54 protein-coding genes (2 of these 54 only partly in view) are annotated in these 57,671 nt (G+C 27.0%); 17 read left to right on the plus strand and 37 right to left on the minus strand.

What is annotated here, in order from left to right:
• The 8 genes from truB to HMPREF9709_RS09555 all read left to right on the plus strand — a co-directional run.
• Positions 1 to 574: the 3' portion of a tRNA pseudouridine(55) synthase TruB gene (truB, locus tag HMPREF9709_RS03810; protein ID WP_005398090.1), read on the plus strand. It extends 320 nt beyond the left edge of the window; the window shows 574 of its 894 coding nt (coding positions 321-894); its start codon lies off the left edge, out of view; the stop codon is at positions 572 to 574.
• Positions 562 to 1,488: a bifunctional riboflavin kinase/FAD synthetase gene (locus tag HMPREF9709_RS03815; RefSeq protein WP_005398091.1), complete on the plus strand. Its 927-nt coding sequence runs from the start codon at positions 562 to 564 to the stop codon at positions 1,486 to 1,488. Before truB ends, HMPREF9709_RS03815 begins: the two co-directional genes overlap by 13 nt.
• Positions 1,489 to 1,600: 112 nt before the next feature.
• The gene (gene rpsO / locus HMPREF9709_RS03820; RefSeq protein WP_005398092.1) at positions 1,601 to 1,867 is read left to right on the plus strand and encodes a 30S ribosomal protein S15; all 267 of its coding nucleotides are present in this window, start codon (positions 1,601 to 1,603) and stop codon (positions 1,865 to 1,867) included.
• A 175-nt stretch (positions 1,868 to 2,042) separates the two neighbouring features.
• Positions 2,043 to 3,245 carry an O-antigen ligase family protein gene (locus HMPREF9709_RS03825; RefSeq protein ID WP_169311908.1) on the plus strand — a complete coding sequence of 401 codons (1,203 nt, stop codon included), beginning with the start codon at positions 2,043 to 2,045 and terminating at the stop codon, positions 3,243 to 3,245.
• Positions 3,238 to 4,152, plus strand: a complete 915-nt coding sequence (locus HMPREF9709_RS03830) for a hypothetical protein (RefSeq protein WP_005398094.1) — start codon at positions 3,238 to 3,240, stop codon at positions 4,150 to 4,152. Before HMPREF9709_RS03825 ends, HMPREF9709_RS03830 begins: the two co-directional genes overlap by 8 nt.
• A gap of 185 nt (positions 4,153 to 4,337) precedes the next feature.
• Positions 4,338 to 6,422, plus strand: a complete 2,085-nt coding sequence (locus HMPREF9709_RS03835) for a polyribonucleotide nucleotidyltransferase (RefSeq protein ID WP_005398095.1) — start codon at positions 4,338 to 4,340, stop codon at positions 6,420 to 6,422.
• A 459-nt stretch (positions 6,423 to 6,881) separates the two neighbouring features.
• Complete coding sequence (locus tag HMPREF9709_RS03840) at positions 6,882 to 8,498, plus strand: ATP-binding cassette domain-containing protein (protein WP_005398097.1); 1,617 nt, start codon at positions 6,882 to 6,884, stop codon at positions 8,496 to 8,498.
• A gap of 28 nt (positions 8,499 to 8,526) precedes the next feature.
• Entirely contained in the window at positions 8,527 to 9,597 is a 1,071-nt protein-coding gene (locus tag HMPREF9709_RS09555; RefSeq protein WP_005398099.1) for a helix-turn-helix domain-containing protein, read from the plus strand.
• Positions 9,598 to 9,936: 339 nt separating this feature from the next.
• Here HMPREF9709_RS09555 and HMPREF9709_RS03850 read toward each other — a convergent pair whose 3' ends face one another.
• On the minus strand, positions 9,937 to 10,623 hold the full coding sequence (locus tag HMPREF9709_RS03850; RefSeq protein WP_005398102.1) for a hypothetical protein: 687 nt from the start codon (positions 10,621 to 10,623) through the stop codon (positions 9,937 to 9,939).
• A 322-nt stretch (positions 10,624 to 10,945) separates the two neighbouring features.
• Between HMPREF9709_RS03850 and HMPREF9709_RS03855 the strand changes: the two genes are divergently transcribed.
• The 6 genes from HMPREF9709_RS03855 to HMPREF9709_RS03880 all read left to right on the plus strand — a co-directional run bounded on the left by HMPREF9709_RS03855 (position 10,946) and on the right by HMPREF9709_RS03880 (position 21,540).
• A complete protein-coding gene (locus HMPREF9709_RS03855; RefSeq protein ID WP_005398105.1) occupies positions 10,946 to 13,849 on the plus strand; it encodes a glycoside hydrolase domain-containing protein in 2,904 nt (967 codons plus the stop codon).
• Positions 13,850 to 14,572: 723 nt separating this feature from the next.
• Positions 14,573 to 16,849: an FtsK/SpoIIIE family DNA translocase gene (locus HMPREF9709_RS03860; RefSeq protein ID WP_005398106.1), complete on the plus strand. Its 2,277-nt coding sequence runs from the start codon at positions 14,573 to 14,575 to the stop codon at positions 16,847 to 16,849.
• Positions 16,818 to 17,357, plus strand: coding sequence for a CDP-diacylglycerol--glycerol-3-phosphate 3-phosphatidyltransferase (gene pgsA, locus HMPREF9709_RS03865; protein WP_040463822.1), 540 nt, complete (start codon positions 16,818 to 16,820; stop codon positions 17,355 to 17,357). Before HMPREF9709_RS03860 ends, pgsA begins: the two co-directional genes overlap by 32 nt.
• 25 nt (positions 17,358 to 17,382) lie before the next feature.
• Positions 17,383 to 18,429 (plus strand): recombinase RecA, encoded by a 1,047-nt coding sequence (gene recA / locus HMPREF9709_RS03870; RefSeq protein WP_040463824.1) that lies wholly within the window; start codon positions 17,383 to 17,385, stop codon positions 18,427 to 18,429.
• 20 nt (positions 18,430 to 18,449) lie between these two features.
• Positions 18,450 to 19,991, plus strand: a complete 1,542-nt coding sequence (gene rny / locus HMPREF9709_RS03875; RefSeq protein WP_005398109.1) for a ribonuclease Y — start codon at positions 18,450 to 18,452, stop codon at positions 19,989 to 19,991.
• A gap of 157 nt (positions 19,992 to 20,148) precedes the next feature.
• Positions 20,149 to 21,540, plus strand: a complete 1,392-nt coding sequence (locus HMPREF9709_RS03880; protein WP_005398110.1) for an MATE family efflux transporter — start codon at positions 20,149 to 20,151, stop codon at positions 21,538 to 21,540.
• Positions 21,541 to 21,673: 133 nt separating this feature from the next.
• On the opposite strand, the gene HMPREF9709_RS09560 is transcribed toward HMPREF9709_RS03880, so the two are convergent.
• From HMPREF9709_RS09560 to HMPREF9709_RS03900, 5 genes are all read right to left on the minus strand, one after another.
• Positions 21,674 to 22,249, minus strand: a complete 576-nt coding sequence (locus HMPREF9709_RS09560; RefSeq protein WP_005398111.1) for a hydroxymethylglutaryl-CoA synthase — start codon at positions 22,247 to 22,249, stop codon at positions 21,674 to 21,676.
• Complete coding sequence (locus HMPREF9709_RS09565) at positions 22,219 to 22,806, minus strand: hydroxymethylglutaryl-CoA synthase family protein (protein ID WP_005398112.1); 588 nt, start codon at positions 22,804 to 22,806, stop codon at positions 22,219 to 22,221. Before HMPREF9709_RS09565 ends, HMPREF9709_RS09560 begins: the two co-directional genes overlap by 31 nt.
• Positions 22,806 to 23,339, minus strand: coding sequence for a hydroxymethylglutaryl-CoA reductase, degradative (locus HMPREF9709_RS03890; protein ID WP_005398113.1), 534 nt, complete (start codon positions 23,337 to 23,339; stop codon positions 22,806 to 22,808). Before HMPREF9709_RS03890 ends, HMPREF9709_RS09565 begins: the two co-directional genes overlap by 1 nt.
• Positions 23,327 to 24,346, minus strand: a complete 1,020-nt coding sequence (locus tag HMPREF9709_RS03895; protein ID WP_005398114.1) for a thiolase family protein — start codon at positions 24,344 to 24,346, stop codon at positions 23,327 to 23,329. The genes HMPREF9709_RS03890 and HMPREF9709_RS03895 overlap by 13 nt, the downstream gene beginning before the upstream one ends.
• Before the next feature lie 878 nt (positions 24,347 to 25,224).
• On the minus strand, positions 25,225 to 26,064 hold the full coding sequence (locus HMPREF9709_RS03900; protein WP_005398115.1) for a DUF368 domain-containing protein: 840 nt from the start codon (positions 26,062 to 26,064) through the stop codon (positions 25,225 to 25,227).
• Between the two features lie 197 nt (positions 26,065 to 26,261).
• On the opposite strand from HMPREF9709_RS03900, the gene HMPREF9709_RS03905 reads away from it, so the two are divergent.
• Complete coding sequence (locus tag HMPREF9709_RS03905; RefSeq protein WP_005398116.1) at positions 26,262 to 27,233, plus strand: tyrosine recombinase XerC; 972 nt, start codon at positions 26,262 to 26,264, stop codon at positions 27,231 to 27,233.
• On the opposite strand, the gene lexA is transcribed toward HMPREF9709_RS03905, so the two are convergent.
• Positions 27,230 to 27,841 (minus strand): transcriptional repressor LexA, encoded by a 612-nt coding sequence (gene lexA / locus HMPREF9709_RS03910; RefSeq protein WP_005398117.1) that lies wholly within the window; start codon positions 27,839 to 27,841, stop codon positions 27,230 to 27,232. The two genes, HMPREF9709_RS03905 and lexA, sit on opposite strands and share 4 nt — an antisense overlap.
• 128 nt (positions 27,842 to 27,969) lie before the next feature.
• Between lexA and yneA the strand changes: the two genes are divergently transcribed.
• Together yneA and HMPREF9709_RS03920 are read left to right on the plus strand one after the other, a co-directional pair.
• Complete coding sequence (yneA, locus tag HMPREF9709_RS03915) at positions 27,970 to 28,263, plus strand: cell division suppressor protein YneA (protein WP_005398118.1); 294 nt, start codon at positions 27,970 to 27,972, stop codon at positions 28,261 to 28,263.
• Between the two features lie 49 nt (positions 28,264 to 28,312).
• On the plus strand, positions 28,313 to 29,257 hold the full coding sequence (locus HMPREF9709_RS03920; RefSeq protein ID WP_005398119.1) for a diacylglycerol/lipid kinase family protein: 945 nt from the start codon (positions 28,313 to 28,315) through the stop codon (positions 29,255 to 29,257).
• Between the two features lie 240 nt (positions 29,258 to 29,497).
• On the opposite strand, the gene miaA is transcribed toward HMPREF9709_RS03920, so the two are convergent.
• The 30 genes from miaA to aspS all read right to left on the minus strand — a co-directional run.
• Complete coding sequence (gene miaA / locus HMPREF9709_RS03925) at positions 29,498 to 30,409, minus strand: tRNA (adenosine(37)-N6)-dimethylallyltransferase MiaA (protein ID WP_005398122.1); 912 nt, start codon at positions 30,407 to 30,409, stop codon at positions 29,498 to 29,500.
• Positions 30,409 to 32,298, minus strand: coding sequence for a DNA mismatch repair endonuclease MutL (gene mutL, locus HMPREF9709_RS03930; protein ID WP_005398123.1), 1,890 nt, complete (start codon positions 32,296 to 32,298; stop codon positions 30,409 to 30,411). Before mutL ends, miaA begins: the two co-directional genes overlap by 1 nt.
• On the minus strand, positions 32,291 to 34,900 hold the full coding sequence (gene mutS / locus HMPREF9709_RS03935) for a DNA mismatch repair protein MutS (RefSeq protein ID WP_005398124.1): 2,610 nt from the start codon (positions 34,898 to 34,900) through the stop codon (positions 32,291 to 32,293). The genes mutL and mutS overlap by 8 nt, the downstream gene beginning before the upstream one ends.
• Before the next feature lie 7 nt (positions 34,901 to 34,907).
• A complete protein-coding gene (locus HMPREF9709_RS03940; protein WP_005398125.1) occupies positions 34,908 to 35,831 on the minus strand; it encodes a DMT family transporter in 924 nt (307 codons plus the stop codon).
• Positions 35,832 to 35,931: 100 nt separating this feature from the next.
• Complete coding sequence (rpsA, locus tag HMPREF9709_RS03945; RefSeq protein ID WP_005398126.1) at positions 35,932 to 37,140, minus strand: 30S ribosomal protein S1; 1,209 nt, start codon at positions 37,138 to 37,140, stop codon at positions 35,932 to 35,934.
• Between the two features lie 149 nt (positions 37,141 to 37,289).
• Positions 37,290 to 37,871 (minus strand): lysophospholipid acyltransferase family protein, encoded by a 582-nt coding sequence (locus tag HMPREF9709_RS03950; protein ID WP_005398127.1) that lies wholly within the window; start codon positions 37,869 to 37,871, stop codon positions 37,290 to 37,292.
• A complete protein-coding gene (cmk, locus tag HMPREF9709_RS03955; protein WP_005398128.1) occupies positions 37,861 to 38,517 on the minus strand; it encodes a (d)CMP kinase in 657 nt (218 codons plus the stop codon). Before cmk ends, HMPREF9709_RS03950 begins: the two co-directional genes overlap by 11 nt.
• Before the next feature lie 9 nt (positions 38,518 to 38,526).
• On the minus strand, positions 38,527 to 39,216 hold the full coding sequence (locus HMPREF9709_RS03960) for a pseudouridine synthase (RefSeq protein ID WP_050855452.1): 690 nt from the start codon (positions 39,214 to 39,216) through the stop codon (positions 38,527 to 38,529).
• On the minus strand, positions 39,203 to 39,757 hold the full coding sequence (gene scpB, locus HMPREF9709_RS03965; RefSeq protein WP_005398131.1) for an SMC-Scp complex subunit ScpB: 555 nt from the start codon (positions 39,755 to 39,757) through the stop codon (positions 39,203 to 39,205). Before scpB ends, HMPREF9709_RS03960 begins: the two co-directional genes overlap by 14 nt.
• A 10-nt stretch (positions 39,758 to 39,767) precedes the next feature.
• Positions 39,768 to 40,514: a segregation and condensation protein A gene (locus HMPREF9709_RS03970; protein ID WP_005398132.1), complete on the minus strand. Its 747-nt coding sequence runs from the start codon at positions 40,512 to 40,514 to the stop codon at positions 39,768 to 39,770.
• A gap of 8 nt (positions 40,515 to 40,522) precedes the next feature.
• Positions 40,523 to 41,143, minus strand: coding sequence for a site-2 protease family protein (locus HMPREF9709_RS03975; RefSeq protein ID WP_005398133.1), 621 nt, complete (start codon positions 41,141 to 41,143; stop codon positions 40,523 to 40,525).
• A 1-nt stretch (position 41,144) separates the two neighbouring features.
• Positions 41,145 to 41,690, minus strand: a complete 546-nt coding sequence (locus HMPREF9709_RS03980; protein ID WP_005398134.1) for an NUDIX hydrolase — start codon at positions 41,688 to 41,690, stop codon at positions 41,145 to 41,147.
• Complete coding sequence (recN, locus tag HMPREF9709_RS03985; protein WP_005398135.1) at positions 41,690 to 43,348, minus strand: DNA repair protein RecN; 1,659 nt, start codon at positions 43,346 to 43,348, stop codon at positions 41,690 to 41,692. Before recN ends, HMPREF9709_RS03980 begins: the two co-directional genes overlap by 1 nt.
• 1 nt (position 43,349) lies before the next feature.
• On the minus strand, positions 43,350 to 43,802 hold the full coding sequence (locus HMPREF9709_RS03990) for an arginine repressor (RefSeq protein ID WP_005398136.1): 453 nt from the start codon (positions 43,800 to 43,802) through the stop codon (positions 43,350 to 43,352).
• Between the two features lie 9 nt (positions 43,803 to 43,811).
• Entirely contained in the window at positions 43,812 to 44,645 is an 834-nt protein-coding gene (locus tag HMPREF9709_RS03995; protein WP_005398138.1) for a polyprenyl synthetase family protein, read from the minus strand.
• Positions 44,638 to 44,826 carry an exodeoxyribonuclease VII small subunit gene (gene xseB / locus HMPREF9709_RS04000; protein WP_005398140.1) on the minus strand — a complete coding sequence of 63 codons (189 nt, stop codon included), beginning with the start codon at positions 44,824 to 44,826 and terminating at the stop codon, positions 44,638 to 44,640. The genes HMPREF9709_RS03995 and xseB overlap by 8 nt, the downstream gene beginning before the upstream one ends.
• Positions 44,826 to 45,992: an exodeoxyribonuclease VII large subunit gene (gene xseA / locus HMPREF9709_RS04005; RefSeq protein ID WP_005398142.1), complete on the minus strand. Its 1,167-nt coding sequence runs from the start codon at positions 45,990 to 45,992 to the stop codon at positions 44,826 to 44,828. Before xseA ends, xseB begins: the two co-directional genes overlap by 1 nt.
• Positions 45,993 to 46,382 carry a transcription antitermination factor NusB gene (gene nusB, locus HMPREF9709_RS04010; RefSeq protein WP_005398144.1) on the minus strand — a complete coding sequence of 130 codons (390 nt, stop codon included), beginning with the start codon at positions 46,380 to 46,382 and terminating at the stop codon, positions 45,993 to 45,995.
• A 1-nt stretch (position 46,383) separates the two neighbouring features.
• A complete protein-coding gene (efp, locus tag HMPREF9709_RS04015; protein WP_005398146.1) occupies positions 46,384 to 46,941 on the minus strand; it encodes an elongation factor P in 558 nt (185 codons plus the stop codon).
• 71 nt (positions 46,942 to 47,012) lie between these two features.
• A complete protein-coding gene (locus HMPREF9709_RS04020) occupies positions 47,013 to 48,482 on the minus strand; it encodes an ATP-binding protein (protein WP_005398149.1) in 1,470 nt (489 codons plus the stop codon).
• Positions 48,457 to 49,383, minus strand: coding sequence for an RluA family pseudouridine synthase (locus HMPREF9709_RS04025; protein WP_005398151.1), 927 nt, complete (start codon positions 49,381 to 49,383; stop codon positions 48,457 to 48,459). The genes HMPREF9709_RS04020 and HMPREF9709_RS04025 overlap by 26 nt, the downstream gene beginning before the upstream one ends.
• Positions 49,367 to 50,032: a uracil-DNA glycosylase gene (locus HMPREF9709_RS04030; protein WP_005398153.1), complete on the minus strand. Its 666-nt coding sequence runs from the start codon at positions 50,030 to 50,032 to the stop codon at positions 49,367 to 49,369. The genes HMPREF9709_RS04025 and HMPREF9709_RS04030 overlap by 17 nt, the downstream gene beginning before the upstream one ends.
• Entirely contained in the window at positions 50,029 to 50,484 is a 456-nt protein-coding gene (gene lspA / locus HMPREF9709_RS04035) for a signal peptidase II (protein WP_005398155.1), read from the minus strand. Before lspA ends, HMPREF9709_RS04030 begins: the two co-directional genes overlap by 4 nt.
• A gap of 1,161 nt (positions 50,485 to 51,645) precedes the next feature.
• The gene (locus HMPREF9709_RS04040) at positions 51,646 to 52,182 is read right to left on the minus strand and encodes a cell division protein SepF (protein WP_005398157.1); all 537 of its coding nucleotides are present in this window, start codon (positions 52,180 to 52,182) and stop codon (positions 51,646 to 51,648) included.
• Between the two features lie 63 nt (positions 52,183 to 52,245).
• A complete protein-coding gene (locus tag HMPREF9709_RS04045; RefSeq protein ID WP_005398158.1) occupies positions 52,246 to 53,382 on the minus strand; it encodes a biotin/lipoyl attachment domain-containing protein in 1,137 nt (378 codons plus the stop codon).
• A gap of 8 nt (positions 53,383 to 53,390) precedes the next feature.
• Positions 53,391 to 54,380: an NAD(P)H-dependent glycerol-3-phosphate dehydrogenase gene (locus HMPREF9709_RS04050; protein ID WP_005398159.1), complete on the minus strand. Its 990-nt coding sequence runs from the start codon at positions 54,378 to 54,380 to the stop codon at positions 53,391 to 53,393.
• Between the two features lie 2 nt (positions 54,381 to 54,382).
• Positions 54,383 to 54,976 carry a glycerol-3-phosphate 1-O-acyltransferase PlsY gene (plsY, locus tag HMPREF9709_RS04055; protein ID WP_005398160.1) on the minus strand — a complete coding sequence of 198 codons (594 nt, stop codon included), beginning with the start codon at positions 54,974 to 54,976 and terminating at the stop codon, positions 54,383 to 54,385.
• Positions 54,973 to 56,295, minus strand: coding sequence for a ribosome biogenesis GTPase Der (gene der, locus HMPREF9709_RS04060; protein ID WP_005398162.1), 1,323 nt, complete (start codon positions 56,293 to 56,295; stop codon positions 54,973 to 54,975). The genes plsY and der overlap by 4 nt, the downstream gene beginning before the upstream one ends.
• 9 nt (positions 56,296 to 56,304) lie before the next feature.
• A complete protein-coding gene (locus HMPREF9709_RS04065) occupies positions 56,305 to 57,528 on the minus strand; it encodes a serine hydroxymethyltransferase (protein WP_005398163.1) in 1,224 nt (407 codons plus the stop codon).
• Positions 57,529 to 57,545: 17 nt separating this feature from the next.
• Positions 57,546 to 57,671 carry the end of an aspartate--tRNA ligase gene (gene aspS / locus HMPREF9709_RS04070; RefSeq protein WP_005398164.1) on the minus strand. 1,632 nt of this gene lie beyond the right edge of the window, so only the last 126 of its 1,758 coding nucleotides appear in the window; the start codon falls outside the window, past its right edge; the stop codon is at positions 57,546 to 57,548.

Here is a 57,671-nt window from a genome sequence, read left to right on the forward strand (position 1 = left end):
CAAAGGAGAAATTGAACAATATCCTCCTAAATATTCTGCGATAAAAGTAGATGGGAAAAAATTATATGAATATGCCAGACAAGGACAAGATGTCGAAATAAAGCCTAGAAAAATAAAAATATATGATATTAAGTTGATTTCAATTAAAGATGAGACTTGTGTGATTGAAATTGATTGTTCTAAAGGTACTTATATAAGATCATTAATTCATGATTTAGGTCTGAAATTAAATAGTTTTGCACATATGACAGATTTAGTAAGAAATAGAGTTGGAAAGTTTTACCTTAAAGATGCACTTGATATCTCTAAAATTGATGAATACAATCTTTCTGAAATTGAATCAAGAATAATAGACATGGAAGATGCACTATATAACTTAAATAAAATTGATATAAAAGATGATGTTTTTATTAGATTAATTAATGGACAAAAATTAAATATTAACTCATTAACTTTTAATGGAAAATATTTAGAAAATGATGATATTATAGTTAGTGTAAATAATAAATTTATCGGTATAGGAAAAGTTAAAAATAATATATTAAAAATGGAGAAAGTATTGTGTCAAGAGTGATAGATTTAGATATAGAAAAATTTAATTTTGATAGATCTGTTATTGGTCTAGGTAATTTTGATGGCTTTCATATTGGTCATAGAGAAGTGATTAAAAAAGTTATTGAAATTTCAAAAAAAGAAAATATTAAATCTTCTGTACTAGTTTTTAAACAACATACAAATGAGGTGTTTCCACATTTTCCAAGGTATTATATTTCTTCTTTACAGGATAAAATTGATACATTAACAAAGTTGGATATTGATTATATTTTTATAATTAATTTTACAATTGAATTTGCTCAATTATCAAACGAAGAATTTATTTTAGATTTTATAAAGGACTCATTAAATGCTGATATTTTAGTTTGTGGACCGGATTATACATTTGGTAAACTTTCAAAGGGTACGGTTAAAGAATTATATCAATATCAGGCAGAAAACAAAATAAAAGTATATATTCAAGATTATGTAAAAGATGGAAATCGTAAAGTATCTTCTACAACAATTAGAAATTTGATACAAAACGGTCAAGTTAATTTAATTAAAGACCTCTTGGGTGACAATTATACAATTACTGGAGAAGTGATCCATGGATATAAGATAGGATCAAGAGAATTAGGTTATCCTACAGCTAATATAAAGTTAAATTTTCGATATATAATGCCAGGTGAAGGTGTTTATCTAACATATGTATACTATAATGATAATAAATATCTTTCATTAACTTCAATTGGCACCAATCCTACTGTTACAGATAATTTAGATATAAAACTTGAAGTATATATTATAGATTTTAATAAAGAAATTTATGGTGAAACATTAAAAATTGAATTTATTGAAAAGATAAGAAATCAAGTAAAATTTGATACTAAAGAAGAACTAATTAAACAAATGGATAGTGATTATCAGTTTGCTATTAATTATTTCAAATAACTTTACTTTTATAATTGACTATGGTAAACTATTTAAGTACTTTAGCTTGGTTAATGGAATACTCCGATCTTAGCTCGGTTAAAGATATAAAAAATATATAGGAGGAAGAAATATGATTTCAAACGAAAAGAAAGTTGAATTAATTAAAGAATACGGTCAAAAAGAAGGAGATACAGGTTCTCCAGAAGTGCAAATTGCAATCTTTACACAAAGAATTAATGAATTAACAAATCATTTAAAATCTAATCCAAAAGACCACTCTTCAAGAAGAGGTTTATATAAATTAATCGGTCAAAGAAGAGGATTATTAAAATATTTAGAAAAGAAAGATATTGAAAGATATCGTGCTATCATTGAAAAATTACAAATCAGAAGATAGTTAAATTTTTAGAATGAAAATATTAAGAAGCTGTTACATATAGACTAAAAGTTAATATGTGATAGCTTCTTTTACATTAATACTACATAAATTTTTATTACACTAAAAATATGAAATATAATAAGCAAATATTGTATAATGTATATACTGAATAAAATATTGGATGTAAATGATTATGGAAAAAATTTTAACAACAATTAAATCAAAATTAAATAATAATAAAACATTAAATTATATTGTGTGTTATATAATGATATTAATAATTCTATTTCCAATTTCAATTTACAATATTGATTTAGGAAAATATTTTATATATCTACCAATAACCATTATTGCAATATCAATATTATTTCTCTATTATCATTATAGAAAAGATGTACTCATAAAAAATTTTACTATTATGATAATAGTTTCTTGTATTGCATTAGTAGTAAATAAAGTTGATATGAAGTATTTTATTTTTACATTTTTAGCTATGACAGGTGCTACTTTAATGTTTTATTACCTGCAAGACGTTAATTATGAAATCTTATTTGAAGCATTAAGTGACTATTCAATTTTACTTTTAGGATTAAATGCAATTACTTCATTACTTTATCAAAATGGTTTAACAATTGTAAATTACATAATCCCATTGAGATTTTTGGGGGTTGGTAATCAAATAACACCATTTATACTGTTTTATTTATCTATCTGTATTATTAGATATATTTTATATAAAGATAGTATTTTAAGATTAATATTTGCAGGTATATTTTCCGTTATTTCATTGATATTTGCAAGTAGTGCTACAGGTATGATAGGATTTATGACTTATTGCATATTAATAGGTGTTTTTTATTGGATTAATACAAATAAGAAAGTTAATTTAGATATAAAATACAAAGTTCTTATTATATTAGGTACAATATTTTTAATACATATTTTAGTTATTGTTTTTGATATACAAAATAACTTTGCTTATTTATTAAATAAGTTTTTCCACAAAAATATAACATTAACTAATAGAACTTTAATTTGGAAAGAAGTATTTAGATTAATAAAGTCTTCATTCCTTTTTGGAAATGGGATGCCGTATTTAGATAGTCAAGTGTTTATGAAATATGATGGAAATAAACTAGGTACTCATAACTTATTCCTTGAGATGACTGTAATTGGTGGTTTACCAGCACTTACGATATTTATAATTACTATTTATAATACAATTAAAAAGATGTTATATATTAAAAATAAAGGTATCAGAAATGTTTTCATTGCATATTTTATTTCATTCTTTGCAATGTCTATTACTGAAGTATATACTATAACAATTATTTTAATGGTATTTATAACTCCCGCATTATTAATAAAATTTAATAAGAGGTATACAAATGTTTAATAAAAAAGAAAAATTAATTATCATATTATTAGCTACTGTTTCTCTGATTTTGCTATTTTTCAGAATTGGAGACTTAACTGAAAAAATTGAACAACAAAATAAGGCTATTCAAGATACACAAAAAAATATTAATACAAGTATAAATAATTTAAAGGCTTCATTAAAGAAACCAAATATTACTCAAGGAGAAGATGCTACAACTGAACTTTTATATTCATTTAATAAGTTTGACACTGAAAAAAATAAAGTGGTAGCAAATTTTAGTGTTTCTCCAAAAGAATTTAACAAAAATTTAGAGACTTATTTAATATCCGATGGTCAAGCGTTTCAACTTAAGAAAAAAGATTATGTATTTAAAGGTTCAAGAGCATTTAGCTTAAATGATAAATTTATTAATGTTATAAGTTATGTATTAGATGATGTAACAAGAACTGATGCGGTTAATCCAGAAATCTATGATACAAAAGTAGGGGAGCTAATATTACCTAAGATGTCTGTGTCAGTAAAAAATTTTACTGATAGTATTGCTCAAGATACATTTAATGCAAATCTAATTTTCAAATTGCAAGTAAAAGATGCAAAAGAACAATTTGTTGAAAAGAATGAACAAAAAACAGCTAATTTCAACCAATTTGAAATTAATTTAAAGAAAAATGATGAATTGGTTTATACTGAAAAATTTGATATGAATTTACCTTCAACATTGTTAGATTTTCATGAAGTAAAATTATCAACGGATTTTACTTATACTGATAAAATTGAAATATATTATAGTCTTGTAGATGATTTCAACTTAACTCATAAGAAAAATATTCTTCTATATGAAAATATGAAAAAACAAACAGTTCCAGATGTTGTACAAGTATTTGGTAAAAATCCAAATGAAGTTTTATATGAATATAAATAATCTAATTATAGGTGAAAAATAAAAAGGGTCTATTGTAAAATGACTTATTGTCATTTTGCAACAGACTCTTTTATATTATATATTTATTAGTGGCATATATTCATATTTCTTTAAGTATATGGTATTATTAAAGAGTAATAAAAAGATTAAATATGTGGATAGCGGGTGCTATCAAAGGAGAAACAATGGTAAGAAATTTTAGTTATGTTTCTAACAACAATAAATTTGATGTTGAAACAGGAAAAGTTGCAAAACAAGCTAAGGGAGCCGTTACTATCAAATCTGGTGATTCTATGGTTTTAGTAACAGTTGTAGGTTCAGATACTCCAAGGGAAGGTATAGACTTTTTCCCATTATCATGCGAATTTATTGAAAAAATGTATGCTGTGGGTAGAATACCTGGTGGATATATTAAAAGAGAGGGGAGACCATCTGATGAAGCTACATTAGCGGCTAGAATGATGGATAGACCATTAAGACCATTATTCCCAGAAGGGTATAAAAATGATGTACAAATAGTTGCAACAGTTTTATCAGCAGATGAAAATCATGATGTAGGTATCATGGCAATGGTTGGTTCATCTATTGCTTTATGTCTATCTGGTATACCATTTAATGGACCAACTGGTTCAGTGTCTGTAGGTTATATTGATGGTGAATACATCATAAACCCAACTCAAGAACAAAAAGAGATTTCAAAATTAGATTTAACAGTATCAGGTACAAAAGATGCTATTATGATGGTAGAAGCTGGAGCAAGTGAATTAACAGAAGAAGAAATGCTTAATGCTATCTTATTTGCACATGAAGAAATTAAAAATATTTGTGAATTTACAGAAAATATTATTTCAGAATTAGGTGTTGAAAAACAAGAATTTATTTATGAAGGACTTGATCAAGAGTTAAAATCACAAATTGAAGTAGAATTTTATGATGAATTAAAATCAGCTCTACAATCACCAGAAAAATTGGAAAGAGATGAAGCAACTCAAGCAGTTGGAGATAAAATTGTAGAAAGATTTGTAGATGAAGAGTCTGAAGATGCTGATGAAAAGAAAGTTGAAGTTTTAGAAATCTTTGAAGATATCAAAAAAGATATAGTTAGAAAACTAATTTCTGTAGATAAGATTAGACCAGATGGCAGAACAATGCATCAAATTAGACCATTATCAGCAGAAGTAGCATATGTACCTAAAGTACATGGTTCTGGATTATTTACAAGAGGACAAACTCAAGTATTAAATATTGCAACATTAGGTTCTCCTAGTGATGTTCAATATATTGATGGTTTGACTGATGAAGAAGTTCAAAAAAGATACATTCATCATTATAACTTCCCTGGATATTCTGTTGGTGAAGTTGGCAGATTTAGAAGTCCGGGAAGAAGAGAAATTGGTCATGGTAGATTAGCTGAAAGAGCATTAGAAGCTGTAATACCTTCACAAGAAGATTTCCCATATGTTATTAGATTAGTTTCTGAAGTATTAGAATCTAATGGTTCATCTTCAATGGCATCAGTTTGTGGATCAACATTATCATTAATGGATGCTGGTGTACCAATTAAAGCTCCGGTAGCTGGTATAGCAATGGGATTAATTAAAGAAGGCGATGACTATTCTATTTTAACTGATATACAAGGTTTAGAAGATCACTTAGGTGATATGGACTTTAAGGTAGCAGGTACTGCAGAAGGTATAACTGCTTTACAAATGGATATCAAAATTGATGGTATAAACAAAGAAATATTACAAGAAGCACTTGAAGATGCTAAAGTTGCTAGAATGACTATTCTAGATGTTATTAAAGAAGCTATTCCAGAGCCAAGAAAAGAATTATCACCAAACGCACCAAGAATCTTCACAATTCAAATTAAACCTGAAAAAGTAAGAGAAGTTATTGGTTCAGGTGGTAAGACAATCAATAAAATAATTGATGAAACTGGTGTTAAAATTGATATCACTGATGAAGGTTTAGTAACAGTTTCTTCTCAAGGTAGTGAAAATGGACAAAGAGCCATCGAAATTATTAAAGGTATTGTCGAAGAACCAGAAGTGGGTGATATTTACCTAGGAAAAGTAATCAAAATTATGAACTTCGGATGCTTTGTATCATTTGGTCACAATAAAGAAGGCCTTGTACACATCAGTAAACTAGACAAGAAGAGAGTACAAAAAGTTGAAGATGTTGTAAAAGAAGGCGACGAAATAATGGTAAAAGTATTAGAAGTCGATGATAAAGGAAGAATCAACTTAGCCAGAGTAGTTGAGTAGAAAATAATATAAAAATGGAGCTGTTGAAGATTGACTATTTGGTAATTCTGTAACGGCTCTTTTTTTGTCTATAAAATAAATGTTATATTATGTATATAAACTTAAAAAGACAATACATTCTACTATTTATCTAATTATATGTTGTCTTTTTACGGGTAAAATTCAACACACATTCTCAATTTTATCAAGATGTGTTGTTTCACACATCATCTCTTCTAAATATTTTAATAATATCTTCAAAATGTGTTGTTTTATAAGTCTAAGGAAAAATTTATATTTAAATGTTTCAATGCCTAAATCAGTTATTAATCTATTTTAACTTTTTTATATAGTATAGCTATAAATAAAAGAAATATATTTTACCTATAGTGTATGGTTTATTCATTGTTACTCATTTATTCTTAAAACAGCTATATTTAGATTTTTAATCTAATCATATGATAACAATGGAGGAATTAAATGAACAAAATATTAAAAAAGATAGTGAATAAACACATAAAGTTAGTAGTTGGAGTAATTATTTTAATTATAGTTTATTCTTTATTAAGTGTATTATCTGGATACAGTTTATCTTTTATGGTAAATATTTTTGATAAAAATAGTCCTAGTATTAAAGAAGTTTTAACCGTTATACTCGTTATTTTTATGATAGATTTTTCATCACTAATCTTTTTATATTTGAAATATTATTTTCAATCAAAATTACAGTCAAATTTAAGAAATGAGCTTAGGTATGAAATATCAAATAGAACAATTAATCAAAATTATGAAGATTTTAATAATAAAGAAACTGGTACATATTTGGCTTGGTTTACAAATGATGTAAAGGAGATAGATTCAAGATGTTTTGAAGGTATTTTTAATATCATACATTCTGTGACTAGTGTAATAGGTACATTTATCGCTATTGCAACATTTAATATATGGATTTCTGTTGCAACGACAATTTTATCAGTCACAATGATATTACTGCCAAACATTATGAATGAAAAAATCCAAAAATATGGAGAGAAACATACTAAAGAAGAGGAATCATATATATCTAAAATGAAATCTTTGATTGAGGGGTTTCCAGATTTATATGTAAGTAATAACGAAGGATATTTTGAAAATAAATTGAAAGAATTTAACCACAAATATGAAACAAATTATTTTCAATTTTTGATTATTCAATTAAAATCGGCTGTGTATTCAGCTGGTTTATCTTCATTTTCACAATTATGTTTATTAGGCATCACCATGATTTTTGTGAGTTTCGGTAAAGCTCCGATAGGATCCATTTTAGCAATGGCAGGGCTAGGACAAGTCTTCATGGGCGGAATGTCTGGTATTGTAAATAGCGTAATTTCTATAAAAAGTTCAAATGTATTTTTTAAAAAATATGAAAATATTTTATCTAGAAATCCAAAAGATTTTGAATCAAAAGATATAGGTAAAGTATTTAACATAGAAGTTAGAGATGTAACTTTTAGTTATACCGAAAACGGAGAGACAATTAATTATCCGAGTTTTAAGGTTAATAATTTAAACAAAATACTTATTAAAGGATCGAATGGAAGTGTAAAGAGCACTTTATTACATTTATTACTCGGATTATATAAACCTAATTCAGGATTAATAAAATTAGATAATACTAATATTAGTGAGATAAGAAAAGAAGTAATATTTAAAAATATTGCTTATTTGCATCAATTCCCAAATTTATTTATTGACAGTATTAGAAATAATATCAGACTTAATGTGTATGTCGATGATTCTAAAATCTGGGAAGTATTAGAAAAAGTCGGTTTGGTCGAGTTTGTAAATAATCTACCTGGTAAATTAGATTATGTGATATCTGATAAGGGGAAAAATCTATCGGGAGGACAAAAACAAAGGTTGATACTTGCAAGGCATTTACTAAGAGAAGTAAATACAATAATATTAGATGAGGCAACGTCAAATATCGATAATATAAGTAAAATATATTTAGAGAAAAATATTCTTACAAAGTCTAATATGGGAGTAATAATGATTGACCATTCTCTGGATTCAGAAGAAGAGGAATTTTTTGAAGAAGTAATCACAATAAAATGATATACTTAAAAAGAGGTAAAAGTATATCATGACTAAAATATTACATAAAAATATTAAAGATTTAAGAATAAGAAATGGATATAGTCAAGAAAAACTCGCAGAAATTGTGGATGTGAGTACTGGAGCTGTGTCAAAATGGGAATCAGGCGAAACATCGCCAGATCTTAATAATTTAATAAAATTGGCAGAACTATTTGGTGTATCAATAGATTTTCTAATAGGATTTGAATTAGAGCCAAAAGGTACTCATTATTATTTAAGGAGTATAAAAAAAGCTCTTAAAAATAATGTATTTACTGAATATGAAGATATAATTGATAAAGGATTAAAATTTTATCTAAATAATTTCGAAATAGTTTATAGATCTGCATTATTCTATGTTTACTATGGAATGTATGAAAATAAACAACAAAAAGTCTTAAAAGGTATTAAACTCCTTTATAAGTCTTTGGATATATTTGAGTATAATGATAAATTTATCGTATCTAAACAACAAATTATAAGAGAACTAGCTAATGCTTATAGTAGTATCAATCAAACTGATAAATCTATATCGCTTTTGAAAGAAAATAATGAAGATGAGCAACATGACATTCTTATTGGTGTGTACTTATCTTCTTTGAAAAAATCTGCATCTGAAGCTTTAGACTATTTATCTAAATCATATATAAAAAATATTACAAATACTTTAATCATTTTAGATGGAATGGTGGATACTCTTAAAAATCTTAAGATGTACAAAAAAGCTTATGATTTACTTCTTTGGTATGAAGATTTTGTAGATAGTATTAAAACTGATAATGATAGTTTTTTCAATAATATAAAAGTAATTATTATAGCTAATCAGGCAATTTTGAGACTTTCACTTTCTAAAAATTATGATTCAAAATCTTCTGAAGATTTAATTAAAAAATGTAAAAATCTAATAAAAAGCAATCCAATATCATATGGGACAGAATCGTCATTTAAATACTATTTTGGAAATGAAACAATAGACATATATGGTGATAATAATTTAGACACTCAAATAAATAGAATTCATCTTGATGGATATACGGAAAAATTCAGAGAACTGTGGAAGTCAGTTAATATAATCTGAGGATATTGTATAAGTTCTTAATAAAAAAAAGACAAACACTTAAAAGTCCACGTTTTTTTGGTAATAGTAAAATTCCCTAAGGAGCGTAGTTGTCGACGAATCCAATAGTGATTTTGTATAACCAAAGGGAATCTAGCTTTGCAAAGTATGCAGATGATTGTCTAATAGATATGGAGTAAAAATGCAAAACATGGTTTTGGAGTCAATATCTAAAAATATAAATAAAAATTTGGGATAAGATAAATATTCGGAAAGTAAAATATACTCCCTGACAAAATACAGTATTTAGAATTTTGATATTGAAAAATGCGAAGAGAGGATAATTGAGAACAAAAACACTTAAACTTTTTCATTTTGAAGATTTTGTTTTTTTGGGGGAATATATTTTTTAGGATAAATAATATATTCTTTTATATTGATATTTTTATTTTCTAAATTTATTTCAACTTTTTTCCATCTTCCATCGTTTAATAAAAAATTTTTTCCTTCAAAAATAAAAGTGTTTTCTTTCCATTTGTATCTATATTGATTTTTTTTTATTGGAGTTAAATCACGAAAAACAGGAAAAAGTATAGGTTGTTTACGTATCACAAAAAGATTTTGTCTTACGTAAAATTCAACACTACTACTCATTAACGAACTAGTTTCTGTAATAACTATACTATATTTTTTACTAGGAGAAATAAATTCATAGTGTTTTTCTTCCGATTTATTATTTATATAAAAATATGAAAAAATTAAATAACCAAATAGTGGTAATAAAATCATTAAGAAGATACTTAATTTCTTAAATAAAGATTTCGACTTATTCCAGCTATTTTTTATTATAGTTATAAGGAATATGAAAATGAGTGAAGCTAGTATAAATATTAAATCTAGTTGATCAATGAAGATTCCAAAAATATTTATTAAAATAACTTCATTAGCATTATTGTTTTTAGAAAATGCATATAAACATATTATTATCCAAATTAAAGTAAAAACTAAATAAGTATTTTTTTTTATTATTTTAAGATTATTTTTCACTTGATCTCCTTGTATAATGAACAATATAGATGAAGATATATTGTTCTATATATTTATATAATAAACATAGGGTTGTGGATTGTTTATGAATCTTAACATATGTTTATTGTATTATATCATAATACAACTTCTAATATCTATTATTATTTTAGAGTTTTTAAATAAACTTATTATAATATGTATTATATTATTCCAATCTCCAAATATTGAATGCGTTTACATTGTATCATTTTTAATATATAATATAATTGTAAAAAAAGATTCAGTAATTGTAGAGAATAGAACTGATTTGGTTTAATTATAAAAAAAGAAAGGGAGAAAAATGGAAAAAAATGAAAAAAAAGATCCTATGGTTTCTGAAACACAAGAGTGGTTAAATGACACTTACTTAGGTGATTCTAGATTTACGAAAGTTAAATTATCTGGACATACAGGGTGGCCGACTATTCATGGATTAATATTAGCATTTCAAATAGAATTAGGACTTCAAGATACTTCACCAAATTTTGGAGATTCAACTATAGCGATGTTTAAAAAAACTTTTCCTGAAGGTATTAAACAACAAAATCAAAATGATAATACAAAAAACAATATTTATACTATAATACAAGGAGCTTTATGGTGCAAAGGGTATTCAACAGGTTCACCACTTACTCAAAACTTTCATAAGGGAACAGGACAAGCAATTATTCAACTCAAAAAAGATATGGGCTTAGGAGGAGATTCTACAGTTACTCTAGAAATAATGGAAGCTTTATTATCTATGAAACAATTTGTTTTACTTAGTTCATATGGAGGTACTAATGTAATTCGAACAATACAACAAAATTTAAATAGAGAATATCCTCAATACATCGGTATAATCCCTACAGATGGATTATACGGAAGAGAAATGAATACTGCATTAATTAAGGTATTACAAGCTGAACTTGGATTTAGTACAAGTGAAGCTACAGGTTATTTTGGTAATGGAACAAAAAGCAGATTAGTAGTACTCACAGTAAATAATTATAATAATTATCCTAGAATATTTAAAGTAGCATATTATTCGTTGCTATGTTTAGGGTATAATATGTTATCAAATGATCATTATTGGGGAGATAATTTTCAATTAGCTTTAAATAAGTTTCAAAAAGACTACGGTTTAATAACAAGTACTATAATTGATATTGACACATGGATGAGTTTATTAACAAGTAGAGGTAATCCTGATAGAAAAGTAGTAGCATGTGATACAAGATTTGAAGTAACAGATGAACTTTTAAAGGAAATAAAAGCTGATGGGTATGAAATAATAGGAAGATATTTAGTTGGAGGTGATTTTAAGGAAATAAGAGAAGGGGAATTAAGAAGAATTATTGATGCTGGGTTAAAATATTTTCCAATATATCAACAAAGTGCAAGATCAATAAATGATTTTAGTGAGAAAATTGGGATAGAAGATGGGAGATTGGCAGTAAAAGCAGCTAAAAGTAAAGGGATACCTAAAACAGTAATATATTTTGCGGTAGATATGGATATACTAGATTATCAGATTGATTCATATATTTTGGATTATTTTAAAGGTGTAAAACAAAGTGTAGATGGAATGTATCATGTTGGAGTTTATGGTTCAAGAAATGTCTGTAGTAGAGTTTCTGAAGCAGGATATGCAATATCAAGTTTTGTATCAGATATGTCTACAGGATTTAGTGGTAATTTAGGATTTAAAATTCCAGATAATTGGAATTATGATCAAATATTTGAAATCAAAAATTATAAAGGTAAATGGGATTTAGACAAAGATGCTTATAGTGGAAGAATACCCGCAGTATCATCAGTATTTTTTACTGATAAAGATTACTTAAAATATTCACCTAAATCTCCTGTTTTAAAGGATTCGATATTTGGTATTAATTACGTTATTTCTTTAATTGAAGAATTAGAAGAAATATATGATAATTATGGAGGTATACATGAAACATATTTAGGAGTTCTTAATTATCTTTCAAAAGAGTATCTAACAAAACCTAATTTCGTAATTTCGTCCGGTCATGGTCTAGAATTTCCTTTTGTTGAATATGTTAAAAAAAATTTTACTAGTTTCGGTATTACAATAGAAGCTATTATTGGAAAATTAAGAGCTGAAGTAAAAGATACAATAAATGGTAAAAACGATATCGCACATTTAGCATTTACTACACTTTGTTATCTTACAGATTCTTTGATTCCAGATTACTTAACAGGATGGGGAGGAGATATCTCAACGGGAGCAAAAAATATTTATCAATATTCCTTGAAATATCCTACTGTGGATAAAGAGAAATTGGCATATTCTTTAATTGGAGCTGATTTAACATCTAAATCAAATTTTCTTATTGAAAACAATATAGAATATGAACTTATAGAGTGCAATTTTACAGATTTATGTGACGATGCCGACGCTATAGGAATCTCTTCTTTAATTTCTGCTAGTCCAAAAGATAAAAATGTTTTAAGTAAATGTATGAAGAGTTATTACGGACATTTATCAGAATATAGAAGATTTAGTAATTATGGAAAAGATTTAGAAGATATGAGAACTCCTGGAACTATATTTGAATCAATAAAAAAGAAATTTAATGGAATTTTTGAGACTGTTGCATTTGATTATTTTAAATTACTAGTAGATAAAGCAACAGAGGAAGATAAAGATTTAGCATATAAAGCTTTATCAGAGTATATTTATAGAAGAATCAAACTACCGGATAAAGAAATAAAAGTTGGTTGGGTAAAAAATGGAAATAACTGGAATTATTATACTAAAGACGGTTTAAAAGTTATTTCAAAGTGGCAATGGGCACCTATATTAGATGAAAATGGTCAACCAACAGGAAAATTAAATTGGAAATATTTTGATTATAAAGGGAATAATATTGTACAAATTTATACTGAAAACAAAAGTTCATGGTTATCACAAGTTGGTCCAACAAAACAATATTATAAAGGTTGGTGGACAAATCCGGAAACGGGTTCTAAATATTTCTTTAGATTAACGACGGGATCAATGGTTAAAGGGGAACAATATATCGAAGGAAACTGGAGATTTTTCAGAAATTCAGGTACAATGGCAACTGGCTGGCAATATATAGATGGAGTATGGAAATATTTTAGAATTGGTTCTGGTACTAGAGTATCAGGTAGACAATACATTGATGGCAAATGGTATGAATTTACAAACGATGGTAAACTTATTGGGAAAAAATAATAAAGTATAATAAAAAGTATAAAATATATCAACAATAATATTATAATTATAAATAAAAAATAATTATAAAAAAAGTTTTTATATAAGTTCCTAACCAAAAAAAGAAACTTAATAGTACTTGTCTTTCTTGGAACAATGTAATTATAAGAATTAAAACTATACATACATCGAATTTAATTAACTCCACACTAATTAATGGAGCGATTCAATTAAAATTAATTTTTAACACTAGACATATACGTTCAACATGGTGTAAAGTTAAGACTTGTAAAAATATAATCACATTTTTTTAGATATGTAGTATAAAAATTCCAAGTAAAACTTGGAATAAAAATAATTAAACATTTAGATCTTAATAAGAATTTAACATCAGAAGAAGTATTAGAAATTACATCAATAGTTTTTAATCAAATATCACAAAAATAAAAAGCTGAAAATATTTAATTTCAAAAGGACTCTTTTCTAAAATAAAAAAGGTTTGTAATACGATGGATTTAAACAATAAGTAAACTAAAAGTAAATCAAAATTTCAGACTAAATTGTAATATTTAAATTCAATATTTAAAAAAAAAGGTGATGGTCAGAGTAGTCTTAGCTAATCTGTAATACCACCTTTTTTAATTGCAGAAACAATATTTAGTATTTTTAACATAATTGAAATGTTTTATATTACAAATTCCTACTAAATATGGTATAATTAGTATGAGTTTTTATGGAGGAAATATGGCTAATAATATAAGAAAAAGAAATACAAGAAAAAATAATAATAGTACAAAATCAAAGGCATTTATTGTATTATTTTTATTTATATTTTTATTAGCAGCAATTATTCTTAAAGGAAATATGGGGATAATTGGAGAGGTAGTAAGTAAAGGTATTTTTATTATATTAGGAGTTACAGCTTATATTTTTCCTTTTTATGCCATTTTTGTTTTCATTGCAATTTTGAATGAAAAATTTTGGGATAAAAACAGATCAACCATTTCAATTATTACATTACTTTTATTAGTATTAGGAGTGTTTATTTCTACCTTTTACGTTGAGGGTGATGGATATGGAAAAATGATTGAAAACTCATATGATCAAGCATTAGACTATACAGGAGTTGGTTTTATATTTACATCAATATACTTTGTATTTAAAACCTTAATTGCTGATATAGGTATTTATATATTTACATTTTTAGCGTTTTTCATTTCATATTTTTATCTTTTTGATAAATCTTTTTCTGAATTCTTTAGAAATATATTTAATGGTATAAAAAGATTTTTTATCAATATTAAAAATAACAAATCTAAAAAAATCCAAACAAATAAAAATAAATCTAAAAATTCAAAAGATAGCTTAATTGAATTTAATAAAAAAGAAAAAGATGCAATTGAAGGTAATGATACTAGAATTGAACCTAAAATTTCTTATCATAATATGAACAATACAACTACATCTAAAAATGTAGCTTTAGATGATGAAAATAGTAGTGCAGATCAAATGGGCATAGTATATGATGAAGAGTATGAATATACTAAACCACCTATTGATTTGTTAACAAATCAACCAGATTCTAAATCGGATGATGAAGATAGACTACTTAAAAATGCAGATATTATTGTTGATACATTAGAGAGTTTTGGTATTAGTTCAGAAGTTGTTAAAATCAATAACGGACCAACTGTTACATCTTATGAAGTTAAGCCTCAACAAGGAGTAAAGGTAAGTAAAATTGTAAACTTATCTAATAACTTGGCGATGGCGTTGGCTTCCTCAGGCATTAGAATTGAAGCTCCAATACCAGGTAAACCTTATGTGGGTATTGAAGTGCCAAATTTAAACAAAGATATTGTAACATTTAAGTCATTGATTACAACTGATGAATTCAACAAAGAGGATGATGATGTCACAGTTGCTATAGGTAGAGATTTATTTGGTAATCCTTTATATGCAAAAATCAATGAAATGCCTCATTTACTTATTGCTGGGGCAACAGGATCTGGTAAATCTGTTCTTATGAATGTTATTATTATGAGCATTATATATAGATACACACCTAATGAAGTAGAATTTATAATGATAGATCCGAAAATGGTAGAATTGAAGGTCTATTCAGGTATACCACATTTAAAAGGCAGAAAGGTTGTTACAAAAGCCCAAGAAGCCACAGCTTCATTACATGAGGCTGTTAAAGAAATGACATCTCGTTTTGAAAGATTTTCAAAAACTGGATGTAGAGATATAAAATCATATAATCAAAAAGTAGAAGAAGATAATGAAGATGGAGAACTAGAAAAAATGCCATATCTAGTTGTCATTATCGATGAATTATCTGATCTTATGATGGAAGCATCTAAAGATGTTGAAAACTATATTACTAGACTTGCTCAAATGGGTAGAGCTAGTGGTGTACACTTAATTATTGCAACTCAAAGACCAAGTGTAAATGTTATAACTGGTATTATAAAAGCAAATATCCCATCAAGGATTGCTTTCCAAGTTGCTTCAAATGTTGACTCTAGAACAATCATAGATATGTCTGGGGCAGAAAAACTATTAGGTAAGGGTGATATGCTTTATTTCCCTGGGAAATTCCCAAAACCTAAGAGAGCACAAGGTGCATTTTTATCAGATAGTGAAGTTGAAAGAGTCGTAACATTTGTAAAAAATAAAAATGATGAAATTGAAAATGATAATAGTTTCAATAAGATCATAGAAGAAGTAAAAACACAACAAGATCCTCTGGATGAAGTTGATGAGTTATATGACGAAGCTGTACAATTTGTTGTAATGGAAAACCAAGCATCTATTTCTGCTATTCAAAGAAGATTTAGAGTTGGTTATGCTAGAGCTGGTCGTATTATTGATCAAATGACTAGAAGAGGGATTGTTAGTGAACAAGATGGTAGTAAACCAAGAAATGTGTTAAAAACATTAGAAGAAATAGAAATGGAAAAAAATAATGAAGCGAATGCTGAAGATGAATTTAGCGAACAAACTAACAATTATTAGATTATTTATGGTTCCTATATTTGTCCTAATTTATAATAGATTTGGAGTAACATCACCAATTCCTGCAATTATATTTGCTTTAACATCTGCAACTGACTTTTTAGATGGTTATATTGCAAGATCAAGAAACTTAATTACAACTTTTGGTAAATTTATGGATCCATTAGTTGATAAAGTTCTTACACAAGCTGGGTATATTGTTTTAGTAGGATCAGGTATTATACCTGCATGGACAGTGATTGTTATAGTATTTAGAGAATTATTAATTGATGGTTTAAGAATTTTAGCAGCGTCAAATAATATTACTATTGCTGCTTCAATATATGGTAAATTAAAAACAACAAGCCAAATGATAACAATCATAATGTACCTTTTATCTGGAGTATTGACATTTATTCCAGATATCGTATATCAGATACTATTATATATTTCAATAATATTAACGATCATTTCTGGATTAGACTACCTAATAAAAAATATCGAGGTTTTAGACCTAGATAATATTTAGGAGGTTTATTATTACTGAAAAAAATATTGATAAAGACAAGAAAAAAGCTCTAGATCGTGCTTTATCACAAATAGAAAAATCATACGGGAAAGGTTCTATAATGATTTTAGGAGATGCTCCTGAAAGAAATGATATTGAAGCTATCCCAACAGGTGCGATAAATCTAGATATCGCGTTAGGAATCGGTGGATTACCTAGAGGTAGAGTTGTAGAGATCTACGGCCCAGAGTCCTCTGGTAAAACAACATTATCACTACACTGTATTGCAGAAGCTCAAAAAATGGGTGGTATAGGTGCATTTATCGATGCAGAGCATGCTTTAGATGTGCACTATGCAAAAAACTTGGGTGTAGATATTGAAAATTTAGTATTATCACAACCAGATACTGGTGAACAGGCTTTAGCTATCGTTGAATCTCTTGCAAGATCAAACGCTGTTGACATCATCGTTGTCGATTCTGTTGCAGCTTTAGTTCCTAGAGCAGAAATTGAAGGTGATATGGGTGATAGCCATGTCGGTTTATTAGCTAGACTTATGTCTCAAGCTATGAGAAAATTAACAGCAATTGTTGCTAAATCAAACACTACAGTTATTTTCTTAAATCAATTAAGACAAAAAATTGGTGTTATGTTTGGTAATCCTGAAACCACAACTGGTGGTATTGCTCTTAAGTTCTATTCTAGTGTAAGATTAGATATCAGAAGAAAAGAACAAATAAAAAATGGGGAAGATGTAATTGGTAATAGTACACAAGTAAGAGTTGTAAAAAACAAAGTTGCACCACCATTTAAAGTAGCCACATTTGATATTATGTATGGAACAGGTATATCTAAAGTTGGTACTGTACTTGACTCAGCTGTAGACTTTGAAATTGTTGATAAGGCTGGATCATGGTATAGCTACAATGGCGATAGACTTGGTCAAGGTAGAGAAAACGTAAAAGATTATCTTTTGAAAAATGAAGATATTTATGCCGATATAGAACAAAAAATTAGAGAGAGACTTAAAAACGGTGATGGTCATTTAAAAGGATATGAAACGAAAGATGAAGATGGCGAAATAATTGAATAATAAGCATCAGGAGGAAATGCATGGATTTTATATATTATGCACTGGCCTTGCTTGTGGGAGTTATTATTGGATATATAATTGTTTCAATTGTGAAAACAAATGCTGATAAGAAGAAAATTAATTCTTCGGAACAAATTTCCAGAAGAATAATTGATGATGCTAATAAAGACGCTGATACTTTAAAAAGAGAAGCTATACTGACAGCTAAAGATGAGATTTTTAAATTAAAACAAAATATAGAACAAGAAAATACTAGAAGAAAGAGTGAAATTGACAAACACGAACAAAGGTTAGTAAAAAAAGAAGAAAATTTAGATAAGAAACTTGATAAATTAGACAGAAAAAATGATTCATTAAATAGTAGACTTAAAAATGTTGAAAAGAAAGAAGAAGATATAAAAAATATTTTAACTAAACAAGTCGAAGAACTTGAAAGGATTTCAAGTTTAACTGAAGATGAAGCTAAACAAATTATATTAAATCAAGTTTCAGAAGAATCAGAACATCAAAAAGCTTTGATATTGAGAGAATTCGAAGCGAGAACAAGGGAAGATAAAAATAGACTATCAAGAGAAATTATTGCTTCCGCTATACAAAGACAAGCTTCAGAAATAGTTGCAGAATCATCTGTTTCTGTGGTAACATTACCTAATGATGAGATGAAAGGTAGAATAATTGGTAGAGAAGGAAGAAATATAAGAGCTTTTGAAAGTTTAACAGGTGTTGATTTAATTATTGATGATACACCAGAAGCCATTGTTTTATCATGTTATGATCCAAGAAGAAGAGAAATTGCAAAACTTACTCTTGAAAAATTAATGGTGGATGGTAGAATTCATCCTGCTAGAATTGAAGAAATGTATGAAAAAGCTTTAGAAGATATCGACCAAAGAACTAAAGAATATGGGGAAGAAGCGTGTGAAAAAGCCAGAGTTCACGGACTTCACCCTGAATTAGTCAAAATCCTTGGTAAATTAAATTACAGAACTTCTTACGGACAAAATGTATTATGGCATTCTGTAGAAGTTGCTAATATTGCTGCTATTATTGCTAGAGAATTAGGCATAAATGATAGAATAGCAAGACGTGCAGGATTGTTACATGACATCGGTAAAGCTTTAGATCATGACATTGAAGGTACTCATGTAGAAATTGGTGTAAATTTATGTAGAAGATACAAAATTAAAGAAGATATTATTCACTGTATCGAAGCACATCATTTCGATGTACCATTTAATTCATTAGAAGCAATGGTTGTACAAGCTGCTGATGCTATATCAGCTTCAAGACCTGGTGCAAGACGTGAAGCCTTAGAACAATACATTCAAAGACTTACAAATCTTGAAAACATTGCAAATTCATATGAAGGTATTAGAAAAGCTTATGCAATACAAGCTGGTAGAGAAATCAGAGTGATGGTTGAACCAGATAAGATTTCTGATGACAGACTTGTTATATTATCAAATGAAATTGCAAAACAAATAGAAAATGAACTTGAATATCCAGGTAAAATTAAAGTTCACACAATTAGAGAAACTAAATCTGTTGCATATGCAAAATAGTATTTAGTTAATAAAGTAAAATATAATATGGGTGAGAATAATCCTCTCATCCATATGTTTTTTTTGGTTATAATAGTCACATTAACTTAGTGATGTCTTAAAACAGAGTTAGGTTACGAATACAAAGCAAAATAATAATAGAGTTTAGGAGTTTAAGATGAAAAAGAAATATTTTTTTAGTGATAAAAATTTTATTAAAATGATATTATCAGTTGCGTTGCCAGTATCCTTGCAATTCTTAATATCGACGTCAATAAATATGGCAGATACAGTTATGATTAGCTCCCTTGGTGGTGCAGAAATAGCCGCTGTTGGACAAGTTAATCAATATGTTTTTTTCTTTATTGTAGCATGTTTTGGTGTTTCAAGTGCGGGCGCAGTGTTTTTCTCGCAACACTTTGGAGACAACGATCAAGACAATGTTAGAAGATATTTAAGTTTAACACTTCAATTATCAATATTAATAAGTTTAGTGTTTACTTTCTTCTCAATTTTATTTCCAGAACATATAATGAGAGTACTTATTCCTGATGAAGAAGTTATAAAACATGGTTCATTATATTTAAGATTGATTTCAATAACTTTTATACCAACTGCCATTTCACAAGTTTACAATACTGTTCTTAGATCAGTAAATAGAGCAAGAGAACCATTATTTGTTTCATTCATCTCATTTATTTTAAATGTATTATTTAACTACATCTTTATATTTGGTAAATTTGGAGCACCTGCTTTAGGAGTTGCTGGGGCTGCATTAGGTACAATAATAGCAAGATTCGCAGAAATAATAATATTAAATATTATTATCTATAAAGAAAAGCATGGTTATGAAACAATTACACCTTTAGATTTATTCAAAATAGATAGATTGAGAATTAAGAACTTCATTCCTATCGCATTACCAATCATTATGGCTGAAGTATTCTGGGCTTTAGGACAATTACTATTCTCAATGGCTTATGCAAGAATAGGAAAAGATGCAACTGCCTCAATACAATTAACAGGAACAATACAAAATATATTCTTTATTATTGTTAATTCTCTAAATACTGCTGCGGCTATATTAATTGGACAAACTTTAGGTAGTTCAAGGAAGGACAAGGCTGAAGTATTCGCAAGCTACTTCCTTCAAATAAATACATTAATAGGTTTTATATCTTTATTAGTATTGGTATTTATGCCACACACATTAATGAAGATTTACTCAAATATCGAACCACAAATTTACAATACAGCTATAAATTTACTTATAATAAGAGGAATTTTCATACCATTTAGATTTATTAACGGTATGCTTTTCGTAGGTATATTTAGAGCGGGAGGGGAGACAAAACTACCTCTAATTTTCGAACTATGTACGATGTGGTTATTTGCAATTCCAATGTCATTTATCGGAGTATTAGTATTTAAATGGCCGATAGAATGGATATTCTCAATTGTAAGTTTTGAAGAATTAGTAAAGCTTTTATTAATAATGCCTTTATACAAGAAGAAAAGATGGCTAAATAATATTACAAGTCAAGAAAAAACAACTGGGGCTATTGCATAAGTCCCTAACCGCGAAAAAAGGAACTGTTACATAATAACCAAAATGTTATTTTGCAATAGTTCCTATTTCACTAATATTTTTGTTAAATATATCACAATAAAACTATGTTATTTTCATAAAATAGGGTATAATTTTATTTGTCAATTTCATAAAATCTTATAGAATCAATAATTTTAGATAATTTAACCCTAGAATTATCTTTTAGTTTTAGCATATTATCAAAATATTTTAATTCATAGTCTTCAATTGATACTTCTTTTCTAGAATTTAATCGTTTATCTATTTCTAATTTTCTTATTTTTTCCTTATAATCCGCTGATAAATTCACAGTAAAAAGCTCACCAACAGCACCAGATCCATAACTAAAAAGTGCAATTTTTTCGTGTTCATTTATATTACCATAGTACAATAAAGATAATAATGATAAATATAATGAACCAGTATAAGTATTTCCAATATTTTTACATAATATTTTAGATGTAATTTCTGACAAATGCTTTGTTTTAAAATCTATATATTTATCATCAAGTGATTGTAATGCTTTATCTCTCATTTTTGAAAAAGGTAGATGAAAAATCATCGATGATATTTCATCGAAATTCTGATATTTATCTATAAAGCTTTCAAAACATAAAGTAAACAATTCAATATATAATTTTATAGAAAGTTTTCCATCAACTATTGGATATTTACAGTCATTTGGTCGCAAAAATCATTAGCATTTTTTGTAGCAAAAATGAATTTAGAATTAATCTCTAAAATTTCACAATTTTCACTTATAAGCATTGCTATTGCGCCAGCTCCTTGTGTAACTTCTCCAGGCGTATTAGCCCCATATTTAGATATATCTGAAGAAAGGACAAGGACTTTTCTACCAGGATTTTGTTTGATATAATTTACCGCAATCTTTATAGCCGCAGTTGTTGAATAGCATGCTTGTTTTATCTCAAATGAACTAGCAAAACTATTAATTTTCAATATATCATGAACCACTGTAGCTGCAGATTTTGAAAAATCAATACCGCTTTCTGTTGCGAAAATGACTTGATCTATTAACTTTCTATCCTCATCATCTATCATATTAATTGCTGCATTAGAAGCCATTGAAATAATATCCTGAGAAGAGGGGATAACAGACATTTTTTCCTGACCAATCCCTACAAGATATTTGTTTGGATCTACCAATCTTTTTTCTGCAAGTTTTTTTATATCAATATAATACTCAGGTATATAAAGATTGATTTTCTCAATTCCTACTTTTACCATTATTTTTCACCTCTTATTTTATGTAATATTTCTTTAGCATCTGTTATACTGTATTTTTTCAATTTAGCTAATTCCATTACTACAGGATTTATTTCATCAGATTTTGCTCCCGCTTGTATTGCGATAGTTTTCGCGTGTAAACTCATATGTCCTTTTTGTATACCATCAGTCACCAAGGCTTTTAATGCACTAAAGTTTTGAACAAGTCCCACAGCTGCAATTATGCAAGCAAGTCTTTTGGCATCAGGATTTTTCAATACTGATAGCGCCCATTTTCCTATAGGATGTACGGAAATAGTCCCACCTACAGTTGCAACTGGCATAGGTATCTCTATTTCTCCATTTAAAACTTCTTTTTCACCGTCATATAACCAAGTTGTTAATGCTTGATATTTACCATCTTTAGAAGCATAACTATGTGCAGATGATTCAATTGCTCTCCAATCATTACCTGTAGCCAAGGCTACAGCATCAATACCATTCATAATACCTTTATTATGTGTTGCACATCTATAAATATCTAATTTAAGCATGATAAAATCTGTCCAGAGAATGCTTCATTTATTTCTAAAATATCTATATCATTTATTAAATCTATATTGTTATTTTCACATAATTCTTTAATAGCACATACAGGCCCAATACCCATGTCTATTGCTGGTACACCTACAATAGAATAATCTTTAAAGATGGCCATAATTTCTAATTGATCTGCATTTGCAATTTCTCTTGTAGTCATTATCTGAAAACTAGCTCCATCATTTAGTGATGAAGAATTTCCCGCTGTTATAGTACCATTTGATATAAAACAAGGAGTTAATTTACTTAATTTTTCTATAGATGTATCATCTCTTATCTGCTCATCTTTATTGAAAATACTTGTATTTCCTTTGTTATCAGCAATCGAAATAGGGACAATTTCTTGATCTAATCTGCCATTTTTTTGAGCTTGATATGCTCTCATGTGAGAAATATAGGCGAATTTATCTTGATCTTTTCTGGAAATTTTATATTTCTTCACTAAATTTTCTACTGTAATTCCCATATGAGAAATAGGGGAATTACTTCCAGATAAATTTCTATGTAATAAAATATTAGAATCTAATATTTCAAAGTTTCCAAGTATGTTATTTTTATATCGAATTTCTGGTGGTAAGAAATAGGGGGCTCTTGAAAGTGATTCTGCACCACCCACAGCAATAAATTTTTTCTTTTTAAAAGTTAATTCTTGAAATCCTAACACTGCAGCCTGTATACCAGAACCACATACTCTATTTATCGTCATACCGGTACATTGATCTTTAAGACCTAAATTCATAGCAATCATTTTTGCAATATTACAAGAATTTTTTAATCCCAGTACATTTCCAATTATCACTTCGTCAATAACATCTTTATTTATCTTTGCTCTTTTTATTGATTCTTTTAGAGCTATTTCAGCAAGTTTTTCAACTTTAATATTTTTTAAAGCTCCTAAATATTTTCCGATGGCTGTTCTTGCACTAGAGATAAATACAATATCATCTTTACATTTTATCATTATAAACCTATTTTATTATATTGTGATAAACGTTTATTGCTAAACAACAAATATTTATTATATTCTAACATAACTACTAAGAAATTTAAATAAATACATTTTAACTCTTACAGTTTCACTCATAAAAAGTTCTTGAAAATAATTCTATATAATTATCATAAAAAGTAGACATACAATTACATTACTATCCTTTAAAAAATCGCTTAGAATCGATTTTAGAGCGTCATATTTTTAGGATTTTTGTGGAAATTTGGCTTTTTAAGTATTTTATAATTTTAAGTAGAATTAATAATAAAATAGAGTAAAATTTGTCAAAAAATATAAAAAACATAAATTGAAAATTTTTGTTGATATTAGAAATCAATTAATAGTGATAAAAGATAAAATGGCAGCAATATAAGATTAAAGTTAAAATGTGATAATAGTAATATATGATAATATGATTCTAGGAGATAAGAAAAAGAATTAATAAGAGAAGCTACAACTATAACGAGAAATATAAAAGATATAATGAAAGATAAAAGCAAAATTGAATTTGAGAGTTATAAAGAATAAAGGCCAAAGAACCAAAATATAAGAATATCATAAAATAAGTACCGAAAACGTCAAAATTAGGCTATTGATCATATTTCGGATTTAAAAGATATACTTTGTCACAAAATTATTATTTTGTGACAAAATTTACATTTCAATTTATTGCCTTTTATTTTTATTTCATAGAGACTATATCGCCCTACTTTAAACTTAACAGTGTAAAAATAACTTAAAATTAATTCTTGGTTCTTTTATTTATATTAATAAGATATTCTCAAACCCCTTTATAACACACATAAAAAAAGAAGCTAGATATAACACCCAACTTCTCATTTACATTAATATTATTTATATTTTTCTTCTAGTTTTGACATCCACCAGCCTAATAATATACCACCTGCTAATGTTGCTACACATAAAGCATATTGTACAAATGCAAATCCTGCATAGTCTGTAGGTATTATAATTACTGTAGATGCTGCAACTATCCCCACAATAAAATGGAAGAATTTACTATAATGTGTTTTAAATATTTTTTCTATAAATTTTGATAATAAAATTATAGTTACTATTGCACCTATTCCTATTGGTATAATTACTCCCATATCAAGTGATTTAAATCCGTCTGACATTTTTTGATATAGTCCCATGTATAGTATAAAGTTTGATGGACTTAATCCTGGAACAAGTACACCAAGTGAGATCAATGCTCCTGATATAAACCATGTAAAGAAGTTTGCTGGTACACTTCCTTGGAATAATTGTTGACCAAATACAAGTAAAACAAATCCAAAGATAAATGAAAGTACCATAACGATATAATCTGTTTTATCTCTCCCCTCTTTACCCGCTTCACTCCATAATGCTGGTGCTGTACCGACAATACAACCAACGAAAAACCATCTAACAATTGTCGCATAGTTTTCTAAAACATATGAAACTCCAAATGATAGTAAAACAATACCTGCTAATCCACCTAAACCTACTGGTATAAAAAATTTAACATTTTCTACGAAATTTTTTCTAATATTTGCTAAAAATCCAATTATTCTTTCATATAGACCAAAGATCGCAGCTAATGCACCACCACTTACTCCTGGTATGATAAATCCTGATCCAATAAACATCCCCTTCACAAATCTTAGTAACCATGATTGTGAGGAATTATTTTCTGTATTTTTCAATTTAACCTCCAATTAAAGCTTATATTATTTATAAGACTAGATTATTATATCATAACTGAAAAGTAAAATGGTAAAATATTAGAATATTTTTATTTTTTTATTTTATGTTTATTCTAATGAATGTGCGGAAAATATTAAGCTATTTTAAATTTTTTGATTTCACGATATAATATTACTAGTAGTAGAAAGGATATGACATGGATAAAGACACTCCTGTTTTTTTAACAGATTTTATTAATTATATAAAAACAATTAAGGGTCTATCTCAAAACACTGTAAATGAATACTATTATGATATCAGATTATATTTAAAATATATGACATATAGATTGAATTTACTTGATTTTGAAGATGGTACTAAAATTGAGGATATAAATATTAGAAAATTACGTGAACAAGATTTAAAAGGAATAGATATCATAGATTTACATAGCTATATATCTTATCGTGATACAGATAGAGATAATAGTACAACTACAAGGGCTAGAAAAATATCAAGTCTTAGAACTTTTTATAAATATCTTAATAATATATCTAAAAAGCTTGATGAAAATCCCACTTTAGAGCTTGAAACACCAAAGACAAAGAAGAGAAATCCTATTTATCTTACTTTAGATGAGTCAAAAAAATTATTAAATACTATAAGTAAAGAAAAAAATATATTTTTAAGATATAGAGATTTTTCCATTGTTTTAATTTTTTTAACTACAGGATTGAGATTATCAGAATTATCAAGTATGAATTTAGATAGTATAAATGATATGGAATTTTCTGTCATTGGTAAAGGTGATAAGGAAAGACATGTATACATGACTGAGGCATGTAAATACGCCGTGGATGCTTATCTTGATGTTAGACCTGATGTAGAGGATGAAAAAGCCTTATTTTTAAGTAATAGAAAACAACGAATGAGTAATAGAGCTATACAGCATATGATTGATAAGTATTTAGCTCTTGCAGGTTTTGATACTACAAGATATTCAACACATAAATTAAGGCATACTGCTGCTACATTAATGTATCGTGAAGGTGTTGATATCAGGACACTACAAAAGGTGTTGGGACACACATCAGTAGCGACTACACAAATATATACTCATGTAGTCGATGATAGTGTAAAAAAGGCTATTGATGTTAATCCACTAAATGATATTAAAATGGATGACTAAACATTTTCTCTAAATAGTGATATAACTTTTCCAAGTATTGTTAAATTGTCAGGTATAATTGGTTTCATTGTAGAGTTTTCAGGAACTAACATTACCTGACCATTTTTATTATATAATCTTTTACAGGTAGCTTCATCATCGATTAGAGCTATTACAATTTCACCATGTTCAGCTGCATTAGTTTTCTTAACTAATACCTTATCTCCATCAAGTATACCAGCTTCAATCATAGATTCACCACTTATCTCAAGCATAAACAATTCTCCTTGTTTAGAGTAATAGCTTGGTATAGGAAAATAAAATTCAATATTTTCTATTGCTGTGATAGGCTGTCCGGCAGATACTTTACCAACTATCGGTACATCAATTGTTTCTTCTTGATTTCTAGTTGAACCATATAAATCTTTTACTATTTCAATTGATCTACTTGTTTGACTACCTCTTTTTATATAACCATATTTTTCTAATTTATTTAAATCTCCATTTGCAGTTGAAGTTGACTTTATACCTACACCAGCACATATATCTCTAACTGAAGGTGGGAATTGATTTTTGCTGATATAGTCTATTAAAAACTCTAGTACTTTTTCTTGTCGTTCATTTAACATTTTTACCTCCTCTGTTTAATCAAATTATATCAAATTTAAAAAATAAAAACAAATGTTCTTTTTCTCTTGACATAGAACAGATGTTCTGATATATTATAGCTAAAGAACATTTGTTTGAGAGGTGAAAAATGAAATTCAGAGTTAAAGATCAAAAAAAATTTAATAGATTTATAATTTTAAGTGCTTTATTAGTTATATTATTTACACTATTCTTTACAACTATGGGCTCTCACCCATTTGTAGAAGGAAAATCAGAAGAAAAAACTATTACTGTTGATTACGGTGATACTTTATGGGATATCGCAAAAAATGTTGATTCAGATAGAGATCTTAGAGAAATAATTTATGAGATTAAAGAGTTAAACAATATCGATGAATCAGATATTTATCCTGGAGATCAAATTAAAGTTCCAACATACTAATTTTTAAATAATTACCTCTAATATATGTTAATATATATTAGAGGTAATTATGCATTTAACGGAATTTAAAAAGATACTTATTATAATAAGTACAAAGAGTAATAACTATAAAAAAATTGAAAACAAAATATCTAAAAAATTTAATGACATATTTAAAAATAATATCAATAAAAGATTTGAAATAATATTATCTAAGGATAAATACAGCATTAGTAATGAATCAAAAAAATTTGCGGAAAATAATAATAGTGAACAATCTTTATTAATAATAGTCGGTGGAGACGGTTCTATAAGCGAAGCAGTAAATCAAGTATATCATACAAATATTAATTTCTCTTTTTTACCTAATGGTACAGGTAATGATTTTTCTAAAACTGTCTACGGTAAATTAAAATTTGATGAAATACTAGATAATATTGAAAATATAAAAATTGAAAAAATAGATTTATTAAAAATAAACGAAAAAGTTTCTATAAATGTTGCATCATTTGGTTATGAAAGCATCGTTTTAAAAAAATCATTACAAATAAAAGAAAATTTTCCCGCTTTAGGTAGTTTATCATTTATGTTAGGCGTCATATTTACATTAAATAAAATCCAAAAATACAATTTTGAATATGAACTTATTATGGATAATGGTGAAATAGTACAAGGCGAAAAAGAATATATGCTAACAGCTATATGCAATGGAAAATACTATGGTGGTGGATTTAACCCTGCCCCATACGCTTCTATAACAGATGGTATAGCAGATGTTAATGCAGTAGAGTATGTAAGTATATCTAAATTATTAAGAGTAATCTCTTTATATAAAGATCATAGACATCTTTCAGTTAAAGAAAGTAGAAACTATAAAGTTATTTCGGGTAAATACAAGAGAAAAGATAACTCAACATTTATCGGAAATATTGACGGAAATATTGAAGAATTTAAGGAAGTCAATTTTAAGATTTTACCTGAACAATTAAATTTGGGGATTTTTAAGTTCAAATAATGATTACTTTCTATTTTTAAAAGAATATAAAAATAACTACTACATAGTTGGAGCTTTTCAAGGAAGATTTATAGTAAAAGAAAATTATGTATTTCAACAAACTTCTGAAAATATAAAATTAGAAGATTATTCACCAATGGATTATAACGATTTTAAAAATCTTATTATTTCAAATTTAAAATAATTTAACAAAAATCTGCTTTGAATTAATTAAATTTTTTTCAAAGCAGATTTATTAATTTAGTCATTTACAGAACTAAGAATATATTTTATCATTTTATTTTCATTATATTTAGATACATCCAGCCATTGAGAGTATTCATTTCTTCTAAACCAAGTAAGTTGTCTTTTAGCATAATGCCTAGAGTTTTGTTTTAATTTATCTATCATTTCTTCATAAGTGTATTCATTATTTAAATATGAAATGACTTCTCTATACCCTATTGCTTTCATGGATTGAGAGTTTGGATCTACTCCGTCTTCCAATAGAGATTTCACCTCATCTATAAGACCACTTTCTATCATTATATCAACACGCTTGTTTATTCTATCATAGATTATTTTTCTATCATTTGTTAAAACAAATAAATGATAGTTAATATCTTTAATAGATTTCTCCCTATCATAATTGATAAGTTTACCTGATTTTTCAAATACTTCTATAGCACGAATTAATTTCTTTTTATCTTTAATATTTAAATGTGAATAATTTTCATAGTTAATACTATATACTTTATCTAATAAAGTTTGAGGATTTTTAGAATACTCTTCTTCTAATTTTTTCCTTAATTCATAATCAGGTTTTACATTGATAAAGTCATAATCATAGATAAGAGAATCTAAATATAATCCTGTTCCACCAACAATAACTGGAATCTTATTATTTTTTAACATTTCTTCAATTATTCTGTAAGCGGATTTTTGAAAATCATGCACAGAATAGTTTTCATCAGGTTCTATTATATCAATTAGATGATGTTTTATACCATCCATTTCGCTATCTTTAATCTTTGCCGTTCCAATATCCATATGTTTATATATTTGCATCGAGTCAGCTGAGATTATTTCAGTATTTAATTGTTTTGCAATTTGAATGGACAAACTTGTTTTTCCAACAGCTGTAGGTCCGGAAATTATTATTACATCATTCATTATTTTAATAACCTCATAAATACATCATAATCTATATTGAAAATAATTGGATTTCCATGTGGTGAAGTATTTGGATTAGTTGTTTTTAGTAATTCTTTATATAAAGTTTCGGATTCAATTTCTGATAAATTTGTGTTTTTATTTATTGAAAGTGATAATGTCTTTCTGAGTAAGTATTCTTTTGTTTTATCAGAATTTTTATTAGATATTTCATCAAACAATTCTAAAAAGTAGGTTTTATCCCCAGGCTTATCTAAGAAATATGGAACTTGTCTTATGATAATTGCATTATTTGAGAATAAATCTATTTCATAACCTATAGATTCAAAACTCTCTTTATTTTGTTCGAAAATATCTAGTTCTTTCTTTGTAAGATTTATTATTATAGGTTCTAATAATTTTTGCGATACTATATTTTCTTTCTTCATTTCCCTATCAAATAATATTCTCTCATTTGCTCTCACAATATCTACAAATACTAATTTTTTTTCAGAATTATTTTCAAATAAAATATACTTATTAAATAATATAGTCTTGAAGATTAATTTTTCATCAATAAATTTTATTTGTTCTTTATCATTTTTTTCATTTAAATCTGAAACTTCTTCTTGTTTTAGATTTTCAAAATCATAGGTAGTATCATTTACAATATAAGGTTTATTTTCGTTTTTAACACAATTAATTTTTTCATCGCTAAGTTTATCGTCTATTTCTCTAAAATCGATTATAGGCGAATTTGTTGCGTCTGAAGTAGTATTATCTTTATCGACTACTTTAGAATCATCTGTTTTTGGCTGACTATCATTTTTAAATATATCTAGTATATTTTTGTAGCCATCACCATGGTTTAATTCATAAAAACGCACTTTATTATCTTTTTCTTTTAAAGAAATATTTTTATTTTCATCACTTAAATACAGTAATTCTGTGATTTTCTTATTTAATAAATCAAACAATTGCTCTGAAAATGAAAATTTAATTTTTTGTTTATTTGGGTGAATATTGATATCTATAAGGTCAGGACTAACCTCTATTTTAATATCAAATAGTGGAAATCTTCCCGCTGGAATTAAATTGTTATATGCATTTTCAATCGCTTCAACAATTTGTTCATTTTCAATATATCTACCATTCACATAAATAAATTGCATTGATCTATTTCCTTTATAAAATTTATTATTAGAAATAGTGCCATCTATTTTGTAATTATCTGATTTTATATCTAATTCTATTGAATTTTTCACAAAATCCCTGCCAAATAGAGTTTCATAATTAGATTTTTTTGAATCTTCTGCTATAGTCCTAAACATCTCTCTATTATCTTTTATATAAGTAAAAGATATCTCTGGATGTCCAATGGCAAAAGAATACATCAAATTTGTTATCTTATTTGCTTCAGTAATATCTGAGGCAAGAAATTTTTTTCTTGCTGGTAAATAATTAAATATATCAAATATCTCAATAATTGTACCTGTGTTCATACCGACACTTTCAGTTGAAATTAATTTATTATTGTCATATTTTACCATAGTACCAACTACATCTTTTTCAGTTTTAGTTCTCATAGTTAGTCTAGATACTGAAACAATTGATGCTAAAGCTTCACCTCTAAAACCCATAGAGTAAATTTTATAAAGATCTTCAAATGATTCAATTTTTGATGTAGCGTGTCTTTTAAAAGCAAGCTCAATATCATCCTTATCTATTCCATGTCCATTGTCACTGACTTTAATGTATGATTTACCACCATTATTTATTTCAACGACAATATTTGTTGAGCCTGCATCAATTGAATTTTCAACTAATTCTTTAACAACTGAAGCAGGTCTTTCTACAACTTCACCAGCAGCAATTTTTTGAATTGTATCTTCACTTAATACTTTAATCATCTGTAATATCCTTAGCTTTATTTTTGAAACTGTTAATTAATTGCAATGCATCCATAGGAGTTAAATTATCAATATCAATTGATTTTAACTCTTTGATTATTAAATCTCTCTTGATTTCATTTTCATTATCTTCATTTACTGATGCAAAACTAAGTTGTTTGTTTTCTTCTAAAATATTTTTATCTAAACTACTTAGTATTACATTTGCTCTAAATAATATCTCATCTGGGAGTCCAGATAATTTTGCAACTTCAATCCCATAGGATCTATCTGTCTTTCCTCTAACTATTTTTCTAAGAAAAACAATATTATCTTTTTCTTCATAAATTTCAACCTTTAGATTTTCAACATTTTCCATACTATCTTCCAAATCTGTTAATTCATGATAATGGGTTGCAAATAAAGTTTTACAATTAATGTTTTTACTAATATACTCAATTATTGACTTAGCAATACTATATCCATCATATGTGCTTGTTCCCCTACCCACTTCATCAAGGATAACAAAACTATTTTCTGTTGCATTTTTAATGATATTGGACATTTCCTTCATTTCAACCATAAATGTCGAATCACCTTTAGCTAAATTATCAGAGGCACCTATTCTTGTAAAGATTGCATCTGATATAGATATATCGCAGCTATCAGCAGGTACATAAGAACCAATTTGCGACATCAATACAATTAATGCAACTTGTCTCATATAGGTGGATTTACCCGCCATATTTGGCCCAGTAATAATTTGAATAGTTTTATTTTTTCTTCCAATCAATGTATCATTTGCAATAAATTGATTCTCATCCATTGTTTGCTCAACCACAGGATGTCTACCTTTTGAAATTGAAATATAATTTTCACTATTAAAAATAGGTCTACAATAATTATTTTTTAATGCAACTCTAGCAAAAGAATTAAGAGCATCTATTGTAGCTATAATATCTGTACTTTCCTTAATTCGTGTAGAGTTATGCGCAACAGTTTCTCGTATTTCATTAAATAATTGATATTCTAAATCCATGGTTTCGTTACTACTACTTAAAATCATATCAGCGATTTCATTTAATTCATCAGTAATAAACCTTTCTGAATTTTTCAGTGTTTGTCTTCTAATATAGTTATCAGGAGCTTTATCGCGGTAAGAACTTGTCAATTCAATAAAATAACCGACATTTTTATTAAAACTGACTTTTAATTTAGGAATGCCAGTCCTTTCTCTTTCAGATTTTTCATATTCAATTAATTTTTTGTTGCCAATTATAGAAGAAGCCCTTAAATCATCTAACTCCTTATTATAACCTTCTTTTATTAAATTTCCTTCTGTTATATTTTGATCTACATCTTCTCTAATAGATTTTTCAATTAAATCATGTAAATCTTTTAATGCATCAAATCTTTCCCCTATTTTAGAAAAATGTTTATTGTTAGTATTTAACAATAAATCCTTAAATAATGGAAGTTTAGAAATTGAATTTCTAAAATTAAGTAAATCTCTACCATTTGCATTTTGATAAGAAACCTTACTTAGTATTCTCTCTAAATCATATATTTCATCTAAGATATCTGATATTTGACTTGATAAATCTGTATTTTGTACTAAAAAGTCAACACATTCAAGTCTTTCATTAATCTTATTTTTATCAAGTAGAGGAAATTCTAGCCAAGAGTTAATCTTTCTAGATCCCATTGGTGTATTTGCATTATCCAATACATTCAGCAATGTATTTGTTTTTGTATTATCATATAGATTTTTGTGAATCTCTAAATTTTGTCTAGTACTAGCATCAATTTTTACAAAATTGTTATTTTCAATATATTTTAATTCGTCAATGTGATTTAAATCATTTTCAACAAATAGATAGACATAGTCTAATAGAATTGAGCTAGATAAAATTGAAAAATATTTATCCTTGAAAATACTATTATTGAATCGTCTAATTTTTCTTTTTATATTATTTCTTTCAATTTTTATATCATTATATTTTTCATCAATTAATGTTAAATATATATTATTTTGTTCAATATGGTTGTTCAAGCCTTTTAATTCAATTTTATTATTTGTGACAATTTCTTTTGGGCTTACTTTAGAAATAAAGTCCAAAATATCCCTTTCGATATTGGTGGAATTTAAGATTTCTGTCGTATTAAATTCTCCTGTTGATATATCAATATATGATATTCCTGTAGAATTTTTATCTATATAAATACTTAAAAGGAAATTATTGTCAGCATTTTTCCCATCTAAATCAATTTGCATACCTGGGGAAATAATTTTAACGACTGATCTTTTTACTATCCCCTTTGCTTGGCTTGGATCTTCTACTTGTTCTACAATTGCTACTTTGTACCCCTTAGATACTAATCTATTTATATAAGAATTTGCAGAATGATGAGGTATACCACACATAGGTGCTTTTTCATCAAGACCACATTCCCTACCTGTTAGTACTAATTCCAATTCTTTAGAAGCAATTTTTGCATCATCAAAAAACATTTCATAAAAATCACCCAATCTGTAGAACAGTATTTTATCCATATTCTGTTGTTTAATTTTCATATATTGTTGCATCATCGGTGTTAATTTATTTATGTCTATTGATTTCATAAAATACCTACTTTTTTTCTATCAATGTTTTATTTCTATTAATTATTATAATACCTAAAATTACAAATACCAACCCGATAAGTATTGAAAAACTTAAATTTTCTCCTAACACAATTGCACTTAAAAATGTACCGAAAAATGGAATAAATAATCTTAAGAATGCTATTTCACTTGCTTTATATTGTTTTAATATAAAATACCAAAGCGTAAATGCAATTGAAGAAATAAGTGAAGCGTAAATTATCAATATTACTGATTTTGGTGTGAATACTAAATTAGTTGGCATACCAAAATACCCTATTATTATCAAAAATATTGATCCAAATAAAAATTGTGATGAAGAAACGACAAACGGAGAAACTTTATTTAAGTATTTTTTTACATAAATTGTCCCCATTGCATTTAATATAGAATTTATTAACATAAATCCTTCACCAGTTAATGTAAAAATTAGATTAAATTCTTTGTCAATATTTGTTATTATTACTCCTAAAATACCTAATATAATAGCAATAAATTTATATCGATTAAATCTTTCATCTTGTAAAAAATAATGTGAAAAAATAACTACTAAAAATGTAGATAAAGAAGTAATTAATGCAGACTTCATACCTGAAGTGTTTCCAGTACCTATATAGAAAAATAGATAACCAAAAGTTGTAACTATTAGTGATAAAACCAATAGTTTCCAAAATTTTATCTTAAATTCTATTTTACTTTTATTATCAAATATAAGCATTAAAATAAAAACAATTACACCAGCTAGAAAAAATCTTAAGCCAGCAACAAATATCATAGAGAAATAATCACCTTTACCAATATTAAGTTCTCCATAAGTAAGTTTAATTGTTGGGAATGCTGAACCCCATAAAAACATACAAAAAATTGATATTAAATATGCTATGGGCTTCTTCTTTAGTATATTTGACATTAATTATCTCCTTAATTTTTCTATAAATTAAAAAAAAGCTGCTATAAAACAACCATCGTTAGTTATTTTGCAACAGCCCCTTTTTTACAATTCTAATAAATTAGTCTTCTAAATTTAATTCATCTAGTAAGTCACCAATATTTGATCCAAAAGTATTTTCTTCTTCTACTTTAGGTGTATTTTTTACATTGTTATTTTTTCTTGGTGCTTGTTTCTTTTCAGAATTAACTTTGTTTTCTTTTTCAGTTTGTTTTGGTTCCATTAAAGCTCTTTTACTTAAAGAAATTCTTTGATTTTCTTCATCGATTTCAAGAATTTTAACTTCCATTTTGTCACCAACGTTTAATACGTCAGATGGTTTTTCAACATGTTCAGTGCTGATTTGTGACACATGTACTAGACCTTCTACGCCTTCTTTTAATTTTAAGAATGCACCAAAGTCTAATAAGTTAACAACTTCACCTTCAACAACATCTCCAACTTTATGATTGTTTAAGAAAACATCAAATGGTTTTTCTGTTAATTGTTTCAATCCTAGAGAAACTCTGTTCTTTTCTCTATTTGCTTTTAAGATTTTAACTTCTACTTCTTGTCCAACTTCTAATGCATCAGAAGGCTTTTCAATTCTATCCCATGAAATATCTGAGATATGAATTAATCCGTCAACACCACCCAAGTCTACAAATGCTCCAAAGTCAACCATTCTTACAACTTTACCAGTTACAATTGCATCAGGGATAAGTGTTTCCCATACAGTGTCAAGTTTTTCTTCTTGTAGAGCTCTGCTTGATAAAACAACTCTCTTTTTCTTTTCATCTATATTGATTACTTTTGTATCTAATTCTTTACCAATATATTGATCAAAATTCTTTACGAAATAAGTTGTAATTTGTGAAGCTGGTATAAAACCATTGATTCCCATAACTTTAACAACTAAACCACCGGAATTTGAACCTTTTACAGAAGATTTTACAACTTCTCCATTTTCATAGGCATCCATTAATTTCTTCCAGTTTTTTAGTCCTTCAACTCTACTTGTTGATAAAGAAACATTTCCTTCTCCATCATCTAGTTTAATAACATACACATCAATTTCATCACCGATTGTGAATGCTTTTAATGGGTCTGCAGCTTCTTCTTCAGACATTTCATCTGTCTTAATGATACCATCTGCACGATATTTAATATCAACAAAAACTTCATCTTCTTTTACGTTGATAACAATACCCTTAACAATATCTTTAGGGTAAATTTTTACCATGCTTTCTTCAACTTGTTCCATAAATTCTTCATTACTAATATTATCCATTTACTTGACTTCCTCCTAAATATGCATGCATAGTGTACTATACATTTGATTCTATTTTATATTAAAAATAAAAAATTTGCAAAATATATTTAACATTTTACAAATTTTTTTACTGAAAATCTAATCTTTAGATTTTTTGTTACTTTTTTTTAACTATTATAGATTCTATTATATATTTCATCTACAATTTTTTCATATTGTTCTTTTTTATTTGAAATACTTTTAAAATCTTCTATCTTAATAATGTCTTTATATACTATTTCTACTTTACCAAATAATTTATAATCACCTTTAATTTCTAAAGGCAAAATATCAGAATTTGTTCTTGTAGCAATCATTGCTATACCATCATTAAAGTTTTCACGCTTAATATCTTCAGGGCGTTTTATTCTCGTCCCTTCAGGAAATATTCCTAGGATTTTACCTTCTTTTAATCTAGACATTGCTGTTCTTATTGATTCAATATCACTATTTCCTCTATCGACAGGAAAAGCATATAATTTCCTTAACAAAGCTGCAAAAAAATTATTTTTAAATAATTCTTTTTTCGCCATGAAATTTACTTTTTCATCTACAACTAGTGCAACCATCAAAGGATCTAGATTAGACTTATGATTTGCACAAATTATTAAATTTTTGTTTGGAATATTTGCCGGTTTATTTTTTACCCTAAATAAATTAATTAATTTAAATATAGGATACAGTATTATCTTTGCAATATTATATAACATTTTTATTCTCCAGATGTTTAATCATCAAATCAACAACTTCTTTAATTGTTAAATCTGAACTATCAATCAATATTGCATCTTCTGCTTTTACTAAAGGAGTAATTTCTCGATTACTATCAAAATCGTCTCTTCTCTTTATATCCTCAAGTATAGCTTCAAAGCTCATATTATTTTGTTCTTTTTCATCGTTCATTCTTCTTTTTGCTCTTATCTCAGGAGAAGCTGTTAAATAAAACTTTATATCTGCGTCTTTTAAAACAAAGCTTCCTATATCTCTACCATCAAGAATGATATTTGATTTTTTTGCGATTTTTCTTTGCATGGCAACCAAATTTTCTCTAACTTTTTTATAACTTGATACCATAGAAACATTTTTTGTAACTATTTCACTTCTAATTTCTTTAGTAATATTTTTATCATTTAAATAAAACATTCCATTTTTAATATCTAGATTAATTTTACTCATGTTATTAATTACTTCTTCTTCATTATTTACATCTATGCCATTTAAAAGATAAAAATATGTATAAGAGCGATACATTGCACCAGTATCAAGATAGTTAAATCTAATTTTGTCTGCTAATATTTTTGAAATTGTACTTTTCCCCGAACCAGATGGTCCATCAATTGCGATTGATTTGTACATTGTATCTCCTTAAAGTTGTTTTATATAGTTTAATTCATTATTTGTTAAATGTCTATATTTACCTATTTCTAGTTTAGACATATTAATTTTACCAATTGAAATCCTATTTAAGTCTATTACATTATATCCTAATGCCGCAAACATCCTTCTCACTTGTCTGTTTTTTCCTTCGGAAATTTCAATTTGTATTTTTTTATTTCTTAAAATTTTAACTTTTGATTTTGTTGTGATATATCCACCAATATCAATACCTGATTCAAGCTTGTATTTATCTTCTTTTCTAAAATCACGGTCAATCTCAACTATATATCTCTTGAAAATTTCATTTCTAGGATGAATAATCTTATTATATATATCACCGTCATTAGTAATTAGAATAAGTCCCCTACTATCTTTATCTAATCTTCCAATAGAAAATAATTTTGTGTCTATATCAATTAAATCAAAAATTATTTTATCATCGTGTTTCTTTGAATTTGTACAAGCGTAGTCAATAGGCTTATTTAACATTAAATAATATTTTTTATTAACTGGTTTAACTATTTTGTTTTTGTATTTCACGATATCATTATTTTTAACTTGATATGCTAAATCAGTCATAATCTCACCATTAACACTTATTTCACCATCTAATATTAATTTTTCTGATTTTCTTCTTGATGCAATTCCAGCATCAGCAAGAAATTTATTGATTCTCACTGTCATAACTCTCTAAAATACTTTCAATTTTTTCAATATCTTTTATCTCTGGTAAATCTTTAAGACTAGAAAGATTAAATGAACTTAAAAATTCTATTGTTGTGCCATATAATATTGGTTTACCAATAGAATCCAATCTTCCTACTTCCTCTATTAATCCCTTTGCTTTTAATGTATCAATAGAGCTATATGATTTTACACCTCTTATATTGTCAATTTCGACCCTTGTTACAGGTTGCTTATATGCAATAATAGCCAGCACTTCCATAGCAGAATTAGATATTTTTCTATTTGATTGTTTAACTAATTTCTTTAGATAAACATCATGATCAGGTCTAGTAGACATTTGAAAATAATCATCATGTTGATTGATAATAATTCCTCTTCTGAAATGTTCAGACTCTGCCATCAATTCATTTAGTAACTCTCTTGTTGTTTTTTTATCCTGTTCAATAATTGACATTATCTCATCAATATGTATTGGTTCAGCCCATACAAACAATAAAGATTCAATTATTGATTTTAACTCTCTTTTATTCATATCGCCTCTACTATTCTTCACTTTCCAATACATTTTCTAAATTATTATTTATTTCAACTATTATTTCATCCGTTTCCGAATCTTGTGAAATAAATAGATTTTTTGTTTTAGATAATTCTAAAATGGATAAAAATATAACTATTGCTTCAGACTTTGTTTTAACTTTTTGTAAGAGTTTTGTTATACTAATAATTTTTTCTTTAATTAGTCTAAGTTTTATTTTAGAATTATATTTTTCAAGAGAATATTCTTCTCTATCCATAATTTCGTCAACTTCAAAAACATCATCTTTTAATAGTATTTCTATAAGATCTTCAAAAGAATGCTTCAATTTAGAAATATCGTATTCAATATTATCAGAATTTTCTTTGTATTTTGACAAATCATCTTGAAGTTTTGTGTGTTTTAAGCTACCTTCTTCAAATAATTCATTAAATTGAGGAATCACTGACTTAATTTTTTTATATTCTATAAGTCTTCTTAAAAGTTCATCTTCTGATATTATATCTTCATCTTCATCATCAGACTCAAGAGTATCTTTTATTAAAGAAATAGTCTTTAGATATAACAATTGAGTAGCTATTAAGATAAAGTCTGCAGTTTCATCTGAAGGTATGTCCAACTCATTTAGAGATTTAATATATTTATTTGTGATATCAGATAATTTTATCTCATAAATATCATATTTAGACTTTTTTATTAGATCTAATAATAAGTCAAACGGTCCAAAAAATTCACCTGTAGATACATTTATCATTTTTACCTCTAATAAATTAAATTGAAAACAATATTAACCATAAATTCATACACCGAAGATATTATTCTTGATAGGAATGTATTTCTTGTTAATGAGAAAAATATTATCAATAAGATAAATGAATATTTTTCATACTTGAACATAAAGTTTTGATACTTATCCGGTAATAAACTTGCAATTATCCTACTTCCATCTAATGGTGGAATAGGAATCAAATTAAATACAGCAAATGAAATACCAAATATAATTATTTTCTCTATTATTAATCTTAGGGATAAAACTAAATAAATCCCATGAGTACTTAGGTAGAAATATACAAGCATGAAAATAAAAGCTGTAAAAATATTTACAACTATTCCTGCTATAGAAACTGTAAATAATCCTAAACCTCTATTTCTAAACTTGTTTGGATTAATTGGGACAGGATTAGCCCATCCAAATCTAAAAACTATTAAAAATAGAGTACCATATAAATCTAAATGTTTTAATGGATTTAATGACAGTCTCCCACTATTTTTAGCTGTATCATCGCCATTCCAAAGTGCTACAACCCCATGAGCTACTTCATGTGTAACTAGTACAAATAGTAACGCGATAGCCGTTGTTAATATATCTAATATTTGAGACATATTACTTTCCTAATTCTCTTGCAGCATAAAGAATACCTATTATACTTTTTGCATCAACAATTTCAAAATTTTCTACCATCTCGATAGCTTTTTTAAGAGGAACCTTAAATGCTATTAATTCTTCAGTATCATCTAATTCAAGTTTATTTTCTTCTAAATCTCTTGCTAAAAATATAGAGAAAATTTCATCAGTAAAACCTGGTGAAGCATAAGCTTCCGTTAATAAAGTCATACTTCCAGGTTTCATACCAATTTCTTCTTGTGCTTCTCTAATAGCAGCATCAGTAACATTTTCCCCACTATCAACAAGACCTGCTGGTATTTCATATATTATCTTTTCTATTGCTTTTCTAAATTGTTTAACTAAATATATTTCATTATCTTCAGTTATTGCAACAATACCTACACCTCTAGAATGTTCTACAATTTCTCTCTTTGCATAACTTCTGTTAAATAATTCTACAGTATCAACTTTAACTTTTATTATCTTACCTTCGTAAATCTTTTCCGATTTTATAGTTTCTTCGATATGTAAATTGTCAGTCATTATTCCTCCTTAAGCAACTCTTTCGCTGCTTGTAGACTATTATCAGTAATATCAGAACCAGAAATCAATCGTGCAATTTCTCTAATTTGCTCTTCTTCATTTAAATGAATTAAATTAGTCATAGTTGCATTTTCACTAGTTTCTTTAAATAACAGATAATGATTATCTGCCTTACTTGCTATTTGAGCAAGATGTGAGATTACTAATAATTGACATTCATCAGAAATTTTCTTTAATTTGTTTCCAACAATATCTGCTGTTTTACCACTTATACCAGTGTCAATCTCATCAAAAATTATAGTATCAATCTCGTCATTTGTAACAAACACAGCTTTTAGAGCCAGCATAAATCTAGAAATTTCACCACCTGAAGATACAAGGCTTAAACTTTTTAGTTCTTGTCCTTTATTTGTAGAAATCAAGAAGTCAATATCATCCTGACCTTCTTTATTAATCTTATCTTTTTTCTTTATTGAAATTTCAAATTGAATATTTTGCATATTCATTTCATGTAGTTCTAAAATAATTTTCTTTTCTAAATCTTTAATAATTTCTTTTCTGATCTTGGTTAATTTATCAGAAATTATAACATTTTCATTAGTAAGCTTCAAAATTTGATCTTCAAGACTTTTCTTTATTTTATCAATATTTACTAAATTATCATATTTTTTCTTAATTTGAGCTAAATATTCTAGGATTTCTTCAGATGTTTTACCATATTTTAATTTTAAAACATGGAAAGATGAAAAAATATCTTCAATAACCTGTATTCTTTCATCATCCATCTCTAATGTATATGAGTAATTTTCAATATTATTTGATAAATCATATATAAGCTCTTTAATATTCAAAGCATCGCTCGAATAGTCTTTTAAATGATTATCATAATTTTCCAAATCTTGCAATTTATCATATATTATATTTATCATATCTTTTAAAGAAAGAGATCTATTTGATTCATTAATTGCATTTATTATTGAATTAGTACCAACAATTAATTCTGATTGATTTGATAACTTTTTGTATTCATTGTTTAGTGCTTCTTCATCATAATCGTCAAAATTAAATGATTCTATTTCATTAATTTGATAATTTAATAAATCCTTCTCTCTTTCTAATTCGTCATCTGAAATATTCAAATCGTCTTTTTGTATTATTAAATCGTTAATAAGTTTTATGTTTTTTGATATATTATTTTTATATTCTTTTGTTTTATTATTGAACTTATCTATTATAGAAATATAGTTTGATTTATTTAGTACTATTAATTGTGAATGTTGTCCATGTATATCATAAAGCATACTGGAAATTTGGTTCATAAATTTTATATTGCAAGCCCTACCATTAATTTTTGTAATAGATGAATTATGTGTGAAAATTCTTGTTAATATGATATTTTCATCTACTTCAATCCCATTTTCCTCTAAAACATTTTTTACATTGCTATTAGAAGAAAACACCGCTTCGATTATGGTTTTATCGGAGAAATTTCCGATAAAATCTTTGCTAAATCGTTCTCCTTTTAAAATAGATAAAGTCTTTAGCAAAAGAGATTTACCGGATCCTGTTTCCCCTGATAAAATATTTAACCCTTTGTAAAAATTAATATTAAGTTCTTTAATTATTGCAAAATTCTTTACGAACAAATTAATTAACATTCTAGTATAGAGTTTCCTTTATTTTTTCAATAACATCACTCACTTCATGATTTTCGTCAACTTCAACTAAAATAGTATCATGACCTGCTAAAGTATAAGCAATGCCTTCTATTTTTTTATTTACTAAAGCTTGAGCTGTTACAGATGCAGCATAAGAAATAGTAGAGATAATAATTTTCCCTTTGTGTTCTTTAATACTTAAAATGGATGCTTTAAATATCTTGTTGTATCTTTCGTTTAATGTATCATACATTGTGTCGATAACAGTATATTTATATACACCATTTTCAGTTTGAACTTTAGTAATTCTAAGTTCTTTAATATCTCTAGAGATTGTAGCTTGTGTTGCTGTAATGCCATTCTCTTTAAGTAATTGTGTTAATTCTTCTTGTGTTTCAACAATATTATCTTCGATTAAAGATAAAATTATTCTTTGTCTATCATATTTGCGCATTTTACCCCCCTAATGCTTGCGATAAATTAATTCTTTGATTAATTTATTTAAAAATTTACTTTTTTTATAACGTTCAATAATACTAAGTGCGTTATTTGAATATTCCAACATGTCTTGATATGCTTTTTCTTTTCCGAAGTAACTTATATATGTTGCCTTAGAAATTTTTTTGTCTTGTTCATAATCCAAGATATCATCTTGTATTTGAAAAGCCATCCCAATGTAAAAGCCTAACTTCTCAAGATCATTGATTTCTTCTTGTGGAAGATTTGCAATATATCCTGGGATAGTAGTGGCCGCCATTAACAATCTGCAAGTTTTGTTTTTGTACATCTCAATTAAAGAATCAGAATTTTTTATTTGATCCTTTATATCACTCACTTGCCCTCTTATCATCCCATCTAAACCTGAAGCATTAGCTAGATACTTCCCTGCTTTGATTAAATTTACACTAGGATTTTTTTCCAGTACGCTGAAAATCAATTCAAAAGCGTAATTTAATAGTGCATCGCCAGCAAGTATAGCATAATCTTCTCCGTATTTATAATGGATAGTTTCTCTCCCTCTCCTATACTTATCATTATCCATAGATGGTAAATCATCATGAATTAATGAATAGTTATGGATAAACTCCAGAGCTATAGCAAATTTTTCTGCTATGTCAATATTTGCGTCTGTGTCGTCACTTACCATACTAAATGTTTCTAGCAAAATTATAGGCCTTACTCTTTTTCCAATCTCAATAGAATAATTTAATATCTCATTGAAATCGTCGAGTTTATCAAAATAATTATTTATAATTTTATCAAAGTCATTTTTTTTATCATTATATAAATCAAACATGTTTATCTCTTATATTATTTATCTTTATTTTAGCATTTTCAATTTGTTCGTTTAGTTTTGAATATATTACATCACTTTCTTCGTACAACTTCAATGCTTCATCTAAAGTAATGTCTTTATTTTCAAGTTTTTTTGATATATCTTTATATTGTCCAAATAAATCTTCAAATTTATCTTCCATTATAATTTTTCCTCTACTTTTATTTTATAAGAAATATTATCATTATATAATATATATTTTTTATCAATTTCCAATTGATTTAACTCTAAAATATTATTTTCATAATCTTTAATAAAAATATGCCTACTATTTATTATATTATTAGATTTTTTATTAATTTCAAGTTTAAATTGTTTTATTTTTTCCAAAATGGTAAATATTATTTCATTAATACTCATTTCGATACTATTTTTTGTAGTTTCGACTCTTGAAATCAAGTCATTTAGCCTATGTAAAGGACTGTTTAATTTTATTAATAAATTTGTATTGTTTAGCTCGCTTTGTAAATTAATTATTTTATTATTAAAGGTATAATGAATTTTCTCATTATAATTTAATAAGATATTTAATTTATTTCTATATTCGTTTACAATATATTCTGCAGCTTTTGTAGGAGTTGATAATCTTAAGTCACTCACTAAATCTGAAATTGTAAAATCAATTTCATGACCTACTGCAGATATTATTGGTGTCCTTGCGTTAAAAATCGAATCTGCGATTTGTTCATTATTAAAAACGGCTAAATCCTCTTTTGAGCCACCACCTCTCGTTAAAACAATTAAATCTATATCTAAATTATCTAAATAGTCTATACCATTAGATATTTCTAATGGTGCATTTTCACCTTGTACCAAACTATGATATAAAAATATTTCACATTGATAATTGTTATCGTTTAATACTTTAATGAAATCATGATACGCTGCTGAATTATCCCCAGTAATTAGTCCAATTTTACTTGCCTGTTTTGGAATTTCTTTTTTATTACTGATATCGAAATATCCTTTGGAATTTAATTTTTCTTTTAATTTATTTAATTTCAATAATTCTTCGCCAATTCCAACCGCTCTAATAGTTTTTACCCTTATTTGGTATTTACTATCTCGTAAATAGACATTTACTGATCCCTCAATTACAACTTTCTCACCTTCAGAAAAAGGAAACTCACTATCAAACAAAATGCATGAAATTGTTTCATCTTCTTCTTTTAGAGAGAAATATACATAATTTCTTTTACTCAAGTTTACAATTTCACCAACTACATATATATTTCTTAAAAATGGATCTGTTAATGTAATGTTTTTAATATAACTTCCTAATTGTTTAACTGTAATTGGTTTTCTCATTTAATTATCCTTCTCTATTGCAGATAAGATACCGTTTATAAACTTATATGAATCCTCATTAGAAAATTTCTTAGTGTTTTCAACTGCTTCATTTATTGATACACTCACTGGAACAGATTTTTGAATAAGAAATTCATTAATAGAAACTCGTAAAATAGCTTTTTCTATAGGTAACATTGTTTCTAATTTTCTATTATTTAATTTTGATTTTATTATATTATCAATTTTATCAATATTTTGAAGAATAGAAATAATTGAACTTCTCGCAAATTCACTATTTTCTAATTTATGTTCTGCAAGAACTTGCTCTAAATTATCTTTTTCAATTTTATTAAATTCGTGTTGATAAAGTAATTGTGTAATACAAATTCTTTCTTTTTTACGATTCATTTTATACCCTTGACAAATATTCGCCAGTTCTAGTATCAATCCTCAAAATCGTTCCAATTTCTACAAATAATGGAACGTTTAGTTTATATCCTGTTTCTACTGTTGCTGGTTTTGTAGCTGCTTGTGCAGTATCACCTTTGAATCCTGGTTCTGTTTCAATTACTTCAAGTTCTACAAAGTTTGGTGCTTCAATTGAAAATGGTTTACCACTATAGAATTTAATAAATGCATTTTCATTTTCTTTTACGAATTGTGAAGCTTCTTCAAAAATTTCTCTTTCCATTGGTAATTGTTCGTATGTTTCAGGATCCATGAAATAGAATAAATCACCATCATTATATAGATATTGCATTTCTCTAGTTTCTATAATAATTTGATTAAATTTATCATTAGGATTTATTGTTACATCTTTTGAAGAACCATTTAGAATGTTTCTAATTTTAGTTCTGATGAATGCTGGTCCCTTTCCTGGTTTTACATGTTGAAAATCCAAGACTTCATACATTCCATTATCATATTCGATAGTAACACCTTTTCTTAAATCATTTGCTGCTATCATAAATACCTCCATTAATATAATTACACTTGATTATACCACATAAATGTTACAAAATAAATACAAATAAACTATTATACATTATATTTTAATGCTTCATATATATGATTTATACCAATTTTTTGTTCACCTTCAATGTCACTTATTGTTCGTGAAATTCTAATAATATTTTGAAAACATCTCATAGATAAATTATATTTTTCAGTTAATTTTATTAGCATTTCACTGCATTTGTCGTCAATTTCAATATATCTATCAATTAGATTACTCTCGAGATTTCCATTCCTAATTTCGCTATCATTATATCTTTCTTTTTGTACTTTTATCGCATCATGTATCTTTTTTCTAATACCCTCTATATTATAAAAATTGGTTGTGTTTTCATATTTTGTTTTTTCAATTGAAATTTTCATTTGAATTCTGTCCAATAATGCATTACTTATCTTACTATTATGTCTTGCAATTTGTCCTGCTGTACAATTGCATTTTGATGATGTTCCATAATTACCACAAGGGCAAGGATTCATTGTGGCAATAAAAGTTGAATTAATTGGATATTGTATATATTTTCTCTTATTAGACTTATATACTTCCCCCATATCCAAGTATATCAATAATTTATCCATTATAGTTTTATTAAAAGTATTAAATTCATCAAATACAATTATTCCAAAATTTGATAAAGAAATTTTTCCAAGTTGTGTGTCATTACCAAACAGTTCTTTTATTTTAATGTCATTCTTAGGATATATAATTTGCGGATAATATAAATAGGTATTGTTTTTATTATATCTAGAATAGATATCTGATAAAATAAGTGATTCTCTCTTTTCCAAAATAGAGAATAAAGACTTTATTGATTTAATTGAAATTGTTTTACCAGATCCTATTGGACCTCTAATTAATAAGCTATGATTACCTGCAATTGCGATTATCAGAGCTCTAATAAGTGATTGTTGCGACATTATATCATTGATATCATACGTGGTTTCTTGCGCCAAATATTTTGTATTATCTTGATATTGTAGATTTTTATTAAAGTTAAAATGTTCAATAACATCTCTGATAGATTTTGCCATAAAAATGTTTATATCTGAAAAGTTATTGATGTATAGATAATTTCCATATGGTAAAATAATATTTTTAATATTGTTTCTTTTACAAAATTCAATTATTCGAATAGGATTGTGAACTTCTAGTAAATTACCTTTCAGATCCATTTCTCCGCAAAAAAGATAATCATGAACCTTAGGATTTTCAATGATTCCCTGATTTATCAATATCGACATTGCAATAGGTAAATCATAATGCGTACCTTCTTTTTTGAAATTTGCAGGATACAAATTTGTTATTACTCTACCATATGGGAATTTTAATTTATTATATCTAAAAGATGAAATTATCCTCTCTTTTGATTCTAAAATTGATTTGGAGATTAGACCACTTATTGTAAATCTAATCATCCCTTTTGTGTTAATTGTTGATATTCTTACTAATTTTTCATCAAAATTATTAAAATTATAAGTTAGTATTTCTTGATTCATCTTGCACCTCAAAAATAATATTATAGTATTTCTTAAATTCAGGGTACATTGGAATTTCAACCTTCATATGTTTTTTGGTTATTGGATGATCAAATTCTAAGCGATATGCTTGTAATAACTGTGCTGAAATATTATATTTTGATTTAATATTATTATAGTCTGCATCGCCAAGGATAGGATGATTAATACTTTTCATATGAACTCTAATCTGATGAGTCCTACCAGTAAATAAATCAATATCTAAATAAGCATATTCGCTCGTCTGTTTTAATACTTTATAAGCTGTCTTAGCATACTTTCCGTCTTCGGAAATAGCCATAAGTTTTCTGTTTGACATGTTTCTAGAAATATTTTTTTCAATCACGCCTTCATTTTCAGAGAATCTATTATTTACAATCGCTCTATATTTTTTTATGATATTTCTATTTTGAAACATTTTTTTTAATTGTTTCATTGATTCTTCATTTAAAGCTACAATCATAAGTCCTGAAGTATCTTTATCAAGTCGATGCACTATACCAGCCCTATCTTCTCCATTTAATGTTGGCAAATTTTCAAATTTACTCAATAAAAAATTCACCACTGTATTAGATCTAATTTTTTCAGTAGGATGTGAAATGATATCAATAGGCTTATTTATAATTGCAATATCGTCATCTTGGTAAACTATTTCTATAGGCAAATTTTCGGCTAATATAGGTTTAATATCCAAAGCACTCAAATCAATACTTATTTCATCGTTATTATTTACAATATAACTAGGCTTAACTTTTTTATCATTTACTAATACATCACCATTTTTAATTAATGATGATAATTTAGACCTAGAAATATCTTCATAATAATCAGATAAAAATTGATCTATTCTTTGATTTATTTGTTCATCAATTGTTATTTTCATTGGTGCTCCAGTCTATAATATCTTTATTTAAATCCACTAAAATATTATTCGCCTTTGAAAAATGTCTACATCCTAAAAATCCTCTATAAGCTGATAAAGGAGATGGATGAGTAGAAGTCAAAATATAATTATTTTCACATATCAAACGACTTTTATTTATTGCATCATTACCCCATAAAAGGAAAATAATATTACCTTTTTTAGAAACTCTTGATATTACTTTATCTGTAAATTTGTTCCAATATGTGTTTGCATATGATTTAGGTTTAGAATCTTTAACAGTCAATACAGTATTCAATAATAAAATACCTTGATTAGCCCAATTTGTTAGATCCGTATTAGTATTAACTATTCCTAAATCTTCTTTTATTTCCTTAAATATATTTCTTAAAGAAGGTGGCATCTTGACACCTTTATTAACTGAAAAAGCTAATCCATTCGCCTGTCCTCTTTGATGATAAGGATCCTGTCCTAAAATAACAATCTTTACATCAGAGTAATCAGTTAATTCAAAAGCTTTGAAAATGTCCTCTCTCTTAGGATATACATCAAAATTCTCATAATCCATATAAATATTATTCATAAAAATATTAAATTCTTCTGAATCAAATATATCTTTTAATACAATATCCCATTCATTCCCTATCATAACGCCTCTTCATTAAAAAATAAATATACTGCTAAGAAAATAGCAGAAACAGAAACAAATATATCTGCAAAATTAAACACTGGAAAATTGTACAATCCTCCAAGTGGAGTAAAAATAAAATCAACTACATAACCAAGTCTTAATCTGTCAATTAAATTTCCAACTGCCCCTGCCATTATCATAACAAGTGGGAGCTTAATTAACATGTCAATATTGTTACTATTTTTTAACAAATACCAACAAATCGCAAAACAAATGATAATTGTGATGACAGAAAAGAACAAAGTTGCACTTTGAAATATCCCCCACGCTGCACCAGAATTTTCTAAATATGTTAAATGTAGCCAATTATCAATCAATTTTATTGTTGGAGCATGCTTAAGATACTTAATTGCTAAAAGTTTTGTAATTTGATCTAGCGCTACCGCTATTGTAAAAATTATTATATACATATATTTTCCTTTGAAGTGTTATTTTTCATTTTAGTGTCTTAATTTGTGAAATTAAATAGAAACTTAATTTTGGGTTATTATGATTAATTTATAGGTCAATTAGCATAATTTATAGTGGTTTTCCTGATTATTTCGTGTTTCGCCGTTTAATCAGGAAAGATTTATAGTGGGTTTTGTGTGTTTTCCTGATTATTTTACGATTTTTCAATTTAGTCAGGAAAGTTTTTTGATGCTATTTCCTGATTATTTTGAGATTCTTGATTTAATCAGGAAATTCTTTCCTGATTATTTGCCGTTATGTGATTTAATCAGGAAAAGTTTTTATCCGTTTTTCCTGATTATTTCTAGTTTTACGATTTAATCAGGAAATTTATCGCTTTTTCGTTCCTGATTTTTTTACGTTTTGCGTTTTAATCAGGAAATTTGCCACTTTTTCGTTCCTGATTTTTTTACGTTTTGTGTTTTAATCAGGAAATTCCTGAAATTACATGTCTATTTTAGATTTTCCAATTTACACATGTAATTTGAAAAAATTCTATACATGTGTATTTCCAATTTCCTTATTTACACATGTAATTTTCATTTTTTTTATATTTTAAGTCCACAATTTTCTAATTTTTACATGTGAATATAAATATTCTACGTTTACACATGTAAAATTAATGATAAAGCTACAACTGACACATTTTAAAGGTCAGCTAATCGAAGATTAGCTTCCTTTTGTCTTCAGACGATGCTACGCATCGCCTGAGCATATTCTTTTATATTTTTCTTTAACCCTATAGTTTTTCACGTCGTTACATCAGCTCTAAGCTACCTAAGGGTCACTTTATCGTAGTGTAACTTTGCGTTTTGAAGCCCTAACTTAGCGAAGAGCTCAATATAAACGTCATTTCACGTGCTACATCAATTCAAAGCTCCCTATTCGGTCGCTTTTACGACTCAACTTTGACTCGAAGCTCCTAAGGTCGCTTCTCATCAAGTATCGCTGTATCTGACTGACTCACATCTTCATCGATTATTCTAATCGATGAGCGATGAGTTCAGTCATTATCATTGTGTTGCAATGCGTTTGACCTACTTTAGCCGTCAGCTAATCTTTGATTAGCTGAGAGGCTAAGTTAGGTCATAAAAAAAAGGGCGCGAGGCCCTAATTAAAAGTTATATTTGATACAATGATTTTTCTGAGATTGTATCTTTAATTTTACTATCAACTTCAACGCCTTCTGGAACCAAAACATAAATATCTTTTGTTACATTTTGTATTGAACCATTTAATGCATAAACTCCACCGCTAACGAAATAGAAAATTTGCGTTTTTTTGTCCATTTCTAACATTTCTAAGTTTAATACTACAGTTTTCTTGTCTTGGATGTCATCTATTACTGATTTGCTGTCTTCATAAGTTAATGGTTCTTTTATTGATACTATCATATTGTTATTTGATCCATATGATCTTACATTTCTTGTTTCTGTAGAACTTGGTCTTTGAGTTGTTCTAGTTTCTGTAGATCTGTATGGTTTTTCCTCCATTTTAGTTTGATAAGTTGTTTCTTCGTCGTTTTCAATATTTTCATTAAAATCAATTTTTTCTGTATCAGAAAATTCATAGTCATCGTCTTCATAACCATATTCGTCTTCTTCGATATAGTCGTCTTCAATTCCTATAAAATCTTTTACTTTATCCCAGAATGCCATATTTCCTCCTAAAAATTCCTTTTCTTCATTATATAATATTTTGGTCAAATTAGCGAATAAAAATTAGTACTTATCTCCTTCTTTATAATTTTGTGGATTTAACAATATTTTAGTGAATGGTTTTAATGTTTCAAATTCTATTTTACTTTCTGAAATGATACTTGGAAATATATCATTTATATTATTTGAAATATAGACCTCTTTTTCAAATTCTTGAATTAGACTTACTGGAGTAAATCTCACTATTTCTTTATTGTCGAGATAAAAAACTCCTAAGACATTATCTATTTTTATTAGAGCCTGTTTTGGAATTTTGTATCCTTTACTAAACCCAAAGTTAATATTCATATCAAAAAATCTATTGTCCAAGAATTTCTCAATACCATCACTCATCTTGAAAATTACAATGTTTCCATTTTTGTAGGTAGAAAATTTTGAAAGATTCGCTCTATAATTTGTATTGTTTATAGTGAGTAATGCTGAATTGAAATTACTTTTATCTAAATCATAAAGTTTGTCTAGATAGGTTGCGATATAAAAATATCTACTATCTACAAACTTTAAGCCTGGTATTTTACTGGAATTGTTATTTATTTTGCTTCCAAGAAAATCCCAATTAATATTATTAAAATTATTTACATTTAACAGTGATTCAAAGCCATCATAAAAATTAAGTAAATAACCTGAACTTTCCACCTTTACAGCTTTATTTTTTAGATAATTATTTAAGTAATTTATTGTGTTTTTTGAAGCTTCTGATGATTTATTAACATTATTAAAATAGTTTATATTTAGATTATTTATCTTTCCATTAAAAATATTTTTTTTAATAGAATCAAATGATTTTGAATCATTTATATTATCTTCTATCTTAGAATTGTTTAATAAATTTAATAAAACATTAGCAGTTTCAGTAGCGTCATTATTATTTGTACCTTCAATTACATTATCGGCTCTATAAACTTTACTATTGTCTGTTTGAATCTCAATACCTGAAAAATTTTCTAAAACATATTCATCAAATATCGCTACACCACTTGAATTGATGTCTTTATTAATTTCTTGAAGATTTCCAATATTATAAAGAGATTTATCCTTGTTATTGCTATTTATTTTTTTATATACAAATGCAAATACAATAGATAAAATCGCAATAAATAAAATTATGATATAAAGGCTATTTCTTTTTAATTTATTCATTTAGCCCCCTAAAAATCAAATTCATTTTTTCCATTTCTAGACATTAAATAATTTGTTGCTGTTGGAATATCAAGATCTTCATATAAAATTTTATATATCACTTCAGTAATTGGCATATAAATTTTCTCTCTACTACTTATTTCATATAAAGCTTTACATGTAGAAATACCTTCAACTACCATACCTATTTCATTTTCTAAAGAATCAATAGTATGACCTTGACCAATTAATTCTCCTGCATTTCTATTTCTACTATGCTTAGAAGTTGCAGTTACAATCAAATCTCCAAGACCAGTTAGACCATACAGGGTATTTTTTTTACCACCCATACAGATACAGAATCTAGTCATTTCATGTATACCTCTTGTCATAATGGCTGCTTTCGCATTGTCACCTATCTTCAATCCATCTAAAATACCTATACCTAATGATAAAACATTTTTCACAGCGCCACCAAATTCAACGCCAATCAAATCATCATTAGTGTAGATTCTAATATTGTCACTCATAATTAAGTCTTGGACTTCCTTTGAAATATTTTTATCTATACTAGAAACAACCATTGATGTTGGCACCGCCTCTATAACTTCCTCTGCATGAGATGGTCCTGATAAAGTGGCAAATTTGTTATTTGGCAAGAATTCTTCAAAAATTTGAGAAATTCTTTTATTGGTAGTTTTTTCAATACCTTTTGATAAATTAATTACAATGTTTTTATCGTTGAAAAATTTACTATTTTCTTCTAGCATTGATCTAATCTTTTGTGTTGGAATGGCATTTATTACATATTTATTTTTCAATACTTCTGAAATGTCTGAAGAAGCCTTTATATTTTCTGGTAAAGAATGCTCCACTAAATATCTATCATTTCTATGATTCATATTAATTGAATCTCTACTCTTTTCGTTTCTTACATACATAAGTACATCATATTTCTTAGATAATTCTTTTGCCATAGCTGTTCCCCAGCTACCACCACCCAAAATTGAAATTTCCATAACTAACCGTCCATTCTTTTAATTTTATTTTCAGTCCCCTCAATCAATCTCTTAATATTTGATCTATGACTGTAAATTACTATTATAGAATTTATTATCGTCATAATTATAAATGGTGTATTGTGAGAATGAAATAAAACTACATAAATCAATGCTGTCACTGTTAAGATAATTGATGCAAGTGAAACTATTTTTACTGTTTTTATAAAAAACAAAAAAAGTAATCCCATCATTATTACTATCTTATAATCGTGAAAAGCAAATACGGAAATAGATGTAGCCATTCCCTTTCCACCTTTAAATTTATGAAAAATTGTCCAAACATGTCCAATAACAACCGCTGTACCAGCAATGTATGCACCATATTGATTATTTAGATGATAACCTATAAATGATGCCAAAAGTCCTTTTCCAATATCTATTGCAAAAGATAGCACTGCATACTTCATACCATATGCTCTATAAATATTTGTAGTGCCAGCATTTCCACTTCCCATTGTTCTAATATCTTGCTTAAATATTACATTACTCACAAATAAAGATCCGGATATTGAACCCAGAAGATAAGAAATTAAAAAGACTATTACATATATCATACCTCAAATCTCCTATTTCTTACTTCCAATGTAATGGGCACACCTCTAAAATTGAAATTTTCTCTCAGTTTATTTTCAATATATCTTAGATATGAAAAATGCATTAATTCTTCGTCATTTACATAAATTAAGAATTTAGGTGGTCTTGTTGTAACTTGTGTCATATAATAAATTTTTAAAGTTTTGCCTTTTTTAGACTTAGGTGGATTTAATAAAATTAAATCTCTTAAAAGAGTATTCAATGTACCTGTTGGAATTCTAAAACTATAGTTTTTATCAACTTCTTCAATTAAATCAAACAATTTGTCAATTCTTTGTTTGTTTATAACTGAAATGAAAGCAATTGGAGCATATAAAGTAAATGTAATTTTATTTCTTATTTCGGCTTCAAAATCCTTCATTGTATTGGTATCTTTTTCAATTAAATCCCATTTATTAACAACAATTATTGAAGCCTTATTTTCATTATGTGCATATCCAATTATCTTGGTATCTTGTTCAGTAACTCCTTCATTAGCATCAATAAAGAAAAGTACAATATCAGATCTATCAATTGCATTATAAGTTCTTATAGTAGAGTATTTCTCAACTCTTGAATCAATAGATCTTTGTCTTCTTAATCCAGCTGTATCAATAAAAGTATATTTTTTCCCATTATGTTCAAATTCAGTGTCAATGGAATCACGTGTTGTACCAGCAATATCTGAAACTATTGCTCTTTCCTCACCTACTAACATATTTACAAATGAAGATTTTCCAACATTTGGTTTACCAATGACAGCTATGTGAAGTCGATCATCTTCCACTTCTTTTAATGAATCATCTGGAAACATTTTTACAATCACATCCAATAAATCACCAAGACCATAACCTTGTTCTGCAGAAATCACATGTAAATCTTCAATACCTAAATTGTAAAATTCATAAATTTCTAATGGAGTGTCTTTAGATTCTATTTTATTTACAACTACAACAACTTTTCGACCAGATCTTCTTAATTTTTCAGCAATAAGCTCATCTAAACTTGTTAGACCTTCTCTACCATCAACTAAAAATAAAATTAAATCTGATGATTCTATTGCAATATCTGCCTGTATTTCAATTTCACGATTAAAATCACCAGTATATTCTAATTCTAAACCACCTGTGTCAACCAAAACAAAATGATTATTTTGCCATTCAACTTCGCTATACAATCTATCCCTAGTTACACCAGGTGTATCTTCAGTAATTGAAAGTCTCTTACCTACTAATTTATTAAATAATGTTGATTTCCCAACATTTGGTCGGCCAATTATACTAACAATAGGTCTTGCCATAATGTCTCCTTAATATAGCGGATATTTTGTTACAATTTCTTTTACAGAATTTTTAATCTCACTATTTTCTTTTCTTTTTAGTAATACATCACTTATCATATTACCGATTTGTTCCATATCTTCCTCAACTAATCCTCTAGTAGTCATAGCTGGTGTACCAAGTCTTATACCAGATGTCACCATTGGGCTTAGTTTTTCATTTGGAATGGTATTTTTATTTACAGTTATATTAACTTCATCAAGCATATGTTCAGCGTCTTTACCTGTTAATCCAATACTTGATACATCTAAAAGTACAAGATGATTATCAGTACCACCAGAAACTATTCTAATACCATTATTAATAATTGTTTCTGATAACACCTTAGCATTCTTTATCACTTGTTCTTGATACTTTTTAAATTCTTCAGTACTTGCTTCTTTAAATGCGATTGCTTTAGCTGCAATAATATGTTCTAAAGGTCCACCTTGAGTACCAGGGAAAATTGCCTTATCAATTTTCTTTGCATATTTCTTATTACTTAGGATAAATGCACCTCTTGGTCCCCTTAAAGTTTTATGGCTTGTACTTGTCACTATATCTGCATATTCAACAGGATTTTGATGTAATCCAGCAGCTACTAAACCAGCAATATGCGCCATATCTACCATAAAGATTGCCCCTACTTCATCAGCAATATCCTTAAATTTCTTAAAATCTATTTTTCTAGAATATGCACTAGCGCCAGCAAGTAAAATTTTTGGTTTTTCTTTCATAGCAATTTCATAAACATTGTCATAATCTATTAATTCGGTTTTAGGATCAACCCCATAATGTGAAAAATTAAAATATGATCCTGAAATACTTACTGGAGATCCATGAGTAAGATGGCCACCTTCAGATAAATTCATACCTAATACTTTATCTCCTGGTCTTAATAACGCAAAATAAACACCTAAATTTGCACTTGAACCACTATGTGGTTGTACATTTGCATGTTCAGATCCAAATAAAGCATTTGCTCTATCAATAGCTAATTGCTCTGCTTCATCTATAAATTGACAACCACCATAATATCTTCTATTTGGATATCCTTCAGCATATTTATTTGTAAGAATGGACCCCGCTGCTTCTAAAATAGGTTTAGATACAAAATTTTCTGAAGCGATTAGCTCAATATTGTTTTCTTGTCTATTTTCTTCTCTTTTAATTATATCGTAAAGATCTGAATCATATTTTTTTATATTTTCCATTTTAACCCCTATTATTTTTATTTTTTAATTAGACTTATATTTAATTCTTCCAATTGTGTATTATTAACGATTGTAGGAGCTTCTGTTAAAATATCAGAAGCAGATTGTGTTTTTGGAAATGCTATTACATCTTTAATATTGTC

Origin of the sequence: Helcococcus kunzii ATCC 51366, from assembly GCF_000245755.1 — a bacterium.
Lineage (GTDB): Bacteria > Bacillota > Clostridia > Tissierellales > Peptoniphilaceae > Helcococcus > Helcococcus kunzii.

Bases quoted from the DNA above. Each gene is read 5' to 3' on its own strand.
- rpsO (WP_005398092.1), top strand. From the start codon at position 1,601: ATGATTTCAAACGAAAAGAAAGTTGAATTAATTAAAGAATACGGTCAA.
- HMPREF9709_RS03825 (WP_169311908.1), top strand. From the start codon at position 2,043: ATGGAAAAAATTTTAACAACAATTAAATCAAAATTAAATAATAATAAA.
- HMPREF9709_RS03830 (WP_005398094.1), top strand. From the start codon at position 3,238: ATGTTTAATAAAAAAGAAAAATTAATTATCATATTATTAGCTACTGTT.
- HMPREF9709_RS03835 (WP_005398095.1), top strand. From the start codon at position 4,338: ATGGTAAGAAATTTTAGTTATGTTTCTAACAACAATAAATTTGATGTT.
- HMPREF9709_RS03840 (WP_005398097.1), top strand. From the start codon at position 6,882: ATGAACAAAATATTAAAAAAGATAGTGAATAAACACATAAAGTTAGTA.
- HMPREF9709_RS09555 (WP_005398099.1), top strand. From the start codon at position 8,527: ATGACTAAAATATTACATAAAAATATTAAAGATTTAAGAATAAGAAAT.
- HMPREF9709_RS03855 (WP_005398105.1), top strand. From the start codon at position 10,946: ATGGAAAAAAATGAAAAAAAAGATCCTATGGTTTCTGAAACACAAGAG.
- HMPREF9709_RS03860 (WP_005398106.1), top strand. From the start codon at position 14,573: ATGGCTAATAATATAAGAAAAAGAAATACAAGAAAAAATAATAATAGT.
- pgsA (WP_040463822.1), top strand. From the start codon at position 16,818: ATGAATTTAGCGAACAAACTAACAATTATTAGATTATTTATGGTTCCT.
- rny (WP_005398109.1), top strand. From the start codon at position 18,450: ATGGATTTTATATATTATGCACTGGCCTTGCTTGTGGGAGTTATTATT.
- HMPREF9709_RS03880 (WP_005398110.1), top strand. From the start codon at position 20,149: ATGAAAAAGAAATATTTTTTTAGTGATAAAAATTTTATTAAAATGATA.
- HMPREF9709_RS09565 (WP_005398112.1), bottom strand. From the start codon at position 22,806: ATGGTAAAAGTAGGAATTGAGAAAATCAATCTTTATATACCTGAGTAT.
- HMPREF9709_RS03890 (WP_005398113.1), bottom strand. From the start codon at position 23,339: ATGCTTAAATTAGATATTTATAGATGTGCAACACATAATAAAGGTATT.
- HMPREF9709_RS03895 (WP_005398114.1), bottom strand. From the start codon at position 24,346: ATGATAAAATGTAAAGATGATATTGTATTTATCTCTAGTGCAAGAACA.
- HMPREF9709_RS03905 (WP_005398116.1), top strand. From the start codon at position 26,262: ATGGATAAAGACACTCCTGTTTTTTTAACAGATTTTATTAATTATATA.
- lexA (WP_005398117.1), bottom strand. From the start codon at position 27,841: ATGTTAAATGAACGACAAGAAAAAGTACTAGAGTTTTTAATAGACTAT.
- yneA (WP_005398118.1), top strand. From the start codon at position 27,970: ATGAAATTCAGAGTTAAAGATCAAAAAAAATTTAATAGATTTATAATT.
- HMPREF9709_RS03920 (WP_005398119.1), top strand. From the start codon at position 28,313: ATGCATTTAACGGAATTTAAAAAGATACTTATTATAATAAGTACAAAG.
- miaA (WP_005398122.1), bottom strand. From the start codon at position 30,409: ATGAATGATGTAATAATAATTTCCGGACCTACAGCTGTTGGAAAAACA.
- mutL (WP_005398123.1), bottom strand. From the start codon at position 32,298: ATGATTAAAGTATTAAGTGAAGATACAATTCAAAAAATTGCTGCTGGT.
- mutS (WP_005398124.1), bottom strand. From the start codon at position 34,900: ATGAAATCAATAGACATAAATAAATTAACACCGATGATGCAACAATAT.
- HMPREF9709_RS03940 (WP_005398125.1), bottom strand. From the start codon at position 35,831: ATGTCAAATATACTAAAGAAGAAGCCCATAGCATATTTAATATCAATT.
- rpsA (WP_005398126.1), bottom strand. From the start codon at position 37,140: ATGGATAATATTAGTAATGAAGAATTTATGGAACAAGTTGAAGAAAGC.
- HMPREF9709_RS03950 (WP_005398127.1), bottom strand. From the start codon at position 37,871: ATGTTATATAATATTGCAAAGATAATACTGTATCCTATATTTAAATTA.
- cmk (WP_005398128.1), bottom strand. From the start codon at position 38,517: ATGTACAAATCAATCGCAATTGATGGACCATCTGGTTCGGGGAAAAGT.
- scpB (WP_005398131.1), bottom strand. From the start codon at position 39,757: ATGAATAAAAGAGAGTTAAAATCAATAATTGAATCTTTATTGTTTGTA.
- HMPREF9709_RS03970 (WP_005398132.1), bottom strand. From the start codon at position 40,514: ATGATAAATGTATCTACAGGTGAATTTTTTGGACCGTTTGACTTATTA.
- HMPREF9709_RS03975 (WP_005398133.1), bottom strand. From the start codon at position 41,143: ATGTCTCAAATATTAGATATATTAACAACGGCTATCGCGTTACTATTT.
- HMPREF9709_RS03980 (WP_005398134.1), bottom strand. From the start codon at position 41,690: ATGACTGACAATTTACATATCGAAGAAACTATAAAATCGGAAAAGATT.
- recN (WP_005398135.1), bottom strand. From the start codon at position 43,348: ATGTTAATTAATTTGTTCGTAAAGAATTTTGCAATAATTAAAGAACTT.
- HMPREF9709_RS03990 (WP_005398136.1), bottom strand. From the start codon at position 43,802: ATGCGCAAATATGATAGACAAAGAATAATTTTATCTTTAATCGAAGAT.
- HMPREF9709_RS03995 (WP_005398138.1), bottom strand. From the start codon at position 44,645: ATGTTTGATTTATATAATGATAAAAAAAATGACTTTGATAAAATTATA.
- xseB (WP_005398140.1), bottom strand. From the start codon at position 44,826: ATGGAAGATAAATTTGAAGATTTATTTGGACAATATAAAGATATATCA.
- xseA (WP_005398142.1), bottom strand. From the start codon at position 45,992: ATGAGAAAACCAATTACAGTTAAACAATTAGGAAGTTATATTAAAAAC.
- nusB (WP_005398144.1), bottom strand. From the start codon at position 46,382: ATGAATCGTAAAAAAGAAAGAATTTGTATTACACAATTACTTTATCAA.
- efp (WP_005398146.1), bottom strand. From the start codon at position 46,941: ATGATAGCAGCAAATGATTTAAGAAAAGGTGTTACTATCGAATATGAT.
- HMPREF9709_RS04020 (WP_005398149.1), bottom strand. From the start codon at position 48,482: ATGAATCAAGAAATACTAACTTATAATTTTAATAATTTTGATGAAAAA.
- HMPREF9709_RS04025 (WP_005398151.1), bottom strand. From the start codon at position 49,383: ATGAAAATAACAATTGATGAACAAATAAATCAAAGAATAGATCAATTT.
- HMPREF9709_RS04030 (WP_005398153.1), bottom strand. From the start codon at position 50,032: ATGATAGGGAATGAATGGGATATTGTATTAAAAGATATATTTGATTCA.
- lspA (WP_005398155.1), bottom strand. From the start codon at position 50,484: ATGTATATAATAATTTTTACAATAGCGGTAGCGCTAGATCAAATTACA.
- HMPREF9709_RS04040 (WP_005398157.1), bottom strand. From the start codon at position 52,182: ATGGCATTCTGGGATAAAGTAAAAGATTTTATAGGAATTGAAGACGAC.
- HMPREF9709_RS04045 (WP_005398158.1), bottom strand. From the start codon at position 53,382: ATGAATAAATTAAAAAGAAATAGCCTTTATATCATAATTTTATTTATT.
- HMPREF9709_RS04050 (WP_005398159.1), bottom strand. From the start codon at position 54,380: ATGGAAATTTCAATTTTGGGTGGTGGTAGCTGGGGAACAGCTATGGCA.
- plsY (WP_005398160.1), bottom strand. From the start codon at position 54,976: ATGATATATGTAATAGTCTTTTTAATTTCTTATCTTCTGGGTTCAATA.
- der (WP_005398162.1), bottom strand. From the start codon at position 56,295: ATGGCAAGACCTATTGTTAGTATAATTGGCCGACCAAATGTTGGGAAA.
- HMPREF9709_RS04065 (WP_005398163.1), bottom strand. From the start codon at position 57,528: ATGGAAAATATAAAAAAATATGATTCAGATCTTTACGATATAATTAAA.